Source organism: Chryseobacterium contaminans (genome assembly GCF_001684955.1).
Lineage (GTDB): Bacteria > Bacteroidota > Bacteroidia > Flavobacteriales > Weeksellaceae > Chryseobacterium > Chryseobacterium contaminans.
The window spans coordinates 1-57671 of sequence record NZ_MAYF01000112.1 but is presented as its reverse complement, the minus strand read 5'-3'; the positions used below and the strand labels follow the sequence as shown (position 1 = coordinate 57671).

Sequence of the window (57671 nt, the reverse complement as noted above, 5' to 3'; positions counted from 1 at the left end):
TATAAATTTTTTGAAGAGCCTACGTTACTCTCCTGCCTGAATGATTATTCCTTTATGAGATGTCTCTGTATTATTTTGTGTTGTAACTGCTAATTATTTTTTATCCCACCAAAGTTTGGTTCCTCCGGTATCAGGACCGCCTAATTGCTGAACCGCCTGTGCATAATTAAAAGTCGAATTTTTTGTATCATTTGTGAACGGAATTCTTCTGATCATCTGATCTGTACCAATTAGTCCCCCGCTATCATTTTTTCTGACTTTGAATAAAACCGGATATCCTGTTCTTCTTTGTTCCGCCCATGCTTCAGGACCATCTGGGTAAAGGGCCAGCCATTTTTGAGTGATGATTCTTTCAAGTTTCTTTTCGTTAGAATCACTGTTATTCCAAGCGATTGTAATCGTACTTAATTGAGGATCTCCAGCAAGTATATTATTCGCTGCATTTTTAGGATCAATATAAGGAGCCTCTGTGGAAACGTTATCCGCAAGATAAGCCGCTACATCAGAACTTTTCCCCCATTCTCCAAAAGATTGACTGATACCTGTTTGATAATTAGTTTGTACATCACCTGCTCCAGAATAACCTCTCAAAGCTGCTTCAGCTTTTAAAAACCAAGTTTCAGCTGCAGTAAATAATTTGAATTTCCCATCAGTACCGGAGAAATAATCTCCACCAGCAGCTCTTGCTGCTGGTTGGGAATAGCCTCCATAAGTTGATTTCCCATTGATTAAATCAATTCCTTGACGTATTCCTATATATTGTGGTTTACCACCTACAAAAGTTGCCGGATCTGTTGCCGGATTAGCGTACGCAGCAAGTCTGGGATCTTTAAAACCATTCATATAAGCTATTATTGGCGCACCTATATAACAGTCACCCCATGAATAGATAATAAAACTTAGTTCATGCTGCCCAACACTTATCAATGCGTTGTCTGAATTATCAGAGATTAATCCTGCGGAAGAAGCAAAGACTTCCTCAGCATATTTTTTTGATTTTGCCGGATCAGCATAGCTCATACGCAAAGCAAACCTTAGCTTAAGAGAGTTGGCTAATTTTGCCCATTTGGCGATGTCTCCACCATAGATTAAATCTGATCTTTTCACCACAGCTTTATCTTCTACATTCTGAGTTGCGGGAGTATTTTGTACTTTTTGCAAATCAGAAATAGCAGCAGTAAGATCATTAATAAAATTGTTGTAAGCATCCTGCTGAGAATCGAAATCTGTAACCCCATTCGCATTAGGAGTGTCATATTTACTGTACACTACAGGCCCATGGCGATCTGAAACTCTTGCCGCTGTAAGAATTTTCAATATTTTTTTTACTGCAAAAGTTGCGGTGAAATCTATTCCAGGATAATTGTTTTTTGCCACATCATCAATAACAATAGAATTATTAAAAATATCACGCTGTCTTGCAATGATTCTATTATTCCATCCATCCATCATTAAATAAGTAAGATTATTCGTCCCTCCATTAAACTGTGATGCTGTACTAAACATTCCACTAAACATATCTGCATTGAGATTAGTCGCTAACTGATAATCTGCCTGAAAACCTCTTTGCATGTCTTTCATAGGATCTACAATTGCCTTAAAGTCTGCATAAAAATTTTCCGGACCTCCAACTTTCTGCTGATTAAACTCTTCAAAGTCTCCAATACAACTGGAGGCAGAAAAAAGCACAGCTACTCCAAGTATATAAGTTTTAATATTAATTATTTTCATTTTAGTATTCAATATTTAGAAGTTAGCTTTTAATGATAATCCGATAGATCTGGTAATAGGTATACCAAAAGAATCTACTCCTACACCACCGGGTGTGTTCCCTGAAACCTGTTCAGGATCAAACGGTGCTTTTTTATAAAAGAAAAATAGATTTGTTCCCACGATACTTACTGTTGCATTCCTTAGGTAGCTAGATTTGATATCAAAAGTATATCCTATAGATGCCTGGCGCAGCCTTACAGTAGTCGCACTATAGATATAGGCCTCATCAATTCCTGCTCCTTCCTGGTTTGCTCCTATTGTTTTATAATAAGCTTTAGCATCCGTTAAACCAGTATAAGCAGCTCCTGCATTTGGTGTTCCTGGTGCATATACCGCGTTCGGGATCGCTACTCCCCCTGCATCTCTTGCAGAAGCACTGTTCTGGCTTACCCCAAGCAGATCATTTGCTTTTTCTGTAAGAGACAGAACCTGACCTCCGAATTTCCCATCAATAAGAAAAGAGATCCCCACTTTTCCAACATTAAAAGAGTTATTAAACCCTAACATAAATTTAGGGTTCGGATTACCCAAATAGCCAATTTGCTTATCTGCCATAGGTTTACCATCAGCATCCACTAAAATTCTCCCTTGGTCATCTCTCAGGAATTTTATCCCGTAGATATCTCCGAAAGATCCGCCTAATTTAAGTTTTGTATAAGCACCTCCACCAGTAAGTGCTAGGAGTTGACTTTCCGGAACATTTATTCTCGATGGAAATAATTCTACAATTTTATTTTTATTCATTGACCCATTTAAATTAGCGGTCCAACCGAATTTTTCTGAATCGAATATTTTATAGGATAGAGAGGCTTCAAAACCTGTATTTTGTATTTTTCCAGCGTTTACATAATAGGAACCGGATGGTAATCCTCCTAAGTTAGAAGAAATATCAAGTGTCAAAAGCTGATTGGAAGCATTTGAGTTGTAATAGGTGAAATCAAAACTTAAGCGGTTTTTAAATAATCTTAGTTCAGTACCCGCTTCAAAAGTTTTATTGAGTTCCGGCTTTGCAAATAATTCTTTGAAAGCAGGATCTGTTACAAGTGAGTATTTAGGCTTTACAATCTGACCTGCATCTACAATATATCCATAAACAGTAGTATAAGGATCTGTTGCAGTTGCTAAATTGGGAGGCAATCCTAATCCTACGGTAGCATAAGACCCTCTTATTTTCCAAAAATTAATGGTTTCAGGGAGTTTGAATATAGAGGATAATACAGCATTAGCACCCACAGATTCATAATCGTACCCATTAGTTCCTGTTAAAGCCAAAGTAGAATCCCAATCATTTCTAAAGGTCATATCTACATAAAACATATTCTTATACCCCAAAGATGCACTTGCAAAAACCGATTGTATTTGTTTTTTGGTACTGTAAGTTATATTGTGGAAACCATCTCCTACGCTCCTGTTTACATTCCATTGCAAATTACTGATGGTAAATAAATTCGGAATCGCCAAATATGCATTATCAATTTCAGTTACTCTATTTCTTGAGGTATTGATACTTCCACCCACTGTAAAATCTAATGAAATATCTTCATTTAATTTTGGATTCCCTACTAATAAAACGTCTCCGTAAGTAGATGTATTTTCGTATTTATTTTGAAGAAATCTTCCATTAGTTCCATTACTCGTAATAAGATTTGGATCTGAATATGCTGAAACTTCTCTTTGGCTATCTGTAATATTCCAGCTGTAGTTACCTCTTACTCTTGCCGATAACCACGGATTGATTTGATATGCTAATGATATAGCACTATATGTATTTTTATTGTTAACGGTAACTTTGTCTCTGTTTAATATCCAGTAAGGGTTTTGTGTTGCTGGGTTTCCATTGAACTTTCCGTCTGGGCCTATAGCCCACCAGTTTTGTCCAGGCAATAATCTCGTTTTATCTATATAAGAGTAGTTACTATTATTATATTGATCAAAGTCTACGCCTCTAGGCAACCAATACAAACTCACTAAAGGAGAGAAAGAAATACCAGGAGTCTGTCTATTGATACTGTTTTGTAAAGAGCCAATAAAGTTAGCATCTAAAGTTAATTTATCATTCAGATATTTACTGGAATTTCTAAAAGAGACATTGTACTGATCGAAATAAGAAGAAGGAACAATCCCTTTATTAGTAGTATTTCCTATGGAGAAATAATTCGTTGATTTTTCGGTTCCTGACTGGAAAGAAAGGCTATTAACCCATGTAGTACCAGTTTGTAGAAAATCTTTTAGATAATCCTTAGAAGCCCCTTTTGCTCCCCAGCTTTCATTGGAAATACCTGGAGCCTGGCCAGAAACTGCGGGATCATAAGAAAGATAACTATGCTGCAGCTTGGGAAGACTATATGCCTGATCTACTGTAAAACTTGTATTATAACTTATAGAACTTTTACCTACTTTTCCTTTTTTAGTGGTAATTAAGATCACTCCATTCCCCCCAATAGAGCCATAAAGAGCAGAGGCAGAGGCTCCTTTTAAGAAATTGATGCTTTCAATATCATCCGGATTAATCGAGCTTAAGACATCTCCTGCATCTGGCATTGAAGAATATTGGCTGGACTCAGGAGCCTTTCCAACACTGTTAATAATAGGAATACCATCTATTACATATAATGGCTGACTACTACTGGCTGATTTATTTCCCCTCATTAAAACCCTTACCGAGCTTCCTACACCGTTAGTTCTATTGATCTGTACATTGGAAACTTTTCCGCTGATTGAGTTTAAAAAATTGGGAGTCTTCACTTCTGTCAGCTCATCTCCGCCAATCTGCTGGCTAGAATAGGTAAGAGCACGAGCTTGCCTTTTAACCCCCAAAGAGGTGACCACGACCTCCTGAATATCGGTTGTCTTCGTAGTGTCGGCCGCTTTTTTTTCCTGTGCAGTGGCAGAAAGGGAAAAAACAAATAGAACCGGTATAACTGCTTTTCTCATAAGGTTTAGATTAGTTAGATTTAATTGAGAATCAATGACATTACTTTATATTTTAATACCCAAAAGTTTATTGTTTTTTTAGCAATATTTTGTGGTTTATGTATTAAATTATTTAAAGTTTGGTTAAGATTTAATTCACATTAACAAATCTAAATTTTGTAAACAGTCCGATATAATACTATTTTATCATAAAACGATATTATTTTTTCAGATCATTAATTAAAGCACACATAAAAACCTATATATCAACAAATTAAACCAAATCCAAAACAATCAAAAAAGAGGAATTATTTTACTTTTTTTAAACTGAATCAGAAAATACAATCTGGAATTTGCTGTATTTTGAAACAGAAAAACAAACTTAAAAACTTTTTTACATCATGATTTTCACTTCTGAACTATAATACGAGAAAACTTTAGCCTATGGTCAGGATGATAAAAAGGTTTATGAAGTCTAAGAAATTGTCAAACAGAAAAATATTATTCAATTTTTTTCACTCCCTTAAATTGTTCCTTAAACTCGGTTGGAGTGGTCTTTTTAATAGATTTAAAGACTTTATTAAAATTAGCGATATTATTAAATCCGGCTTCAAAAGCAATTTCAAAAACGGTAAGGTTTTTTTCCATCAGCCATCGGGCAGCATAACTTATCCGAATCTCATTAAGGTAATTGATAAATGTTTTTCCTGTTCTTTTTTTTATGAATCTATTGAAGGTTACGTTACTCATATTTACTAATGAAGCTACATTGTCCAGAGTAATTTTATTTTCAAAATTATTATGAACAAAATCATGGATTATCTTCATCTTGTCATTATCATCAAAAGTTTCAGAATCAATACTATAAGATGATAAAAGTATCTTATCTTCCGCAATAGCCAACTCGTTAAGAATCTTCATAATTTCTATGAAAGACTCAAAACTATTCATCTTGGAAAGATTGAGAAACGAGTCTTTTAGTTTTTCAGCAGTTTCTTTGGAAAATAAGATCCCTCTGATTGAGTCTTTAATAAGATTATTGATAGGTTTCAGGATATTTTTCTGCATCAATGTCTGGTTAAAAAAATCCTGATTAAACTGTATGGTAATTTCGTGAGTCTTTTTGTATTTACATCTATAATTTGCCCAGCAATGAGGTAAATTGGGACCTACCAACACTAGCTCTATATCTCCAATTTCACCTGTATGGTCCCCAATCATCCTGCGATATCCCTTTCCTTTGTACACAAAATTAATTTCAATCTCCGGATGGTAATGATAGGGAAAGTCAAATGACTCTTTAATCCTGTCAAATACCAGAAAACTATCTTCAGGAGATAGTGGAGTTATTTCTCTAAGAATATTTTCTAGTCCGTTCATGAAGGCATTATTGAAAAAGGGTTAAAATATCGTTCGCGGCACAAATCTTTGTAAATTTGATAAAATAATATCAATGTAAAAACTTATTGATTGTTTTTTTTACTTCATTTTGGTATGCATATCAGAACAAAAGCCGGCTTCTTTAATTTAATATGCTTTAAACAATGCTTTTTTGTATCTTTATACGAAACATTTTTCATCAATATCAATTAATATTAATCAAAACCCAACAGTATGAAACGTAATGCAACAGCCGTTTGGAACGGTAACATTAAAGAAGGAAAAGGACATATCACGACTCAAAGTACAACTTTAAACCAGACTCAATATTCTTTTAACAGCCGTTTTGCAGAGGGCGTGGGAACCAATCCAGAAGAATTACTGGCTGCTGCCCATGCCGGATGTTTTACGATGAAATTAAGTGCTGAGCTTTCTCAGGCAGGCTACACTCCTGAAGAACTAACTACCACTTCAGTTATCACTCTTGATCCAAGCATTGGAAAAATTACAAAGTCTGAATTAACCCTTACAGCCAAAGTTCCGGGAATTTCTGAAGAAGAGTTTCAAAAATATGCCAAGATCGCAGAAGAAGGATGTCCTGTAAGTGCAGCCTTCAATTTTGAAATTACACTCAATGCTACTTTAGCTTAAAAAGTCTTTTAAAATATTATAAGTCTGAGTTCTGATAAGTCCTCAGACTTAATTTTTAAATAAAATATACCATTTGGTATATTTTTGTATATTTGCATCATAATTAACTAATTAAAAATGTCAAAGGCAGAAAAGACAAAACAATTTATCATCGAGAAAACAGCTACTTTATTCAATACTAAAGGTTATAATGCTACATCCCTGTCAGACATAACCCAGGCAACCGGGCTTACGAAAGGAAGCATCTATGGAAATTTTGAGAATAAAGATCAGGTAGCAATTGAAGTGTATAAATACAATGCCGCACTACTGAGTAAAATAATGAGTCATTCTCTTGGAGATCAGTACCCGACTTCAACTGAAAAGCTTCATGCCTTTGTAGCATTTTACAGAAAAAACTGGCGTTCAGTATTTTCAAACGGTGGATGCCCATTGATGAATGCAGCTACAGAAGCTGATGATTCTTTTCCTGTACTTAAACAATATGTTCAGAAATCCTTTACACTATGGACGGAAAAAATAACTGCAGTAATTGTTCAGGGACAGAAAAATAATGAATTGAAAGGTTCTGCAAATGCTGATGAATATGCTGCACTTTTCATTATGCTTATTGAGGGTGGAATTCTGCTCTCAAAAACCATGGATAATGAAAAATTTCTGAACCAGGCTTTGGATAAGGTCAAAGACATGATCGATCATGAACTCACTCTTCTTCCATCATAAATGATATACTATGGAAACAAAAAAAGTGGCTATTGTAGGATACAACAGAATCCCATTTGCCAGAATGAATACCGCCTATTCCGAAAAAGGAAACCAGGATCTTTTACTGGCTTCCCTGAATGGATTGATAGACCGTTATCAATTAAAAGGTAAATTACTTGGAGAGGTTGCCGGCGGTGCCGTCATCAAACACATTTCCGAAAGTAACCTCATCAGAGAAACCGTAATGAATACTTCCCTTGATCCTGCAACTCCGGCCTGTGATCTTCAGCAGGCTTGTGATACCGGAATTGAAGCGGCTATTTATATTGGGAGCAAAATTGCTCTTGGGCAAATAGAAAGTGGTATAGCCTGTGGTGTAGAAGCCATGAGCAACATTCCTTTTGAGTCTTCTCCCCGATTGAGAAAAGCTCTTTTGAAAGCAAATAAAGAGAAATCTGTATTTGGAAAACTCAAGCAATTATTAAGTCCAAAACTCAAAGACTGGATGCCTATCCCTTACAAAGGGCAAGAGCCTAAAACAGGTTTGGTGATGGGAGAACATACCGAAATAACTGCAAAATATTATAAAATTTCAAGAGAAGATCAGGATGAACTGGCTTTTAGAAGTCATCAGAATATGGCCAAAGCCTATGATGAAGGATTTTTTGATGACATGATAACTCCGGCGTTTGGCCTCGAAAAAGACAATAATTTGCGTAGAGATACCAGCCTTGAAAAATTATCTCAATTAAAGCCGGCCTTTGATAAACAAAACGGAACTTTAACAGCAGGAAACTCCACTCCTTTTACAGATGGTGCCTCTGCTATTTTATTAGCCAGTGAAGAATGGGCAAAAGCCAATGATCTTCCTATTCTGGCTTATATTACATTCTCTGAAATTGCAGGAATAGAATATGTGGAAAACAGACAGAATCTGCTTTTAGCACCTGTATTTGCAGCAGACAGAATGCTGAGAAAAGCAGGAATGAATCTTGAGGACTTCGATTATTACGAAATACATGAAGCCTTTGCGGCTCAGGTACTGGCAACTCTCAAAATCTGGGAGAATGATGATCTGGCTAAACAGTTCGGATTGGAAAAAGCCCTTGGAAAAGTTGACAGAAATAAATTGAACGTAAAAGGAAGCAGCCTTGCAGCAGCCCATCCTTTTGCAGCTACAGGAGGAAGAATCATAGCTACATTAGCCAAACTTCTGAATGAAAAAGGTAGCGGAAAAGGTTTTATTTCCATTTGTGCAGCCCGTGGACAAGGAGTAACAATGATCTTAGAAAAGTAGCTATCAGCTATATTTTATATAAAAAATATTCATTATGCTATAAATAATATACCTGTTTATTCGTCTGCAGCGAAAGAAAAATGATAATATTGCAAACGGAAAACAGAATGATAAAGAAAAGCAGTAAAATGAAACATGGGTAAATACACTTTACCTCATGGAAATCTAATCAGTTTTAAATAATCAACTATATGAAAAGAGTTGTCATTACAGGATTGGGAGCAGTGACACCCTTGGGAAATAATGTCGAAGAATTTTGGCACAACAGCATTAACGGAGCTAGCGGAGCAGGGCTAATCACTCATTTCGATTCAGAAAAGTTTAAGGTACATTTTGCCTGTGAAGTGAAAGGCTTTGATCCAAAGCTACATCTTACCCACAACGAAATCAAAAGAAGTGATCTTTTTACGCAATATGCAATGTACGCTTCAGCAGAAGCCATACAGGATTCAGGATTAGATCTTGAAAATATGGATCCTTTCGATTCCGGAGTCATCTGGGGAACAGGACAAGGCGGAATGTGGACTTTTGAAAAGGAAGTAATGGATTTTGCTAATGGCGATGGTACACCACGTTTTAATCCCTTCTTTGTTCCTAAGTTTATTGCCAATATGGCTTCGGGAATGATCTCTATGAAATATGGACTTCAGGGAATTAATTATACAACAGTTTCTGCCTGTGCAACGGGAAATACAGCATTGATGGATGCTTTCAACTACATCCGTCTTGGAAAGGCAAAAGTAATCATCAGTGGTGGTTCTGAAGCGGCTATTACTCCGGCTTCAATAGGCGGATTTTCTATTATGAAAGCCATGTCTACCAGAAATGATGATTTTACAACAGCCAGCCGTCCTTATGATGCAGACAGAGATGGTTTTGTAATGGGAGAAGGAGCAGGAGCCTTGGTCCTTGAAGAATATGAGCATGCTGTAGCCAGAGGAGCAAAAATCTATGCTGAATTAGCTGGAGCTGCCATGACTGCGGATGCCTATCACATGACGGCGCCTCATCCGGAAGGTGTTGGGGCTATTAAAGCTATGCAGATCGCTGTAAAAGAAGCAGGTGCCAATATGGAAGATATAGATTATATTAACCCACACGCTACTTCTACTCCGCTAGGGGATTTAATTGAATTAAAAGCTATTAACAATGCTTTTAAAGGAAGCAAAAACCTTGATATCAGTGCCACAAAATCAATGACCGGGCATTTATTAGGAGCTGCAGGAGCCGTTGAAGCTATTCTATCTATTAAAGCTATTCAGAATGGTATTATTCCGCCAACCATCAATCTTCACAATATTGATGAGAGTATACCTAAAGATATTAATATTGTATTCGGGGAAGCTAAGGAAAAAGAAATCAATTTTGCTTTGAGTAATGCCTTTGGTTTTGGAGGGCATAATGCGACTCTGGTATTCAAAAAGTTCAGCTAGTTTCTGAAATAAAGATATTTTAATCCCTGTGCTTCTGCATAGGGATTTTTATTTTCTCTTGCTGATTGAACTGATCATACAGATTTTATACTTACTGGCACAATCTATTTGATAAGACACTTTTTTATTAACCACAGATTTCTTTAGATTTACAACAATTATAGAAAGTTTATTCATTATCAAACCAAATATCAGTGTTCTGAACAAAAAAAGCAGCCTGCTCGACTGCTTTTTCTTATGCTTTTAACCATTCCGAGGAGGAAAGATAATTCTGATCAGGGTAATAGATAAATAATAAATTTCTCCCTTTAATTGTATTAATCATAGCTTGCGAGAGCTCTCTGGGAACTGCCGGACATCCCCAGCTTCTTCCGATTCTTTTATGCACTGCTGCAAATGTTTCACTTACATAATCTGCTCCATGCATTACGATGGCTCTTCTATACGCTGCATCATTGAACCCTTTATCCATTCCCAATAATCTTAATGAATACCCATTGTCTCCCTGGTACGTTGCATCCGTGATATAAAATCCCATGCTGCTCTGTCGCGAACTTTCCGTGTTAGAAAAATTCGTGGCAAATTCTTCGCCTGTATTTTTACCGTGGGCTACCAGTGAGTTGAACAATACTTTTTTATCATTAAGATCAATCACCCAAAGTCTTTTGGTATTGGAAGACATAGAAAAATCGCAAACGGTTAATAAATGCGATTCATCAGTAAGCAATCCTGCTTTCTTTAGATTTTCGAATCCTGTTAATGCTTTAGAGAAGACTTCATAGTTCAGTTCATGTTCAGGATCAAATTCAATTGATTTGTATAGTGCTTCTGATGAAGATACTGCTGTAGTAGCATTCTTCTCAGATTTCGTGTCAGTTACTCTTTCCGTCTTTGTTATGCTGATGTTTTCATTCTTCACCACTGCTCTTGGAGAAATGTAGAATGAAGTCGTCACCATGTAAACAAGGCCTATTACGCCATAAAATCCTTTCATTCAATAATATATTAGTACCAAATTAGTGGGGCAAAATTATAAAAACATAGTTACCAGCCACTTATAAGTCTAAAAAGTTTAACTGAATTTAAGAAACTTTAACGTCCTGATTCTGTGAAATAAAGCTCATTATTTTTGAGAATCTCCAACAAATTCCAGGCTGATAGAATTCATGCAATACCTCAATCCTGTAGGTTTTGGACCATCATCAAACACATGTCCTAAATGAGAGTCACATCTTTTGCAAAGCACTTCTACTCTTTCCATTCCATAAGTAGTATCTCTTTTATAATATACGCCTTCTTTATCCGCCTCAAAAAAACTTGGCCAGCCACAGCTGCTTGCAAATTTGGAAGTGGAACGAAATAAGTGATTGCCACAAACGGCGCAATAATAATCTCCTAGCTCATCGAAATCGTTATATTTCCCGGTAAAAGCTCTTTCGGTAGCCGCTTCTCTTGAAATTGCATAAAGATCCGGAGCCAGAATTCTCTTCCATTCTTCATTAGAGATATTCAGTTTTGTAGTATCAGTTCTTGAGTAATATGGATTGTTTTTTGCTTCTGTATTTTCCATAGAAGTTATTTTAATAGGTTGCTGTTTCTGTGTACATCCTTGCAGAATAATTAATATAATGAGTGAAACTAAAAATCTCATCATAAATTTTAATATGTATTTCTTACTACAAGTGATGGTATATTTAAAAACACTTAAGTTTAAAAAGTACTTATGAGACATCATGTTGAACCTCCTTAACTACTCTAAAGTTCTTCAAATAAAACTCCTGTGCCTTTTGTGGTTCAAATATTGGATGATTTGATAACCAAATTTAGTAAATTTGAGAATATGAATGACGAAGCAAAAAGAAAACAGCTTAGAAAATATAAAGCATTTGCCACCGGACTCTTTGTTCTTATGGCTCTTATTTTCATTGTGACAACCATTATGCAAAAGTCTGATTCCTCTCATTGGATTGGCTATGTGCGTGCTTTTGCAGAAGCAGCCATGGTAGGTGCTTTGGCCGATTGGTTTGCGGTTACTGCCTTATTTCGTCATCCTCTCGGACTTCCCATTCCTCATACGAACCTTATTGAAAACAGTAAGCAAAAGCTCGGCGATAACCTGGGAAATTTTGTAGTGAGCAATTTTCTTTCGCCTCAAAATATACGGCCGTACATTCAAAAAATAAAGATTTCCGGTTTTGCAGGAGAATGGCTTGCCAAGGAAAAAAACCAGGATATTCTGATCCGAAATCTCTCGGATATTGTGCTTGATATTCTCAATAAACTTGATGATTCTACGGTAAGTCAGTTTATCAGTAAAAAAGTATCGGAAATGACTGATGACATCAAGCTGAACAAAGTGGTGGGCAACGGAATTAACTATATTCTGGAAAAAAATGATCATCAAAGGATTATTACCAACCTTTCAAAACAGATTAAAGAATACATTATTCAAAATGATGAGATGATTAAGGATAGGGTGAAAAAAGGAAGCTATTCTTTCATTCCATCCTTTGTTGACAATAAAATTGCAGATAAGATTGCGGATGGGCTATCTGATTTTTTTAAAGAAATAGAAGAAAATCCGGAACATGAGGTAAGGGCTTTAATCACTCAAAAAATTCATGAGTTTTCTGTTGATCTTAAGGAAGACCCTAAATGGGATGAGGAATTTAAAACCATTAAAAACGGGCTTCTTAAAAATGATAAGCTGGGTGAATATTCCAATGATATTTGGGTTTCTATCAAGAAAACACTGATGAAAGAACTTCAGGAAGACCATTCTGCATTAAAAAATTACCTTTCCAAAAACCTGAATGAGTTTTCACAAAATCTAAAAACAGATGAAAACCTTCAGAATAAAATTGATCATTGGGTTCGGGTAACGGCTTATAAATATATTCTGAAAAATACTCATCAATTCGGAAACCTCATCAGTACGACTGTAGGAAATTGGCAGGGTAAAGAACTGAGTGAAAAACTGGAACTGGAAGTAGGAAAAGATCTTCAGTTTATCCGTGTTAACGGAACTTTGGTTGGCGGACTGGTTGGATTAATGATCTATACCATTGCTCACTTTTTTATATAAAACAGCAATATCCAGCCATGAAAAAGATTTTCATACTATTGCTATCCTTCAGCCTGACCTTTTTCTTCTGCCAGAAAGTTGAATTAAAGCAAATTACGGATTCTTCCCAGATCTTTAAAGGAGAAATTGCAGGAGTTCCTGTTACCTTACAGCTTCATTATGATGGTATTCCGGACTGCAATTTATATCAGCATTTTGTAGAAGGCTGGTATTATTACGATAAATATCAGAAAAAAATTCCTCTAACCGGACTTTATGATTATGGAAAGCTGTCATTATATAATTTCGGATCTAAACATCAACAGATTTCTAAGCAATTTAAAGAAAGGATCAACTCTCCTCAGGATGTTGAAAAAGTAGCTGAAATTGTAAAAGCTCTTGTTCCAAAGGAAACTATCTTATTTGGACAGGATCAAACTGAGAAGAACCCTATTTCCGGAAGTTTTTATCTTAAGAATAAAGATAAAGCTCAGCCAGCAAAGTTATTTACTGGTAATGATATGATTTATCGCTATAATAATTACCTGGCTTTACCCAATAACAAAAGAATCAACACTTTTGATGTGATTAATCTCTATGGCGGAAATGAACTGGTCTCTTATATTTCCGGGGAAAAAGGAAACCGGGTTTTATTATACTTTGACCACTCTTCCAACCTTAATGCATGCGGAAGATGTGGAGCCAGCGAAGGTGAAAAAGGCTACAGGGTTCTGTATTTTACCAAAGACTGGAATTATAAGCGCTACGAGGAATTTCTTACTGAAAGCTGTATGGAAAATATATATGACACTACCCAGACAAAATCAAAGGATGGTAAAACGATACAGTATAAAATAAGAAAATCGGATTCTTCTCCGGCTTATACACTAACTGTTGATATCAAAAATGCATCTGCTACAAAGTCAAAATAAGCAGGTCCCTCGAAACCATCTTTTTATTGCCAGAATGTTTTAGCTGATAATTATGAGCCTACATAGAATGGCAGTCAGTAATGAAGCTTTTTTCTCTTCCATTATTCTATAAATAAAAATATTCGTGGATTCGTGTGACTAAAACAAAAAAGAGACCTCATGGTCTCTTTATATTTATCTTGGCAATCTGCTTGCTCTTTTTAAAATCTCTTTATTGATTTCGTTAATCAATTCCGGACCTTCATAAATAAATCCGGTATATAACTGAACCAGACTTGCTCCTGCATCTAATTTTTCAATAGCATCTTTTGCTGAATGGATTCCTCCTACTCCAATGATCGGGAATGCCCTGTTACTTTTATCAGAAAGGTATTTGATCATTTTTGTACTTCTCTCACGAATAGGTTTTCCGCTTAATCCTCCGTTTCCTATTTGCTCTAAAATTTCTGGAGGTGTTTTCAGTCCTTCTCTGTTTACAGAAGTATTGGAAACAATCACTCCATCTATTTTTGTTTCTGCAATCAGTTCTACAATTTCATCTAGCTGAGTATGATTAAGATCCGGAGCAATTTTAAGGAGTATCGGTTTCTGTACAGATTTCGACTGGTTTATTTTCTTTACTTCCGTAATCAGCTCACGAAGGTATTCTACATCTTCCAGTTTAGCATGGCTTCCTACATTCGGACAGCTTACATTCAGCACAAAATAATCTACATGGGGATGTAGCCCTTCAAAACAATCCAGATAATCCTGTGTATAGTTTTCAGGTTGGGTATCCGTATTTTTCCCGATGTTTCCACCAATGATAATTTTTCCTTTGTTGGATTTCAGTTTTTCAATAGCAGCCTGAAGACCATCATTATTGAACCCCATTCTGTTGATGATTCCACCATCTTCAATAAGACGGAATAGCCTTTTCTTAGGATTTCCTGCCTGAGCTCTTGGAGTCACCGTCCCGATTTCTACAAATCCGAACCCTAAATCTCCCAATTCGTTGAACAATACTGCATTTTTATCAAAACCAGCCGCCAGCCCTACAGGATTTTTAAATTTTAATCCGAAAACTTCTCTTTCCAGACGTTTGTCTTCAATAGGTTTTGGGGAAAATAATTTAGTAAGAAATCCAAAATTCTTTAACATCGAAAAAGTAAAATGATGCACTTCTTCGGGATCAAATTTGAAAAGAATTGGACGAATGAGCGATTTGTACATTGAAAAAAAGTTTTACAAAATTACTCATTTTAAAATTAATGGTAGATTAACCTATGATATTTTATAAAATTGTTTGATTTATAGCATCTATAAGGTAGAAAACATCTGATTATCAATTAAGAATACTGACTTAAATCAAATTTCAGAATATCTCCTACTCTTTTGAAATCTTCATCTATAGTGGCATTCACGGTAATTCTTTCATTAGAAATAGGATGATTGAAAATTAATTGATGGGCATGAAGCGTCATTTTGTTGATCCCAAATGTTTGAAGCCACAACTTATTCTGTTTATTACAACCATGTTTTCGGCAACCTAAAATCGGATGTAAAATATGTTTAAAGTGTTTTCTCAGCTGATGAAACCGACCTGTTTCAGGAATCGCTTCCACTAAACAGTATCTTGAAGTCTGATGTTTTAAAAAGGGTAAATCGATTTCGGATTTTTGCAATAGATGATAATAAGTAATGGCATTTTGCTTGACTTCATTTTCATTAACCAAGTCGTAATCGATGGTTTCTTCTTCTTTTGCCCAACCTCTCAGAATAGCAATATATTTTTTTTCAACTTCTCTGGTAGCAAAATACTCACTCATTATTCTAAGCGTATCTTTATCTAAGGTAAACAATAAAACCCCCGAAGTTTTACGGTCTAAACGATGCACAGGATACACTTTCTGCCCAATCTGTTTCCTCAGCTCCTGAATAGCATAAGTGTCGGCTTCTCCAGCATAAAAGGATTTATGAACCAATAATCCGCTGGGTTTGTTGATCGCAATAATATGCTCGTCACGATAAAGAATTTCTAACATGGTGCAAAAGTAGAGATTTTTCTACGGATTCTTATTTCGGATGGAAACCTTCAGAGTTTAATGGCTGAATGTTCTAAATCTAACGGGGTTTCAAAAATCCCTTAGATTTATTAGCCCTGATTGAGCGGCGTGTTTGAGCTCTTTTCTGAGTTTCGGCGGCGGCTTTGCCGTCGCCGAAACTCAGAAAAAGCGAGTAGCGAAAGCAGGTTTCCGGCTCCTAATAAATGAAAATGAAAGGATTTGAAGGATTATTAATAGCTTTTTTTGTTGAATTTCATGATTTTGGAATCCAAATTCATATTTTTGCACATCAGACGTAAAAAAATTATGGCAAAGCAAGAAGATGTTTTCAAGAAAGTAATTTCTCACGCTAAAGAATACGGATTTATTTTCCCTTCCAGTGAGATCTATGATGGTTTATCCGCTGTTTATGATTATGGACAGAACGGAGCTGAACTTAAAAATAATATCAAACAATACTGGTGGAAAGCTATGGTACAGCTTAACGAAAATATTGTGGGTATTGATTCGGCGATCCTTATGCACCCAACAACATGGAAGGCATCAGGCCACGTAGACGCTTTCAACGATCCATTGATTGATAATAAAGATTCTAAAAAACGTTTCAGAGCAGACGTTTTAATTGAAGACTACTGCGCTAAAATTGAAGATAAAGAGAATAAAGAAATCGAAAAAGCTGCGAAGAGATTCGGAGAGGCTTTCGATAAAGATCAGTTTGTTGCGACCAATCAAAAAATTATTGATTACAGAGCAAAAAGAGAGGCTATTCTTTCAAGGCTGGCAAAATCTTTAGAAAATGAAGACCTTGCTGATGTAAAAGCATTAATTGAAGAGCTTGAAATTGCTGATCCGGATACAGGTTCTAAAAACTGGACGGAAGTAAGACAGTTCAACTTGATGTTTGGAACTAAGCTTGGTGCTTCTGCAGACAGCGCTATGGACCTTTATCTTAGACCGGAAACAGCACAGGGTATTTTTGTTAACTTCCTAAACGTTCAAAAAACTTCACGTCATAAACTTCCTTTCGGTATTGCACAGATTGGTAAAGCATTCAGAAATGAGATTGTTGCAAGACAGTTTATCTTCAGAATGCGTGAATTTGAACAAATGGAAATGCAGTTCTTTGTAGCACCGGGTACTGAACTTGAATTCTATGAAAAATGGAAACAAACACGTCTCAACTGGCACCTTGCTCTTGGTTTGGGAGATGAAAACTACAGATTCCACGATCATGAAAAATTAGCTCACTATGCAAATGCTGCAGCTGATATTGAGTTCAACTTCCCATTTGGTTTCAAAGAATTGGAAGGTATCCACTCCAGAACAGATTTCGATCTTAAAGCTCATGAAGAGTTCTCCGGAAGAAAACTTCAGTTCTTCGATCCTGAAAGAAATGAAAACTATGTTCCTTACGTAGTGGAAACATCTGTAGGATTAGACAGATTATTCTTATCTATTTTCTCTCACTGTTTAAAAGACGAAGTATTGGAAGACGGTTCTGAAAGAACAGTTTTATCTTTACCTCCTGCTTTAGCACCTGTAAAAGCTGCTATTCTTCCATTAATGAAGAAAGACGGTTTAGGAGAATATGCTGAAAAAATCTTCAATGACCTGAAATATGATTTCAACTTAATCTACGAAGAAAAAGACAGTATCGGTAAACGTTACAGAAGACAGGATGCTATTGGTACTCCTTACTGTATTACAATTGATCACGATTCTCTTAATGACCATACGGTAACGCTTAGAGACAGGGATACCATGACTCAGGAAAGAGTTCCGGTTGCAGACCTGAGAAGAATCATTGATGAGAAGACCAACTTCAGAAATCTACTTTCTAAAATATAATCTAAAAGCCCTGATTTCTCAGGGCTTTTTCATTTTTCAAAAAAAAAGATGGCCATATTGTGAAAATGATTACTTTTGAGGCTATTAAAAAACTAATTATAAACTATGAAGAAATTAATCATTTCATCAATAGCTATGGCAGTAATTGCAAGCTGTAGCTCTTCAAATGATGACACTACAAATGACAGCAATAACACTCCTACACCCTATCTTCTAAAGAAATCAACTGAAATTACGCAGGATGGCCAAAGTTATACTATAGAATATAAGTATAATGGAACCAGAATTACAGAAGCATTTGATGTTGCTGATAATGAAAAAACGTTATACACTTATGATGGTGATAATATCGTAAAGACTGAAGTATTTACGAAGAGTGGCACATTAAAATTTATGAGAGAGTTCTCTTATTCCAACGGAAAACTGGTTTCTGAAAAAGTAACAGATAAACACCAACCAGGAACCTTGGTTTACACCGAAACATTTCAATACCTGAGTGACAACCACATAAAGCACAACGCTTTTCAATCGGTTACATATAATCCAACTACAGGAGTATATTCAGATATAAAATACCAAGATAAAGATATTTATCTTGATGCTAACGGAAACTTGCTTTCAATTACTTTCTCAAATAACGGAACAACATACAGTACTACATTTTCCTATGACGGCAATAACCATCCTATGAAAAACGTAAAAGGCTATATAAAAATGGATATGCTCTCTCTTGCAGATGGCGAAGTAGCCTACAGTAATCTGGTAAAAGCAGAGGGAAATTACGCAGGTTCTGTAAATGGAACAACCAAGACCAGCGCAGTTCACACGCTTAATTCAGCTAATTATCCTACCAAGTCAGTGATGACGTATACAAGCACTGCTTTTGGAACTAATAAGCATACTTACCTTTACGAATATAATAAGTAATTGTTGACTTTATTAAACTATCAGCCCTGAATTTTCAGGGCTTTTATCTTCATCAGTATTCCATAATTTACTATTTTAGTCCAAAATTCGACCATGAAAAAAATCACTTTATTAGTGTTTGGGCTTACCCAGGCATTTGCATTTTCCCAAACCCAGGATTTAACAACATTAGCAGCAGGAGACCATGTAGGAATGAACGCCCTGTTTGATGATAAAGATAATCTTTACGGCTATGTTTCCATTTATTCTTATGGAAAATCTGGCGATAAAACCAAGAAATTTGAATATGTTATACTGGATAAGAACCTCAACCCAGTTGCCAATAAGGAATTTGAAGGTGACATTACCGCAGCTTCATATAGAGGGTATGTAGATTTTAAGGGACAAATTATTCTAAAGCCTTCCATGATGGATTATTCCCTGATAAAAAGCAGAGAAGTCTTCACTCCGGTTTCCATGGTCATCAACCCAAAAACCAACACCATTACCCGAAAAGTGTATTATGACTATCTCGAAGACGGCAGCTTCAAAGAGATCAATGAACCTAAAAGCTGGAAAGAACAAAATAAAGAAAACCGCAGTGAGAAAAGAGAAAAAGGCTATAATTATGTTTCCGCAGTAGCAGAAACTAAGGAAGGAGGTTATTTTGCCGTAGAATACAAAGACTATGGAAAGTATGTTAACAGCAACAGCCTGATGAAGTTTGATGAAAATAAAAAGGAAGTATGGCGATATACATATAACACAGAAGGAACCAAGAAAGTTTTTTCTACTTTAACACCTTTGGAAAAAGATGAAAATTATCTCTATTCTATCCTGAAGAAAGTAGACAATGATAAAAAAATATTTACTCTTCTTGTGCTTGATATGAAAACAGGAAAGCAGATTTCCAATAACCCTATCACAGGAATGACAGATAAGACCATAGAAAATATTGACAGTTTTATTTCCAATTACAGCCCTCTTGACAATGATAAAACTTTTGATGACAAAATTGTACTAACCGGAAGAAACTATGCTTCCAACAATTATGACATAGGATTTTCCAGATTAATGATTAATAAGTCTGATTTTAGTATTGATACAAAAAACCTTAGCTATAAGCCGGATTTCATACCCTATTTGCCTAAAATTGATGAAAATGGCTATGTAGAAAGTGGATATTACCTGCTTACTAAAGATTTATATTTCATGAGTGACGGGAGTGTAGGAATCCTTTCTGAGAAATATAAACCCGCCGGCCAATATAATGCCCCAAAAACAACAGATCTTGTCTACCTCTACACAGACAAGGATTTCAAGATCAAAGATCTTAAGGTACTGGAGAAAGAAAAAACTAAATGGGCAGTAAACAGTGACTATCTGTTCTCACAATACCTCAACAACGGAAAAGACGTGGTTTTCTTCTATCGTGATTATCAAAAAGATGAAGTCACCAAACAGAAAAAGTGGAACCTGTTTATCAATACGGTGATTGATGGGAAGTTCAAGCAGGAAATTATTCCTATTTCCGAAAAGGACAACTATGAAGTAACCCCTTATGTTGCCAAAGAAGGGTATATTCTTCTCCGTGAATACAACAAGAAAGATAAATACAATAAAATCCGTTTAGAAAAACTGAACTATTAATAAAATAGAATTCCTCTACGAAAAGATTGATCTTAAAACTAAAAACCTATCTCAAAAACGAGATAGGTTTTTAATTTTTCTTGGTTTTACCATATCTGCTAAATCAGAAATGAAAATTCCAAAATTATTTTAATGTTGCAACTGTTTCATTAGCCTGATAATAATCTGCAATATTTTTAATTTCATCCAGGCTTAGGTTCCACATAAAATTCAGAAACTGCTGATAACTTTCACTTTGGTTTTTAGGTTCTACCCTATCCAGATAGCGGTTCAGATTATAATTCTTCCTGGCTTCATAAATTTTTGAAAAACATTTTCCCAGCCATCCTTTGTAATATTTTTCCTCTTCCCCATCCTGTAAAAACTGCATAGCGACATAAATACCCAATCCATAGTCCTCTGAGTGGAAATAGTTGGGTAGAATCTCCATTCTTGCTGTTTTTTTGAGTGCAAGATAGGCCTCTGAAGGTTTTTCCGGTTCTACGGAAGTATTCAGCTCAGGAAAAGTCTTTTTAAGCATCTCTATTCTTTTAGCCATTTCAGGATGGGATGCTAAAGAGTCTTTATTCAGCTTTTCTTTATAAAAATTATAATTGTAGAGTGAAAAGTCTTCTTTCTTCATCCATTTCTCCTTGAAAGCCTGTTTTGGGAGATCAAACAACTTTTTATAAGTCTCAGTTTTAAGCTCTCTTGGAGAAATTGTGTCAAATGTCTGAAGCTTTTGTAATCCGTTGATAAATTCACTTTTCTTAAAATCACTGTTTTTAAAAATAACATATCCCAGATAATCTGCCTGCATTTCAAGTTTCCTCTTCTCCACTCCTTTTTTATAAATTCTGTTTCTAAAAACATCAAATGCCTTTGCATTGCGTCCCAAACTACGTTGATCTGTTGTTTCCTTAATATTTTGTACTGTAGATTTATCTAATTCATTCTGTTCTACAGTATTCAGAACAGATTTCAGCGTATGATCCTCTATTTTATGCCCTAATTCATGGGAAATTACACCAGCTACCTGAGCTTCATTATCCATCCAGTTATACAGCCCCATATTGATGACAAAAGTTCCATCAGCAAGGCAGTAAGCGTTAGGAGTATTATCTCTTGCAATCAGTATTTTAAGGTCCTGAGGAACTTTTGGATTATTTTTTCTGAGACGCTCTACCAAAGACTTGATGACTGCATCAAAATCAGATTTGAAAACAAAATCCTTATTCTTCACCTGATTTTCAAAATCAGTTCCAAATTCTTTATAAATTTTAGACATTTCAGAACCCGTTCTTCCCGAATACTGCAACTTTAGCCCTTTGATTAGACTTTCATTATGAGCCGTAAAATTTTTTAAAAATTCTTTCCGCTGAAGATAATCTGCGGTATCTATCGCTTTATAAGCCTGAGAAATTCCTGCCACTGAAAGCAGGAAGCACATCAATACAATAAGTTTTCTGGTCATGTTTTTCATCAATTAAACAAAAATAATGTATTTGATGATTCATTTTTATTTTTTCATCCAAATTATTTTAAATTTGTTAAAGACCGATTGACAAAAAATGAGAATACTAAAATACATGATAGGTGGAGCTTTAGCCGGAGCTGCTACAGCTTACTTTTTCGGATATGATTATTTATTCAGTGGTATTTCCAAAACTTATCTTAAAGGAAGATCAAGTGCCCATATTGACGATGGAAATTTGTTTCCCAGTAATCCTATTGCTGCAGGAGCCCCCAAACGATGGGAAGAACATTCTGAATATAATAAAAAACAATTACCTAAAGTTTTAGTTGACGACTTAAAACAGTCTAAAACAGCATCTTTTGTAGTGATAAAGAATGATAAAATCATTCATGAGCAATATTGGGACGGCTATAATCAGCTTTCACAGACCAATTCTTTTTCTATGGCAAAAGCTGTTACGGTGATGCTTTTGGGAAAAGTGCTGGAGGAAGGCATTATCAACAATATTGATGAAAAGCTTTCCAGTTTCTATCCTGAGTTTAAAGAGAAAACCTTCGGAGATGAAGTGACTCTTAAAAATCTGGCCCAGATGGAATCCGGTCTTGATTGGGATGAAAATTATAATAATCCGTTTCTCCCCAATGCCAAAGCCTATTATGGAAAGAATCTTGTAAAGGCTGTATTTTCAAGGAGGTTTAAAGAAAAGCCGGGAACAAAATTTGAATATCAAAGCGGTACTACACAACTTCTTGGTTTCGCGTTAAAAAAAGCATTGAAAAAATCCCTGGCAAGCTATCTTTCCGAAAAAATCTGGACACCTTTAGGAATGGAGCAAAATGCGAAATGGAGTACAGATGATTATGGAATGGAAAAAACATATTGTTGCATCCATTCCAACACCAGAGATTTTGCCAAACTGGGGCTTTTATTCCTGAATGATGGTAAATTTGGAGATCAACAGATCCTTAATAGAGATTTTATTGAACAGATGAGAACTCCGACAGAAAAGTCTGAAAACATTTACGGAATGGGCCTTTGGATTAATCATGACAACCCGATCAAACATTACTATTTTCTGGGACTTCAGGGACAATATATCATCATGATTCCGGAGCACAAAATGATAATCGTAAAAACCGGAAGCTACTCTAACAATCCTAAAAATGACAGAGGAAGACCGGATCAGGTGAAGTTCCTTGTTAATGAAGTCGTAAAGTTATTCCAATAAAAAGCTATGGAGAAATACAATATAAAAGTTGATGAATACATAGAGAAATCTCCGGATTTTGCCCAGCCCATTTTAATGTATCTTCGGGAAGTTATTCACGAAACATGTACTGATGCGGAAGAAGCCATTAAATGGAAGTTCCCTACTTTTATGTATAAAGGGAAGATTCTCTGTTCCATTACCTCTTTCAAATATTATTGCAGCCTTGGGTTTTGGCTGCATCAGGAGATGAAAACGTTAAAGGAAATAGAAACTACAGCCGGAAAAAGTTCAATGTTCAGTTTGGGTAAGATTACAAAAATGGAAGATCTTCCCTCAAAAAGCCAGTTGAAAAAAGCCATCAAAGAAGCCATGGAGCTTACAGATATGGGCGTTACCATGAAAAAAGCAGCTCCTTCAAAAACAGAAGTGGAAATTCCTGATTATTTTTTATCCGCATTACAGGAACAGCAAAAAGCATTAGAAGTTTTTGAAAAAGCATCCCCATCGTTTAGAAAGGAATACATCACATGGATTGCCGAAGCCAAAACCGAAGTTACCAGAAATAAAAGAATGGAACAGGCTCTAGAATGGATTGCAGAAGGTAAAGGAAGGAACTGGAAGTATGAGAGAAAGTAAAAAGGTACACTAATGAAACCTGAAATTAGCTTCAGGCAGCGTATTTTTTTTCAGAAAAGCTTCATATTCCGGAGATAATTGGGCACGGCCGAAAGTATTTTCACCGCTCATGCTTCCCAAACGCACTTTATCTTTCCCGAATTTCCTGTTCATGGCATCCATAGCCTTCATCACAGGAAGATGCTGGTTTTGTATATCTTCTTCAAAAAGGCTGATCTGTCTCTGATCTTCCGGAACAAAGTCATTCACCATTACTCCTGCTCTTTTATAATAAAATCCTTCCCTGTATACGGCTTCAAAAAGCTCATTCACCACTCTTCCTATCAATATGGATGAATTCGTGGGATTGGGAAGAATTTGAGTCATCGCATTCCTATATTCAGGCAGGTCTTTTCGGAAACGGTTAGTCTGTACAAATACAGTTATCATTTTACAACAGGTATTCTGCCGCCGTAACCTTTCCGAGCAGTACATCCCAAAGGTTTCTACCCTTTCCCGAACAGCTTCTTTATCAGTAAGCATCTCCATAAAACTTCGGGTAACTGCAATTGATTTTTTCGGAGATGGAGCATCCAGCTCAAGCTGGCGGATTCCTTTTAATTCATTAATCATCCTCACCCCATGAATTCCCATTATTTTTCGAACCCACATTTCAGGCTTCTGAAGAAGGTCCCAGGCCTTATAAACACCATTGTCGTTCATTTTGGCTGCCAGTTTTCTTCCTATTCCCCAAACATCACCTATATTTAGCCATTTCAGTGCTTTTTCTATCTTTTCAGGACTATCCATAATATAAACCCCATTAAATTTCTCCGGAAAATCCTTTACAATCCTATTCGCTACTTTACATAAGGTCTTGCTGGGAGCAATACCTATACTTACGGGAATATTTTCCCTCTCCCAGATTTCTGTTTTGATTTTAGAGCAATATTCATGGATGTCAATATATTTAAACCCTGTTAGATCAAGAAAAAGCTCATCAATGCTATAAATTTCATAATCCACAACATAAGAGCGGGCAATATTAATGACCTGTTGGCTTTTATAGTTATAGAGCTCAAATTTTGCAGAAAAGCTTTTTACATCATGTTCTTTGAAAAGGTCTCTGTATTTAAATGCAGGAGCCGCCATTGGAATCCCCAGGTCTTTTGCTTCCTTGCTTCGGGATACAACACATCCATCGTTGTTGGAAAGTACCACAACGGGTTTGCCTTCAAGCTCAGGGTCCAGCGTCCTTTCACAGGAAACAAAAAAGTTATTGCAATCTACCAGCGCATACATGATGATCGTGAATTATGTATACAAAATTATTATTTTTCAGAAATAAAATCACTTTTTAATCCAGAATTAACATCACATTTAACACATTGAAAGACAAACAAATATTATTTTTAAATACGACATGTTTTGTCGCATTAGGAGTATAGCTTTGTTTTCAAAAACAATTTTCAAATCAGTCTTCAGTCATGATGGTTTTTAATTAAAATACGTCAAGTTTTGTCGCTTCCTGCTTCTACTTTTGTTTCAAACAATAAAGATTATGGATAAAGTAACATTGGAACGAATTAACAGCCTTCACCCATCGGTAAGAGATGAAATGAAACAAATTATTAAGGAATGTGACGAAGCACTCACCGGTAGAGCCAAGGTAAGGATCACTCAGGGCTTAAGGTCTTTTGAAGAGCAGGAAAGACTTTACGCAATTGGAAGAATTACATCAGGTAAAAAAGTAACCAATGCCAAAGCGGGACAAAGTATTCATAATTATGGCTTCGCTGTGGATATCTGCCTGATAACTGATGGAAAAACAGCCAGCTGGGACACTGTAAAAGACTGGGATAACGACAAGGTAGCAGATTGGTATGAATGTGTGAAAATCTTCGCAAAACATGGCTGGGACTGGGGCGGAAATTGGAAAACTTTTAAAGATCTTCCTCACTTTGAAAAAAAGACAATTCCGTTAAAGAAAAAGACCGTTAAAACCCATTGGAGAACGCTTTTGAAGATGCAGAGAGATCAACAGAATTATGTTGTTTTTTAATCCTTTTTATGTAAAATTAAATAAAATACGTCAAGTTCTGTCGCTTCTCCGTCCTACCTTTGTTTTACAAGAAAGCCACCAAAAGTAATAAGATCTGAACATGGATTCAAACATTTTTCCTTATCCCAAATCATTGATTTCATAAGATCTCATTTCAATGTATTCTTAAAAAACAATTAACAAAACAACATGAAAAAGACAACCATTCTTTCTTTGGACGGAGGCGGAATAAGGGGAATTATCACCTGTATTATTCTGCGTTACATAGAAGAACAGCTCCAGTATTATGATAAACCGAGTGCCAAGCTCGGAGATTATTTTGATCTGGTGGCAGGCAGCAGCACAGGAGGACTGATTGCGTCTATTATTCTATGTCCCGATGAAGTCCGTAAAGCAAAATATTCTATCCAGAAAGGGTTGGAATTATATGCTGAAAAGGGCGGCGACATCTTCCAGGTTTCCTTTTGGGAAAAACTGGTTAATCCATTTGGATTATTGAATGAAAGAATTTCTCAGGAAGCCCTTGAGAAAAACCTGAATGACTTTTTTGGAAATTTAGAATTAAAGGAATTAATAAAACCTTGTTTAATAACAAGTTATGATATAGAAAACAGAAGAGCTAAGCTTTTCAATTCAGCAGAAGCTCATCTCAGCACGGATAATTTCTATGTAAAAGATGTTTGCAGGGCAACATCCGCAGCGCCTACCTATTTCAGCCCGGTACAGATCAAATCAATGTATGGGCAAATCTTCAGCCTGATTGACGGCGGTATGTTTGCGAATAATCCCGCCCTTTGTGCCTATGCAGAAGCCAGAAAGATTCCTTTTGCAGAAGTTTTAAAAAACCACCAGAAAGCCAATCATCCCGGAGTAAATGATATGATTATTATATCCATCGGAACCGGCATTGAGGCGAGACCTTATTCTTTTAGAAAACTGGAAAAAGCCGGAAAAATAGGCTGGGTAAACCCAATTATTGATATATTGATGTCTGCCAATGCAGAAACTGTAGATTATCAGCTTTCCCAAATGTTCCAGACACTGGGACTGAGAAACCAGAAAAACTATTACCGTCTGAATCCTTCATTGAAAAACGCTTCTCCCGCAATGGATAATGTAAGACGGTCTAATATTGAAAATTTGATCCAGGCCGGATTAAGCTATATTGATGACAACAGAGAAATCCTGAATCAGATCGTCCAGAAACTCATCAAAAATAAAATATAAGCTTTTTACCTTATAATGCTTCAATATAAGCTCTGGAAATTATATTTTAGAAAGATTAGAAATTATTTTAAATACGTCAAGTTTTGTCGCATTACCCCACTATATTTGGAGTATCACAATAACACAAAACAACTATCAATAAAAATTTAAAAACGCCTTTGAATTCATCATTCACCTATGCTGAACAGCCACAAGTATGTTCAAAATATAACCAACACCAAATCACAATACAAAACATGGAAACATCCAATCACAACACAGATATACTCTTCGATGAAGACCTCTACACCGTGGAATGGAGTGACATCGAAAATGCTGAGATGGATTATGAAAACTATCTCAACGACATTGAAAATTTCTTCAGACAGGATTTTGAAGAAGACATTCTTGAAGAAGATATCTTTTAAATAATTATAAAAAATACGACAAGTTCTGATGCTGTCTGCCATTATCTTTAAAGTCTCTAAATACACACAACAGTCTCATTACATCAACACCTTTGAATCGCCATTCACAAAATGTTGGACAGCCAGAACTCTGTCTGAAAAATATAACCCAGAAGTGGAAATTCGGTCTGCGACCACTAAAAACAAGGCCAAAGATTCTGAAGCAATCTCACAAAGCTTCGCATATAACCAAATCACAATCTATTTTTGAAAGAATAGATGAGAATTATTCTCAGAGTATTTTGACCAATAATTCAATAAGCCACAGTATTTCTGTGGCTTATCTTTTTCTCGATCTCCCCACAAAAAATTAAAATACGACACGTTTTGTCGCATTAAGCCCATATATTTGTGGTACAAAATTTTACCATGAAGAAAGATTTTTATCTCACAAGATATGCCTTAATTATTAAAAGATTAGAAAGTTCTCCGGCTACCTATTCCCAGCTGGAAGATTATCTTTTAAATTCTTTTGAATTCCAGGATGCCGGGATCAAAAGTTATTCTATCCGTACCTTGCAGAGAGATATCCGTGAGATTTCAGACCTTTTCAACCTTTCCATTCATAACAAGAAAAAAGGTGATAACCGATACTATATCGAAAGTCGCCCCATCATGGAAGTGGATGAATACAACCAAAAACTTCTGGAATCTTTCCAGGTAAGCAATGCCCTGAATCTTCATCCGGATTTTTCAGACTTTATTTTCTTTGAAAGCCGTAAACCAACCGGTATAGAACATTTTTATGATCTCTTTTTTGCCATCCGTAACAAAAGAGTGGTAACCTTTGAACATTACAATTACAAAAACAAACTGATGACTTCCAGAAAGGTTCATCCCTTAGCCTTAAAAGAATCAAAAGACAGATGGTACCTCATCGCCATTGATACCAAGGATAAGGTTTTAAAATCATTTGGATTAGACAGGATCAATTATCTGGATGTAGCTAAAAACCAGTTCAGAGAAAAGTATAAATATAATTTCAGAGAGCATTTTAAAAATGCTTTTGGAGTAATGAATCTGGCAGAACAGAAACCGCAGAATATTGTATTAAAATGCAGCCGTCATCAGGGAGAATACATCAGAAGTTTTCCGCTTCATCAATCTCAGAAAGAAACAAAAGAAACTCCGGAAGAAATCTATTTTGAATTTTTCCTTCATCCTACTTATGACTTTATGCAGGAGATTTTATCTTATGGAAAAGAGGTAACCGTATTAGAACCGAAATGTTTAGTTGATGACATCCGTAATCATCTCCAGGAATCTCTGAACCGCTATCTTGAAAGTTAAATAATCGTGAATCATTCTCATATTTTTTAGTTATATTTACATAAATATACCCTATTGAGAACTTTATTCACTTGTATCTTTTGTATTGTTTCTTCATTTTGCTTATCTCAGCAGAAAGAGGAATTCAGGTTGGTGAAAAACTATTACAACCAGCACAGGGGCATGCTGAATAATGAATTCAAGAAAAAATTTGATGCGGAATCCAATGCCCTTAAAAAGGATGCCATAAAAGGAGATTTCTTCTTTTTCATGAAAAAAATGGATAGTATTGAGAACACCGCCTTAATTGGAGCCTTATTGAGAGTAAGGAATATTGAAGATCTTCAGACTTTAAAAGCAGCGGCAGGAACCGTTCAGGATTTCAGTGATAAATCTGTGGATGTGGAAAAGATTGCAGACTATCCCGGAGGTATTAACACCCTGCGGCAAGAGGTTGCAGACCTTTTGTATGTAGACGGTGTTAATTCCGATACCAAAACGGTAAAAACAGATGTTGTTTTTATTGTGGAAAAAGATGGAAGCATCAGCAATGTTCATGCTCAGGGAGATAATTTCACCTTCAACAGACAGGCAGAAATTGCACTCTACTCTATTTCTGAAAAGTTTTCTCCAGCAATGGTAAAGGGTGATCCCACAAGATTCCGTTTCAGGATTCCTTTAACGTTAACGATGGTTGATTAAATTAGATGTTTACTGACGAATATTATATGAAAATGGCTCTGCAGGAAGCAGAAGCCGCTCTGGAACAGGATGAAGTACCTATTGGATGTGTGGTAGTCTCTAACAACCGTGTTATTGCAAGGGCACATAACCTCACTGAAACCTTAAATGATGTTACTGCCCACGCAGAAATGCAGGCTATAACCGCTGCTGCCAATTTTTTAGGGGGTAAATATTTAAAAGACTGTACACTATATGTTACTATGGAACCCTGTGTTATGTGTTCAGGGGCCCTTTCATGGTCACAGATTTCCAGAGTAGTGATTGGTGCCCGCGACGAACAGAGAGGCTTCATTAACAAACACCTTTCATTACACCCTAAAACAGAGGTGATTACCGGTATTATGGAAAATGAATGTTCCACTATTGTTAAAGATTTTTTCAAAAATAAAAGATAATTTTATTTTATCCACACATATTGAATAAAAAAGATACAAGCAGTTTAATAATTATCTATATTTGATACACATTTAAACTAAAACCATATGAAAAAGTTAACAAGAAAAGAAACTGCGAAAATTAATGGTGGTATTGCACCGGGACAATGTTTTTACACTGATCCTAACACAGGCAAGAGAAAACTTGGATGCCAGGTAGGCCCCGTTCCGGATTGTTGCGGCGGATGGATTTATCCACTTCCAGGACATGAATGCCAATCATGCACAGGAGATCTTTAAAATAAATAAAAACCATTAAACTAATTCCATTAACAACCAAATTAAAACAAGTATGAAAAAGTTAACGAGAAAAGAAACGGCTAAAATTAACGGCGGAATCCGCCCTGATCAATGTTTTTATATTGACAGCAACGGAGTAAGAAAAATCGGATGCAGAAATATGCCATTTCAGCAGGAAGATGGTACATGGATTTACCCGTTGATCGAATGTGATGCGTGCGGTGGAGGTCTTTAAGAAACCTATTTAACAGTAATAACAAAATCAGGGAACATAATGTTCTCTGATTTTGTTTTTATAAGATTGTATTCCCATTAATCTTTAAAGATAGAATACATCGCAAGGTCAAAATATTCGCCGTCTTTTTTTGTATGCTGTTTCAAAAGTGCCTCCTGCTCCATTCCTATCTTTTGCATGATCTTCCCTGAAGCAGGATTGTGAAGAAAATGAGTTGCATAAATCTTGTTGAGATCCAATTCTTTAAATCCAAAATCAACAATAGCTTTAGCTGCTTCAGTAACGTATCCTTTGTTCCAGTATGGAATTCCTATCCAATATCCCAGTTCTGCCTTATCATCATCCCTGTCATGAAGACCAATGGCTCCAATAATCTCTTCTTCTTTATTTCTGATTCCAAAGGTAAAACCTGTGTTACCATCAAAAGCTTGTTTAGACATTTTCACCCAAAGTTTAGCATCATTTTCTGTGTAAGGATAAGGAATATTAGACGTAAGGTCTGAATAAATTCTATGCTTAAGAAACTCCACAATTGAAGGAGTATCCTTTTCTTCCAGCTGGGAGAGAATCAGTCTTTCTGTTTCTATTCTTGGAAATTCTTTTAATTCCTTCATTTTGTTCAAGGTTATATTAAAAACTGAAATAAAGGTTCAGTTATAGATTTAAGAATATTTTACAAATCTTTTCCCAGGAAATAAAGTCCTTTCAAAGTATGCAGCCTATCCATTACATGAATTTTCTCTGTTAAAGGCTTATAGACATGAGAAACACCTCCTGTGGCTACAACAAAACAATCATCATTTACCTCATCATTAATCCTGTCAATGAACCCCTCTACCATTCCAAGGAAGCCATATACCATTCCGCTTTGCATACAGGTTACCGTATCTAACCCCAGTACTGATTTTGGTCTTTTCAGTTCAATTTCAGGAAGCTGGGCTGTCTGGCTGATTAAAGAGTTTAAAGAAGTAACAATCCCCGGAGCAATAATTACGCCTAAAGTTTCACCCGTTTCAGCTACACAGCTCGCTGTAAGGGCCGTACCAAAATCAATAACAATCTTTTTTTTGTTTGGATAAAGGTTATGGGCAGCAACAAGGTTGGCATAAATATCCGTTCCCATCTGCTTTGATTTCGCCTGTACTCCTGAAGGCGTTGTACGGTCAACAATAACCGGAGTAATCCCATGGATTTTTTTGATTCCAGAGCTCATTACCTTGGTAAGCTGAGGCACTACAGAGCCAATAATTACTTTCTGTATTTCTTTGGGCTCTACTTTATAGGTCTGGTAAAGCATCAGCATTTGCACATAAAGCTCGTCTGCCGTTCTGTAAGGCTTTGTATTGATTACCCATGAAATATCACAATTATCCCCATTAAAAAGGCCGAATCTGATATTGCTGTTCCCTATGTTAATTACAATTGAATTCATTTATATTTAAACAGGCTATGATTTGAAAAAATTTGAGCTCCAAATTTATAAAAAAATAAAAGGAGTACTTATAAATACTCCTTTTATCTCTATGTTGATCTTTTTATTTTACTTCTACAATATTATCCGCCATATTTACATCTGCAAGTCTCTGGCTGAAATCTATTCCCAATACAGACAATTGAGATTTTGTATAAGGAATGGTGATGGTGTACTCTTTCTGAGTCCAAGGCCAGTAAGGCATTGTTTTAAACTCACCGTAAGCATCTTTTTCCTTCCATGTGTGCGTCATATTCATTGGAATCTGATAAGTTACAATCTTTTTATCAGTAGTCATTATACTGAAATCAATCGGCATAGGAACCTGACCATTATTGACAAGGGTAACTGTTGTAGATTTCGCATCATACTTTACATCCTTAACCCCATAATCGATTGTTTTGGTAGTATTGATCCAGTAATTGTGAAACCATTTTAAATCCATTCCTGAAACCTTTTGGGCAATATGAAGGAAATCCCTGTCTGATGGGTGCTTCATACTCCACTGGTCATAATACTGCTTTAAAGTTTCTGCCAGGTTTTGCTCTCCCATGATATAACCTAACTGCACCAGGTACAATTCTCCTTTTACATAAGATGCATAAGTATAGGATGTTCCGTTATCGTGGTGATCTCCCAGCCAAACAGCAGGTTCTTCAATTCCCTTTTTAACAAAGTTTCTGTACGCATTTAAAGTATTGGCAAACGGATTCGGAAGTTCTTCCGGGAATAACTGATACATAGTATATCCTTCCGCATAACTTGTAAAACCTTCATCCATCCATGGACGTACGGATTCGTTGGTAGCCAGCATCTGCTGATACCATGAGTGAGCACCTTCATGAGCCATTAATCCCATTAAACCTTTGATATCTTTAGCTTCACCAAGAATCATGGTACACATTCCGTACTCCATTCCTCCATCACCTCCCTGAATAAAGGCATACGTTGGATACACATATTTCCCGAAATGAGAATTCATAATCTGGAAATACTTGGTAATATAAGGCTGTGCCTCACCCCACACTTTAGTTTTATCATTCTTCTGATATACTAAATATACTTTTGGCCCTTCCGGAACATTAAAGCTTTCTACAGAATAATCCCTGTCTGCACTCCATGCAAAATCAAGGATATTCTTAGCAGTCCATTTCCAGGTTGCTTTTTTATCTTTTTCTGCCTTGATCTTAGCTGCTGCATCATATCCTTTTACTTCTGTAGGATTTTCCAGGATTCCTCCTGCTCCCACTACATAATCTTTATTAATCTTAATGGTAACATCAAAATCTGAAAACGGTGCATGGAACTCTCTTCCTAAATAATCAAAAGTGGCCCAGCCATCATAATCATACTCAGCAATTTTAGGATACCATTGTGTCATGGTCATATCCACTCCTTCTCTGTTGTTTCTTCCACTTCTTCTGATCTGCTGAGGAATCACAGCATCCCAATCCATTGTAAAAGTTGTAGTAGAATTGGGTTTGATAGGTTCTGCCAGATATACTTTCATAATGGTTTCCTGAACTTCAAATTTCAGGTCTTTCCCATTTTGCTTAATCCAGTGAATATTCTGTGCTCCTTCCTGATCTTTCGGAATAGTAGACAGTGTTGAGATCCCGTTTTTCTGCAACCTTCCGTCACCATTTTTCCCTTGGGAAGACACTCTCTGATCCATCATGGAATTAGGCTTAAAAGCGTTCCAATACAAGTGAAAGTACACCACATTAAGCTCATCCGGTGAGTTATTTGTGTATTCTAAGGTCTGTTTTCCCTGATAGGTAAATTTTTCAGCATTTACATCGATATCCATCTTGTACTTCGCAGCCTGCTGATAATAAGCTCCTTGCTGAGCCTGGAATTGTGAAATGATAAACGCAAAAATGATTGCAGCCGATTTTCTCATTTAAAATTTTATTTTTTCTAAAGGTAGGTAATTTAAACAAAACCCTCAAATGTGGAGTTATTACACGGTTTTGTTCGGTTTTTATATGGTTTTAGATGAATCTTATTCTCAATTGTTAAAGAAGCTCTAAAAATATTTTTTTGTCCACAGATTCCATGAGGCTTCAATTATTATTGAACATTATTGATTTTGCAGTAATTTCTCAATCAATGTAATCTGCCCAAATGGTAATAGGCATGTTCATCATCTAAAAAAACCTCAGCTGTTTTTACAGCTGAGGTTTATATTATTGTAGGAAATTAAAATTATTTCTTAGCAGAAACTTCTTTCTTTCCGCTTCTTAAGATCTTTTCAAGGATTCTTAAAGTAATAAGGTATGTTGGTTTTACTCCTGTAAGACCTAAACCTCCTGAAGATAATGTACTTCCTGTTTCCAATGGATTATCCGAAGCATAATATGCATAGCAAACGAACAGATCCGGTGAAATATGGTGTCTGATCTTGGATGCTACCTGAATTGCTTTTTGATAGTGAGCTCCTTCCATTTCAAGACCAATCGCTTTCCATGAAGTATTCATAAAGTAGGAAAGAATGTCTTTATTCTGAAGGGAAGTTCCTAAAACTGTAATCATCGGACCCTCAAAAGCTTTCAACTCATCATCTTTAAAATCATCAAGCTTCAATGCATTTTCAAAAGGATAGTTATCTGCAGTTCCTTCAAAGATATGAGAAGTTGGGATCATGATATCTCCTTTTTCTCCGGTAAGAATACCTGCTTTTCCCATAATGGAAACAGATTTTACATGCATCATGTATACTTCTCCTTTATGTTCGTAAGGTTTAAGTAGCTCATCCATTACCTCAAAGGCCTGTTCTCCGAAAGCATAGTCAAATACCATTACTACATCATCTCCTGAAAACTTAGCATCAGCAAATGGAGTATTCTTCAGATTGGTTTTGCTAAGATCGATGATCTGCACATCAATATTACTTCCGCTTTTATCAGCAATATGGATCATGCCTTCATCCAGGGCAAATTTTAACACTTTGTCACGAAGATCTTTTTTATTTGAAATCTCTTCATACAGTTTATAATCTACCTCATTGTTGTGCTTCTTTTTAAGAGCATCATTGGCATACAGCATATTCTTCACAGAATGCATATTGGCTGAAATGATATGCAGCGGACGGGTATGAAGATTATTTTCAAATAAAACATCCTTCACTTTATTAGCCCATTTCTCACCAAAATAATGATGTCCTACTCTTTCTTTTAAGATAGCACTGAAATGAATTTCTCTTTCTCTTGATCCTTTTGCATCCTCAAGACTTACTTTTCCTAAGTTATAGATGATTTTAAATAAACGATCAGGGTTATCATCATCCCCGAAAGTATTATAAGCTCTTAATGTTTCGTCAAAAGACCTTCCTATTAAAGAAGAAAGGTGGATTAATGCCACTTCTTTTTCTTTTCTGCTGAACTTCTTCTCTCCTTTCACCACTTCTTCAATAATTTTGAAGGCGCGCGTAGGCTTCCAGTTTTCATCCTGGATGAATGCCAGGTTACGGATTTTATCAGCTTCTATAAATAGGAATGTAAGGTGGGTAAGAATGTCATAAATTTCGGAACGGCCCAAAAGAACCTCAATATTCATCTGGTGTTCGTCTATTCTATAACAGTTTCTTCTTCTTTTCTTTGGAACAATAGGTTCGAAACTTCCTTTATCAAACCCTTCATCAGATGTAAGATGAATAAAAGCGCACTCCTCAATCCCTTCCGGAAGTCTGTCTAAAACATACATCAACCCGTCCAATTCCACTTTACTTGGAATATTCATGGTTCCGTAAATTTCCGGATTGATGGTTTTCAACAAACTTCTGATACTTTCTCCTGAAACACCTCCCGGCTTGAAAAACCCTCTATAAAATAAATGCCTCATAGAGATATATAACCTTTCAATTGCCTCTGTTGTTTCTCTTGCTCTAGAATTTGTCATAAAATAAATTTCACACAAATATACAAAATCTTTGTCCATTTTATTTTAACTATCTTTTAATAAGTAGCTTAAATTCGCATAGGATTGCAGGATGTGTCATGTAAAATGTATTTACGCTCAACTCCCCCTTAAAAAATGTCCTTAAATATTATATTTTATCACTTTCAATCAACAACACCCCTACCCAAAACACACCAAACAACCGTTTAATTTATATGAATTTTCAAACCACCCCTAAAATTTTTAGGGTTAAATCATTTTCAATTCATTTTTTTTGTAAATTTGCCCCATCAAAATTCACCCAAATATGTCAACCTTAAGATTCAAAGCATTAGAAACCCTTCCATTTAAGGATTTCAGAAAAGATAACTCTGTTGAAATCCCAGCGAAATTATCGGAATTATTCTGTAAAAATGTTTTCTCAGAAGAAACAATGAGAGAATATTTAACCAAAGAAGCATTCAGCTCTATTATGGATGCTATTAAAAAAGGAACAAAAATCCAGAGACATATCGCAGATCAGGTAGCGGTAGCAATGAAGGATTGGGCAATGAGCAAAGGAGTAACACACTATACGCACTGGTTTCAGCCTTTGACAGGTACTACTGCTGAAAAGCATGATTCATTCTTTACTCCTATCGAAGGAGGTAGAGCAATCGAAAGATTCAGCGGAAATATGCTGATCCAACAGGAACCGGATGCATCATCTTTCCCGAACGGAGGAATCAGAAATACTTTTGAAGCAAGAGGATATACCGCTTGGGATCCTACATCTCCTGCATTTATCATGGGAACTACACTATGTATTCCATCTATCTTCATTTCTTATACCGGAGAAACGTTGGATTACAAGGCGCCTTTATTAAGAGCTTTGAATGCTGTAGATGAAGCTGCAACAAACGTAATGCAGTATTTTGATAAAAATGTAACTAAGGTAACTCCTACATTAGGTTGGGAACAAGAATATTTCCTTGTTGATTCAGCGTTATACCAATCACGTCCGGATCTTGTATTAACAGGAAAAACATTATTGGGACACTCTCCTGCAAAAGGACAACAGTTAGATGACCATTACTTCGGTTCCATCCCTACAAGGGTAATGAACTTTATGAAAGAATTGGAAATCGAGTGTATGAAGCTGGGAATTCCTGCAACTACAAGACATAACGAGGTAGCTCCAAACCAATTCGAGCTTGCTCCAATGTTTGAAGAAGTAAATGTTGCCGTAGACCACAACTCTTTATTGATGGACATCATGGCAAGAGTAGCTCATAAGCACCACTTCCATATCTTATTCCATGAAAAGCCATTCGCAGGAGTAAACGGAAGCGGAAAGCATAACAACTGGTCTTTAGCAACTGACACTGGAGAAAACCTTTTAAGCCCAGGAAAAAACCCTAAGAAAAACCTTCAGTTCTTAACATTCTTCGTGAATACGATTAAGGCTGTTCATGAATATGCTGACCTTTTAAGAGCAAGTATCGCCTCTGCAAGTAACGACCACAGATTAGGTGCCAACGAAGCCCCACCGGCAATTATCTCCGTATTCATCGGAAGCCAGTTGTTCAGCGTTTTGGAAGAACTTGAAAAAGTAACGAACGGAAAGCTATCTCCGGAAGAAAAAACAGAATTAAAGTTAAATGTGGTTGGAAAAATTCCTGAAATCCTATTGGATAACACCGATAGAAACAGAACTTCTCCATTTGCATTTACAGGAAATAAATTTGAGATCAGAGCGGTAGGATCATCTGCAAACTGCGCAGAATCTATGACGGTAATGAATACAATTGCTGCAAAACAGCTGAATGATTTCAAGAAGGAAGTTGATGCTTTAATTGAAACAGGTCTTAAGAAAGACGAAGCTATCTTTAATGTATTGAGAGAATACATCAAACAGTGTAAAAACATTATGTTTGAAGGAGATGGATACTCTGATGACTGGGCAAAAGAAGCTAAGAAAAGAGGATTAAATAACCTTAAAACAACCCCTGAAGCTTTAAAACAGGAAATGGATAAGAAATTCCTTGATCTTTATGAAGAAATGGGAATCTTTAACCACAGAGAAGTTGAAGCCAGAAACGAAATTAAATTAGAAAAATACTCTACTGTTATTGATATTGAAGCAAGAGTGTTAAGTGATATCGCAAGAAACCACATCATTCCTTCCGCTTTAAATTATCAGAACAGATTAATTGAAAACGTAAAAGGTCTTAAAGAAATCTTTGGTGACAAAGAATTCAAATCTTTGGCAAAAGAACAAATGAGTTTAATCACAAGCATTTCTGAAAATGTTTCTATCATTAAACTTGGTGTTGAAGATCTTCTTAAAGCCAGAGAGGCCGCAAAAAGCATATCAGACAGCCAAAAGCAGGCAGAAGCATACTGCAACAAAGTAAAACCTTTATTTGACGGAATCAGAAATGCTTCTGACAACCTTGAAATGATGGTAGACGATGAGCTTTGGCCGATGACAAAATACAGAGAGATGTTGTTTACAAAATAACTCTGTAAAGTTCCATATTAGTTTAAATTCCTCAGTTTTTCTGAGGAATTTTTTATTGCCTTTACCACTCCACTTTGTTAAGATTTAGAAACTTCTTAAACAAAATATTTATTCAACTCTGATTTTAGATCAAAAAGTGACATAAGGTTTAAAGCCAAAAGCAAAGCACCCTTAAAACCCTTATCAATAAAGGGTTTTAGTAAAGTTTATTTTGTTTTTTTAACAGCCCTGAAAATTAGAGTTTTAAATTACAAAACGTGATTTATAGAAGAAAATCGATAGATTTTGTTAAAGAATCTTAATAAAAAAAACCGCAGGCTTGCCAAAAATAGGCAGTTGCGGTTTATTTTTCTTTAACATATGTAAATAATATGTTAAATAGTGTTAAAATGAGATCCTGACAATTATCATATCAGGGGTCTTTTGCTTGGAATCTCTACTTTTGTAATGCTTTTGAAAATAAATATTCCATTTTAACACGGTTAATCAAATATATATGAAGAAAAGAGTTTTGTTTTATTTAGTTGCTTTAGTTACTACAGTATCAATGCAATCGTGTGCTACTAATTATGTGGTTTCAAAACCAGCAACTTACAGTAAAGAATACAAAACAGATGCCAAACTAGCTTCTATTGACAACAAAAAAATGGAGCAAGATAAGCAGAAATTAATTGACTCTTTCCTTGCTGAAAAAGCGGCATCTATCGCAAATGCTAAAAAAGCTGTTAAGAATTCTGAGATTGCAAAAGCAATCAAATATAATAAAACCATCGACGGTATCCTTGAAGAAGCTGAAACATACCTTGGAACTCCTTACAGATACGGAGGAACTACAAGAAGAGGTATTGATTGTTCAGCTTTCGTTCTTTCTGTATTCGGGGCTGCAGCAGGTCTTACTTTACCAAGAGTAGCGGCTTCTCAGGCTCAGGAAGGGGAAAGAGTTGAAAAAGGGGAATTACAGAAAGGAGACCTAATCTTCTTTTCTCATGGAAGAAGAATCTCTCACGTAGGTATTGTAGAAAGTGTTACTGAGGAAGGTGAGATCAAATTTATCCACGCAGCAACATCTAAAGGAGTAATGATTTCTTCACTGAATGATTCTTATTGGGGACCTAAGTTCAGATTCGCAAAAAGAGTAATCAATGCAGAAGGGGAAGCTTATAATAATCTGGCTTCTACTACTCAAGCTACCCCAGCAAATTTTTAATTTTATAAATAATTGATTTAAATAATGAAGCCATCAGAATTCCTGATGGCTTTTTTATGCATTATACTTTTTATTAAGCTTGGGCTAAACCCGCTTCTATTGAATTTAATTAACGTTTAATATATCTTCTGCCTAAAAGGGCTTTTCAGAAATACCCGCATTCAGCATCTAGCTTCATAAGCTAGCTATTCTTGTCTATTTTAATATCCAGCTTATACAACAGTCCATGAACTTCCGAAAGTGAGAATTTGGCCTTTTTAAGCCTATTTAAAACAGGATCTATGGAATAGTTAACAGAAGTTCTCAAATCTGCCTTTTCAAGATTAGTATTATCGAAAACAGCTCCTGACAGATCACAGTTATTTAAGACAGCATTTGATAAATCACATTCTGTAAAATCTGCTTCAATCAGCTTTGAATTTTTAAAAACAGTTTTCTTTATAGAGGTCTGGTAAAAAACAGAATTGTTGAGCACACAGCCATCAAACTTAAAAGACAGACCAAAAACGTTACAATCATTAAACTGTAAACCCAGCATTTTACATTCTATAAAAAGAACATTACGAAAGGCTGTTGAGCCAATCTTTGTCATGCTGAGGTTGCAACCTGTAAATTCACAGTCTGTAAAACTAAAACCGGACAAATTTCCATATTCAAAACTGCAATTCTTAAAAGTACAGTTTTCATACTCTCCTTTTTCAAGTGGAAACTGCACAAAATCTGTATTTTCAAAATGTTGATCTAAAATATAAGCATCTTTCATAAAAATATAGTGATTTATAGGTATCAGAATAGCATCCACACATTCTGCAGATCTAAAAATAAGTCAAATCGTTTGGGAAATAGCTCTATACTAAGCTGTTCTTATCCGAATAATTAAGTTTAAAGAAAATAAAAGTCATCATAGAGAAGGCCAGCAAAGAACTTCCTCCATAACTGAAATAAGGAAGCGGAATCCCTACCGTTGGAAAAAGCCCCATAACCATCCCTAAATTGATGGAAAAGTGCATCAGAAGGATAGATGCAAAACAATACCCAAATACACGATTAAAAGTGGATTTCTGTTGTTCAGCAAGATAATAGATCCGTCCAATATAGACCATGTAACATAAGATCAGGATAGCACTTCCCACAAACCCCCATTCTTCCCCTACGGTACAGAAAATATAATCGGTCTCTTGCTCAGGAACGAATTTCCCCTGGGTAACCGACCCTTCACGGTATCCTTTTCCTAAAAGACCTCCCGATCCGATTGCAGTTTTGGAATATAATAAGTTGTATCCCGAAGTATCTCTAAATGCTTTTTCACCTTTATAAAGAACTTCAATTCTTTCTCTCTGGTGCTTAGGCAATTTTTCTAAAATATAAGGTGAACCGAATGCAAGCCCGCATAATAAAAGAATAGATCCTGCGATCCCCGAAATAGAAATCACGTCCCAGGACATTCTATGGTAGTTCATCGCGATCAGAACACCGGCGATAATTAAAATAGCTGCTGCTACATACACTGGCGGTATTGCTAAGGCTATTAAGAATACAGCCGCAAAAATAAAACCTATCCCAAACAGCAAACCACTTAGCCCCTCTCTGTACAAAGCAATAAAGAAGGCAATGAATACGAGCATAGATCCCACATCCGGAATAGCCAGTACTACTGCCGCCGGTATACCGATAATCCCTAAAGCCGTAAATAAAGATTTTCTATTTTTAAGATTAAAATCAGGTCCGGAAACATAATTTGCAAGCATCAAAGCAGTACCAATTTTAGCAAATTCAACAGGCTGCATGGTAAAGCTTCCGAACTTATACCAGTTCTTTTGTCCTAAAATTTCCTTTCCAAAAGGGAAAAGTCCTATCAGCAAGAGTACCCCGCCTATATAAATAATACCTGCCATATTTTCAAAGAACTTACTTCTTCCTACAAATATGATAAGTCCTACAAATACAGAGATACAGAAAAACATCAACTGTTTTTCTCCAAGTTTCTGGTCAACACTGTAAATATTCGCAATAGCAAAGATGCAAAGCAGGAAATACAGCCCAAGGCCAAGTTTATCTATTCCTTCTGTCCATTTCATTGCTTAACAGTTTTTTTAGCAGTGTTATTATTTTTGGCCTTCTCTTCTTCTAATTTCTTTTGAAGTTTGGCTTTCTGTTGTTTAATAAGATCCAGGCTATCTTTTATTCTTTTTTGTTTAATTGAATCAGGCTTAGGATCTTTATAAAGCCCTTTACGTTTCAAATCTGCAATCCATTGCCTTTTGTATTCCGGCATGAAACTAGAGGTTATCATTTTTTTATACAGATGTTCTCTTTTCAGATCTCCGGTAATATATTTCTCAGCAATCACCGTACAAGCAGGCCCTGCCCATGTAGCCCCAAATCCTGCATGTTCCATTACGGCAACCACAACAATTTTTGGCTTCTCAGCAGGAGCAATCAATACAAAGATAGAGTTATCCTTTCCTTGTGGAACCTGTGCTGTACCTGTTTTCGCCAGCTGTGTAAAATCATTGGACTTCAATCCTCTTGCTGTTCCTCTTAAAACTACAGCTTCCATCCCTTTTAAAACAGGTTCAAAGTGTTTTGGATCTACCAGAGTTTTATGCTTAACCTTAAATCTTGGATCTGGATTAGGCTTCCCATCAATGGCCTTCACAATATGGGGCGTATAATACCATCCTCTGTTGGCAATAGCAGCCACATAATTAGCCAGCTGAATAGGAGTTACCAGAACATCTCCCTGCCCCATTCCATTATAAATGGCACCTGTTGACATTTCATCCCAGTTTTTAAAGTCTGTTCTCTGAGATCCGCTGGCTTTCATAATAGCTTTAAACCTTCTCTCATAAAAGTCTCCAGAAGGAATTCTTCCTTTTGCACCCACCGCAAAGTCATTATTTAAAAACTCTCCAACTCCAAAGCTGCTCATAATCTTTTTCCATTCATCAACGCCTTTTGAAGGATTTCCTGGATATTTTTTGATAATGGCAATAAATGCATACGTAAAGAAACAGTTACTGGAAACCTGAATAGAAGGGATAAGCGGATCAGCTCCACCGTGGCCTTTAATTCTTTTTCCTTTATAGAAGAAACCTCCTCCACAAGGAAAAATAGTCTTTTCATCCATCACTCCCATTTGCATTGCAGCCAAAGCCGTTAGCAGTTTAAAAGTGGACCCCGGAGGATATCCCGCCTGTAAAGAACGGTCAAAAGTAGGTTTATTTTCATAAAGCGTATCTTTTGACAGGGCATATAAGTTTTTAGATTTATTAGGTCCGGTGAAAAGGTTGGGATCAATATCCGGTCCGGTTGCCGCAACCAGCACTTCACCATTATTAGGATCTATAGCTACCACTGCTCCGTGCTTGTTGACAAGCATTTCTTCTGCGGTTCTCTGAAGATCATAGTCAATAGTAAGAGTGATATCTTTACCGGTAACTACATCCTTATCTAAAGCTCCGTTTTTATAGGACCCTATATTTCTAAGTCTGATATCTTTTTGGATATACTTCATCCCTTTTATCCCACGAAGTTCCTTCTCATAAGACTTCTCCACCCCTGTTTTTCCGATAAAATCTCCAGGTAAGTAATAGAGAGAGTCCTTTTTAATCTCTCTTTCATTTACTTCACTGGTATATCCTAAAAGGTTTCCGGAGGTAGAAACTTCATATTGACGCTGAGGTCTCTGTACAATATTAAAGGCAGGATATTTAAAAATAATCTCCTGAACCCTTGCAATATCTTCTCTGCTGAGATCCTTTAAAAAGGTCATAGGAGTCAGTTTAGAATAGTATTTTTCCTTTTTTATGACATTGATCTTGTTGATGAAATCTGCTTTAGAAATCTTCATCAGACTGCAAAAGCCTAATGTATCAAAATCAGGTTTCATTAAAGCCTGAGTAAAGGAAATTTCATATGCAGGCTGGTTCCCTACCATGATTTTTCCGTTTCGGTCAAAGATAACTCCGCGCTGAGGAATTACATATTCTATTTTAATGGAAGTATTGGCAGCATTCAGCGCATAACGGTCTGTAAACAACTGTAAATACGCAAGTCTCGCCACAAAAATAAGGGCGATAACAACTAGAATGGAAAAAATTTTTAAATAACGTGTGTTCAAACTTTTTGTTTGATTTTAAATATTAATGCGTAGATAACGATAAATATAAATGAAATTACACTAGTCACCAAAACATTAAACAAAATTTCAAAAAACCTGCTGAACTTAAAGAACTCAATATATTGCACTAAAAGCTGATGCAGGAAAATACTTGAAAATAAAAACAGCAAAAACTGCGCCCATTGCAGGGACTGAAAAGAGAAAAAGTCTGTGGATGTATCCGTAGACGTTCTGAATATCAACGTTCTGAAATAAGCTATCAGCGTTGTTGCAAAGGCATTAATTCCCCACGAATAGAGGAAACCATCAATAGATAATCCTATTAAAAAGCTTAATGCCAGAAATTGAAATTTATTTCTGAAAAAAGGATAGAACATGACAAATACAGGATATAATACCGGAGTATATTTCCCGAAAATAGTAATCCTGTTCAATACAAAAATCTGTAATGCAACAAGAAAGATCATGATTAATATATCGGTAAATAAAGTCCTGCTAATCATTTTCCTTTTTTATTACAGCCTGCATCGTGTCCTGAATTTTCTGCACTTCAGCTTTTTTCAGGTTTTTAACGACATACACTTTACTCAATGCACCCATTTTTTCACTCAGTTCCACAGAAATATCCCAGAAACCGGTTTTATTATCTACTGAATATCCGGCAATGGTTCCAATCATTACCCCTTTCGGGAAGATGGCAGATTTTCCGTCTGTTACAACAGTGTCTCCCACTTTTAAAGCAACATATTTCGGAATATCTGCAAGGTGCATTACCCTGGAATTATCTCCGTTCCATGTTAAGGTTCCAAAATATCCGGAATTTTTCAGTGATGCATTAATTCTGATCTTATTGACACTCAATACAGATTGAACCAGTGCATAACTGTCTGTAGAATTGATAACAATCCCAGCAATACCTCTAGGCGCCATTACCCCCATTTGAGGGAAGACTCCGTCTCTGCGGCCACGGTTGATTGTAAAGTAATTATTTCTTCTGTTGATACTGTTAAAAACAATTTCTCCATCAACAAAAGTATAGATTTGACCGCCTCCAATGGTATCATGTACTCTTTTGAAAACAGGGTTTTTCGTCCCGTCTTTTCCATAAAGTTCTGCCATAAGAGCTTTATTCTGAACTACCAGATCTTCATTGATCTGTTTTAGCTTCAGATAAGAAACCCCTTCATCAATATACCCGGAAATCCATGAATTCAATGCAGCTGTTTGGCCCGCAATCCAGGATCTCTGCATGGCATTTCTAGAGAATATCAGAACCAGAGCAATAATTTGCAGGAATATAAAGAAGACAAAAAGTGTGTTCTTCGAAAATAATCTCAGCAAAAATCCCATTCAGATATACAGTCGTAAAAAGTTAAAATTATTTAATTAAGAAATTGAATTTATCCATATTCTTAAGGGCAATACCAGTTCCACGAACTACAGCTCTCAACGGATCTTCTGCTACAAAAACAGGAAGACCTGTCTTTTTGTGGATTCTGTCCGCAAGACCTCTTAACAATGCACCTCCTCCGGCAAGATAAATACCTGTCTTATAAATATCAGCAGCCAATTCCGGTGGAGTAAGGGAAAGAGTTTCCATTACAGCATCTTCAATTCTGATGATAGATTTGTCTAATGCACGGGCAATTTCTTTATACCCTACCATAATTTCTTTAGGCTTACCTGTGATAAGGTCTCTACCCTGTACCGGGATATCCTCGATGTCTACATCAAGATCTTCTACAGCAGAACCTACTTCAATTTTAATTCTTTCAGCCGTTCTTTCCCCGATATAAAGGTTATGGTGAGTTCTTAAGTAATAAGCAATATCATTGGTGAATACGTCTCCTGCAATTTTTACAGATTTGTCACATACAATACCTCCTAAAGCTACAACAGCAATTTCAGTGGTACCTCCACCTATATCGATGATCATATTTCCTTCAGGCTTCTGTACATCAATCCCAACTCCTATAGCAGCTGCCATTGGTTCATAGATTAATCTTACTTCTTTTGCGTTTACTTTCTGAGCAGAGTCTCTTACCGCTCTTTTTTCAACTTCAGTAATACCAGAAGGAATACAGATTACAATTCTTAATGCAGGCTGTATGAATTTACCTTTAATTCCGGGAATTTTCTTGATAAATTCCTTAATCATATGTTCAGAAGCGTGGAAATCTGCAATAACCCCATCTTTCAATGGGCGGATGGTCTTAATATCTTCGTGAGTTTTCCCTTGCATATGCTTAGCCTGTTCACCTACAGCAATAGGCTTACCCGTAGAGCGTTCAATTGCAACAATTGACGGTTGATCTATAACAATTTTATTATTATGGATAATAAGGGTATTGGCTGTTCCCAGGTCTATCGCAATTTCTTGCGTAAACATATCAAATAAACTCATATTTTTCTTCTGATTTTAAGTTTACAAAGATATAAATTTAACACTACGAAAGAAATTTCAACACAACTTAATTTGGTTAAAATTTTATTAAAATTTATAATTCTTTATTAACTTTCTGTTTAGATAATTACAGAGTTTGATTTCAACTAAAATTAATGGGAGAATCTGAACTCTAAAAACACCTATAAAAGTAAATCAATAAGCGTATTTATAAAATTAGCTTTAACAATCCGGAGTTTGAACTTTTACCTTCTTCATTTAATAGAGTTTGTAATCATAGTTTTTTACGATAATTATCATATATACTATCAGAGGATCATTAATTAAAAAAAACGTAAATTTGCCACTGCTTATGTTACAGTATTCCAACATCCATCAAACATCGAATTTTGCCGTGCTTTCCATAAGCTACGAAAAGGCCGATGTAGAAACGAGAGGAAAGTTTGCATTCTTTGATGAAAACATCAAAAACTTTGTTTCCCGCGTCCATCAGGAAGACCTTGGGGATGCATTTGTGGTTTCCACATGTAACAGGACTGAGATCTATACTACCTCTTCCAATTATCTTTTAGTAGCAGAAGAATATTGCAAAACCATTGGAGTAAATCTTACGGATTTTCTTCAGTTTGCCAATATCTTAACCAAAGAAGAGGCTTTAATACATCTTTTCAGAGTAGCCGCTGGTCTTGAGAGCCAGATTATTGGAGATTTTGAAATTATTGGCCAGATCAAAAAAGCATACGCCCGTTTTAAAAAGGAAAGACAAAATTCTAATCCATATCTGGAAAGAGCCATCAATGCTGCTATTCAGATTTCCAAAAGGATCAAGAATGAAACCGGAATTTCCAATGGTGCAGCTTCTGTTTCTTATGCAGCCGTTCATTATATCCTAAATAATCAGAAGAGAATTACCGAAAAGAATATTCTTCTTCTTGGTGTGGGTGAGATTGGACAGAATACGGTGGAAAATCTGGTAAAACATGTTTATCAGCCTAAAATTAAAATTGCGAACAGAACCCAGGAAAAAGCTGAAAAAATTTCCCAAAAATATAATATTCCTCATGTTGATTATGCTGATGTTGATAAGGAATTAAAAGACACGGATATTCTTATCGTGGCTACCGGGGCAAAGCACCCCATCATTAATCAATCGCATTTCCCGAACGGAAAAGAAACATTGGTGATTGACCTTTCTATTCCTCACAACGTTGAAAAGAATGTTACAGAAAATAAAAATGTAACCTTAATAGATGTTGATGAGCTTTCAAAACAGATCCAGGAAACAATCCAGCAAAGGGAAAAAGAAATTCCTAAAGCAGAGAAGATCATCAAGGAACTGATGAAAGATTTTATTGAATGGGAGAAAAAAAGAAAGCTGGCACCAAACATTCATCATTTCAAAGCGGTGTTAAAGAACATGGAACGCAATGAAATGCATAACTTTTACAAGAAAAATAAATATATAGACATCACGGATATGGAACTTTCTGATAAAATGATCCAGAAGATCACCAACCGTTTTGCAAAATATATCATCGATAACCCTTTAAAAGCCGAAGAAATTAGTAAATTAATGCACGAAATATTAGTTGAACAACCAAACAACGAATTCAATGAAAAGCATTAGAATCGGAACAAGAAATTCCGCACTTGCACTTTGGCAGGCTAGAGAGGTTGCGAGGCACCTTCAGAACAACAATTATTTAACGGAAATTGTTCCTATCGTTTCTTCTGGCGATAAGAACCTGAACCAACCTTTATATTCATTAGGAATCACAGGGGTTTTCACAAGAGACCTTGATGTAGCCTTATTGAATGATGAAATTGATATTGCTGTTCACTCTTTAAAGGATGTCCCTACCCTGTTACCTCAGAATATTGAGATGGTAGCCTATCTGGAAAGAGATTATCCCCAAGACATTCTGATCAGAAAAGAATCTGCAAAGAACAAAGAACTTCACGAACTGAAGCTTGCCACAAGCAGCTTAAGAAGAAGAGCTTTCTGGTTAAGACATTTCCCGAACACTGAGTTTTCAGACATCCGTGGAAATATCCAGACCCGTCTTCAAAAACTTGAAGATGGAGATTTTGATGCCACTATCTTATCTTTAGCCGGGATCAAAAGAATGAAAATGGAAATTGATTATGAAATGCTTCCGGTAATGATTTCGGCCCCATCTCAGGGCGTTATTGCGGTTGCAGGACATTCCGATAAACCGGAGATCAATGAAATACTGAAACAGATCAATCATCAGCCAACCCAGATCTGTGTAGAAATTGAAAGAAATTTTCTAAGCACTTTAGAAGGAGGATGTACCGCACCTATCGGAGCTTTTGCTGAAATTATCGAGAATCAGATCCGCTTTACAGCAGCGCTTTGCTCTCTGGATGGTAAAAACTGCATTGCTCTTGATGAGAACTTTATATACAACTCTACAGAAAATTTTGGAGAAAAATTTGCAAAAGTAGTGCTGGAAAATGGCGGAAAAGAATTAATGGCAGAAATCAAAAGCCAGATCTAAGATCATTTAGATTTTAATTTCTTCTTTAATACCTTTTCATCTTCTAATCCTATAGACATGAAAATCTTATTTACCAAAAATATAGACCAGGCAACACTATCCAAAGAATTAGGAGAGGATATTTCGGTTGACTGTGTTGAGGTAATTAAGACCAAGCCCATTCTGATCACCCCATTTGATCTGAAAAATTACTCACTGATTTTTACCAGCGTAAATGGCGTAGCTGCTTTTTTCAAAAACAGATTTAAACCTAATGAAAATTTTACGGCTAAAAACTACAACAAGATCTACTGTGTGGGAGAAAAGACCAAGAAGGCATTAAGAAAACATGGCTTTGGAACATTTAAAGTATTGAAGAATGCAGATACTCTTTCCAAATTCATTATCGGAAATTGCCAGCATGAACAGTTTCTTCACTTCTGTGGTAACCTTGCCATCAACGTCCTTGATAAGGAGCTTCCTCTTCAAAATATTAAGTACAAAAAGGTTACAATCTACAATACCGAGGAAACCAATCCATTAATTCCTGAAAAATATCATGCTGCAGTATTTTTTAGTCCAAGCGGAGTTCGTAGTTTTGCAAAGCAAAATTCCCTGAAAGACATGAAGCTGTTTTCGATTGGAGAAACTACCTCCGGGGAATTAAGAAATTATACTCACGAGAATATTTTCACGTCTGATGAAAATACGCTGAGCTCTGTTTTTGAGCTGATAAGACGAGAAATTGTGAGCAAACTTTAGAATAGTTACCGGATTTAGACGGTGATATTAGTTTAAATAGATTATGATAAAAAACGACCTATATTTAAAAGCACTTCGCGGAGAAACCGTTGAAAGACCTCCTGTCTGGATGATGAGGCAGGCTGGAAGATATCTGCCGGAATTCATTGCTTTAAGAGACCAATATGATTTCTTTACAAGATGTCAGACACCTGAACTTGCTGCTGAGATTACATTACAGCCTATCCGCAGATTTCCTTTAGACGCTGCGATCCTGTTTTCTGATATTTTGGTAGTTCCACAGGCAATGGGAATCGATTTCAAAATGAAAGAATCTGTTGGGCCTTGGTTGGATACTCCGATCAGAACCATGGAACAGGTTCAGAATATTGAAACTCCGGATGTGAACGATACTTTAGGATACGTTTTTGATGCTATTGAATTAACGCTTCAGAAATTAGACAATGAGATTCCATTGATCGGTTTTGCCGGTTCTCCATGGACAATCCTTTGCTATTGTGTAGAAGGAAAAGGAAGTAAAGCTTTTGATATTGCGAAATCTTTCTGTTTCCAACAGCCTGAAGCTGCTCATTTATTACTTCAAAAGATCACTGATACTACGATTGCTTACCTTAAGAGAAAAGTAGAAAAAGGCGTTTCTGCTGTACAGGTTTTTGATTCCTGGGGTGGAATGCTATCCCCAACGGATTATCAGGAATTTTCCTGGCAGTACATCAACCAGATTGTTGAAGCACTAAGCCCGCTTACCCATGTAGTTGTATTTGGAAAAGGATGCTGGTTTGCATTAGAAGATATGACCATGTCTAAAGCTTCTGCCCTTGGTGTTGACTGGACGATTAAGCCGGAATTCGCAAGAACTCTGACCAACCACACCATGACATTGCAAGGAAACTTTGACCCTGCAAGACTGCACTCAACTCCTGAAACCATCAAGAAAATGGTGAATGAAATGATTAACCGTTTCGGAAAAGACAGATATATTGCCAATCTTGGACACGGTATCCTTCCTAATGTTCCGGTTGAAAATGCTGAAGCATTCATCAGAGCAGTTGTTGACTGGAAACCGACTCTTTAAAATAAAAATTAACTTTCACTCTGAAAGTTCAGATCATAAAAAAGCCCTGCCATTACACCGACAGGGCTTTTTTATATGTTTTTGTATTCTTAGCTCAGCATTCTTTGCGCTTTTTTAACACCTTCTACTAAAAGATCAATTTCTTCAAAGGTATTATAGACAGCAAAACTGGCTCTTACAGTTCCTGCAATATTAAAAAATTCCATAATAGGCTGCGTACAGTGGTGTCCTGTTCTTACAGCAATACCCATTTTATCCAGGATCATTCCCACATCTGAAGAAATCCCTATTCCTTCCAGATTGAAGGAAACAACTCCTGTTCTATGTGCTTTCTCACCATATACTTTCAGGCCTTCAATTTCCAAAAGATGTCTTTGAGCATATTCCAACAAGGCATTTTCATGCTTCTGAATATTTTCATGTCCTACTCTGTTCATAAAATCAACGGCTGCTCCCAGCGCAATATTTCCACCTACATTTGGTGTTCCTGCTTCATATTTAAATGGAAGCCCTGCATACGTTGTTCCATCAAAAGAACATGTTGCAATCATTTCTCCACCTCCATGAAATGGTGGTAAAGCTTCTAATATTTCACGCTTTCCATATAAAATCCCAGTTCCCATCGGAGCATACATTTTATGTCCTGAGAATACAAAGAAATCACAATCCATCTTCTGAACATCAATATTGAAGTGAGGTGCAGATTGTGCCCCGTCAATAACAACATAGGCATCCGTATTTTTTCTTGTCCTAGCAATGATTTCCTCGATAGGATTTACAATTCCCAATGCATTAGAAACCTGGTTTACAGAAACGACTTTTGTTTTTTCACTTAAAAATTTATCAAAATAATCCAGCTGAAGAATGCCGTTTTCGTCAATAGGGATCACACGAAGTTTTGCTCCTGTTCTTTCACAAAGCAATTGCCAGGGAACAATATTAGAATGATGCTCCAGATAGGAAATAATAATTTCATCATCTTTTTGTAATTTTTGGGTTAAAATATAAGAGATGAGGTTCAATCCTTCCGTTGTTCCTTTTGTAAAAATAACTTCGAAGTCATGCTCTGCATTAATGAACTTCTGGATCTTTCTTCTTGAAAGTTCCATTTCTTCTGTTGCGAGTTGGCTTAATGTATGGATTCCCCTGTGAACATTAGCATTAAGCTCTGTATAATATGCGTGACAGACGTCCAAAACCGAATTTGGCTTTTGAGATGTAGCTGCATTATCCAGATAAACCAACGGTTTACCATTCACTTCTCTGTCCAATATAGAAAACTGGCTTCTTATTTCCTGAATGTCAAACATTTATTTATTTTTTAAATTAAAACGTTCTTATTTAGAACTCTTCAAATTTACGGCTTTTTTTCCGAAAGGAAGCATCCGGTGACGGCCTGATACTTGTCAGTTAATAGAAATATTCAATAACATCAAGTGAGTAAAACCGATAACCAGTAAAAAGTATAAAAAAAGACCTGTCAATTTTTTGACAGGTCTTATATCATTAAATAAGCAATACTTATTCTGCAGATTTTTCTTCTGTTGTTGGAACATCAGGAGACTGAGTAGCAACTTCTGCTGCTTCTTCTTCATCTTCATCATCCATTGCAGCTGCACCTCCTTTCATTGCATTTCTAGACATCTTAACAGCAACTACTACTGCATTGTCTGGGTGCATGAAAGAATATCCTTCAGTTTTGATACCACCGATGTAAAGTTTGTTACCAATTCTTAATGGAGTAACATCTACAACGATCTCGTCAGGTAGATTAGCAGGGATCGCTTTTACTTTTAGCTTTCTGAAAGACTGACGTAAAACACCACCAGCAACAACACCTTTAGAACGTCCTGTAATTCTTACTGGAACTTCCATGATAACTGGCTTATCGTCAGATAATTGATAGAAGTCAATGTGAAGAATTTTGTCAGTAATTGGGTGGAACTGAATATCCTGAAGAACAGCTGGAATTGTTTGTCCGTCAACTTCAATAGATACCGTGTGTGCTTCAGGAGTGTATACTAACCCTTTGAAAGCTTTCTCTTCAGCAGAGAAGTTTAAAGGTGTCTCACCTCCATAAACAACACAAGGAACTAATTCAGCATCACGTAAAGCTTTTGTAGACTTTTTGCCCACGCTTTCTCTTTTTGTACCTTGAATTGTAATAGATTTCATTTATAAAAAATTTAAAAATTTGTTCTTATTTTAATTTGCAAGCCATTTAAAATCAATTAAATAACAAACTTGCTACTGATTGACTTGTGCTCATGAACCATTGTCATAACGTCCGCAAATAATGGGGCGCAAGATAGCACTTTTATTTTAGATGACAAATTATTTTTAACAGGAATTGAGTCAGTTACAATAACTTCCAATATTTTTGAGTTCTCAATATTCTCGTAAGCCTTTCCTGAAAGCACTCCGTGAGTAGCCATAGCTCTTACTGTTTTTGCTCCTTTCTCAATTAGAATATCAGCTGCTTTGCAAAGTGTTCCTGCAGTATCAATCATGTCATCAATAAGAATTACATTCTTACCTGTCACATCACCAATAAGGAACATCTCTTCTACAACATTTGCTTTCTTTCTTTCCTTATAAGCAATTACTACTTCTGCACCTAAGTGGCCGGCATAGTTTTTTGCTCTTTTCGCGCCTCCCATATCCGGAGAAGCAATCGTAAGGTTGTCAAGGTTTAAAGACTTAATGTAATCTACAAAGATAGTAGAAGCATACAGATGGTCTACCGGGATTTCAAAGAACCCTTGGATCTGATCTGCGTGAAGATCCATTGTCATTATTCTTGTTGCTCCTGCTGCTGTAAGAAGATTAGCAACTAACTTAGCACCGATCGGCGCTCTTGGTTTGTCTTTTCTGTCCTGTCTGGCAAGTCCGAAGTAAGGAATTACAACGGTAATGCTCTTTGCAGAAGCTCTTTTCGCTGCATCAATCATTAGAAGAAGCTCTAAAAGATTGTCTGCAGGTGGGAATGTAGATCCGATTAGGAAAACCCTTCCACCTCTTACAGATTCATCCAAAACAGGCTCAAATTCCCCGTCGCTGAACTCCTGAAAGTTGATTTTTCCTAATTCTTTCCCATAACTCTGGGCAATTTTCTCTGCCAAGTCCCTGCTGGTTCTTGTACAAAATAGATAACTTAACTGATCGGCCATTTTTACTTTTTAAAAGATTTTGCAAATTTAAAAAAAAACCACAAGATTTACTCCTGTGGTTTTTAAGTTTTTATTTAATCAATAATTATGGTAGTGTAACTCCTGAGTATTTATTAGGGTCTACAAGAGGTAATGACGAATTATAAGTCGCATTAATTGCAGTAATAAATTCGTTGGCAATTACACCATATCCTCTTCCTGTTAAATGTACTCCATCCAGTGAGAATGCTCCTCCGGATACAAATTTAGCAGTATACCTTACACCATCCCATGAAATACCTGAATTTCCAGCTAGCTGCTTAAGTTTAGCGTTTGCATCTACAAAAGCATATCCTTTTGCTGTTGCAGCGGCTTTTATGGTCACATTATAAGCATCAATAGCATCATTGATTTCTTTAATTTCAGTAGGAATCAGAACATATTTATCTGCAAATGGATAAGCTACCCCTCTAGCTCCAAGAGATGCGGGAATACCTGGAGGAAGAGTCTCAAGTGTACCAATGGCTGCTTTTGTTGTCAACGGAATAAGATCTCCGGACTTCGCCTGTCTTGCCTGCCCATAAGTAGCACCAAGATAAGCAGAAAGCATCACTAAAGTTGGATTTCCGGAACCTGCTGCTGCTGCAGTGATTTGTGCTCCTAAATTTGGAATACTTTCATCTTTGATCAACAGTGGATTAGCTTCTGTTTTAGAAAGAGGCTTAATTCTGTCTCCTGCACCCAATGCTGTTAAGATCTGACTTAATGGTCCATATACATTCTTATTTAAATCATCAATTGTTGCTTCTCCTGCAGCAACATTTCCTTTTCCTAAAACAGCAGAAGTTAAAGGATTTGTTGGAATTGTTGTTAAAGAAGGAACAGAAGTAACACTTGGAATATTAGCAATAACCCCTTTAGCTTTTGTTGCTTCAATTTTAGAGATCAACAAATCATAATAGGTTTTAAACTGAGCGGGAGGTGTTAATGTTTCAATAGAACTGTCTGCACCTGCTAAAGCATATAATAAAGCATCATTATTTCCAATCCACAATGAGAAGAATGTAGGATTTTGACTAACAAAATCATCAATTACAGATGCATTAGGTGAAGAAGCAAATCTTACAAAATAAGGGTTCGCCGTTTTTGTTGCGATTCCCGCAACATCACCATATTTCGGTGCTAATAAATGAGCGACCTTTGCTCCCGGAACTCCCATATTATTGAAGGGTCCTTTCACAAAATTGGTTACTAAATTAGCGGCCTTATTATCATTAACCGGACCAATATCAGGAGCTCCATCAACAAAACTTTTTATATAAAGCTTTGTATCCTGAATCTGAAGAGTAGCACTTCCCCCTAGAGGAAGAAGCAATCCTCCATTATTATCACCCATTAAAGGCTGCTTAAACTCTCCGCCGCCTACAAGTTTCATTTGCTGAGCAATCATAGATGGATAAGATTCATTCTGTCCGTCTATATAAAGAGCTCCATCTCTATATCCCGAAGTTAGTGAATTCCCTAAAGCAACATATTTTGAGAAATCAGCACTTCCCTTTGACACCTGTATATCTTTTACATCCGTATCAAAATCAGTTTTACAGCTTGTTACGGTAAAAAGAAGTGCAGAAACTGCTATTGTCGATATTATAATTTTTTTCATAGTCTTTTAAATTAAAAAGGATTATAAGATAAACCTAGACCAAAATAGAACGCTCTTGCTTTCGCTTGTCCGTAGAATCCAAGATTAGCATTATTTACATTTCTGTATTGAGGCATTGCATATCCACCTGCAATGTCAACTCCAAACTGCTTTAGTTTAAATCCTACCCCACCTGTAATCACATAGGTATCGAAAGAAGGAGTTTCCGGAATAAAGTTTTCGTTGGTATAAGGAGACTCATCATAATAGGCTCCTAAACGTCCATAAATTACATTAGTGAAGGCATATTGAGTACCCAATCTGAATGTCTTAGAGTTTCTAAAGTTCTTAGGGTTAACAAGAACTGTTGGATCTGCCTGATTTCCAATAGGAGCATTGTCAAAATCAAGGGTAAGTTTACTGTATCTTTCCCATCCATGATAATTAAAGTCTGCAGAAACCTGCCATTTTGGTGTCACTTTATAAGTTAAACCAATTGTATATTCTTCAACCAATGGAAGTGTTGCTGAGAATCCATCCTGACCTGCAGCATTTAATTTTAATAATGAATAAGGCGTCTGAGTAGGGAACTTAAATGTAGCGGTTCCATTTTTAGCCTTCATATCAATGGCTGAACGGTAAGCAATACTCACATCCAATTTAGGATCAGGTCTGAAATAGAAACCGAATCCATATCCGTGTCCGCTTGCTTTTTCATCGTTGATATTTACCTGTCCGTTAAATTGTGTTACTGCTTTATCCCAATCCACTTTTCCTCTTGCGTAGATATAACTTGCACCAAAAGCTAACCAAGGTGCTAGTTTTACAGAAACCATCGGTTGGAAATAATAACTTTTCAGCTCCATTTTCTGTACCATTTCCTTACCTTCCCAGTTATCCGGCCATTTAACCGTACTTCCGAAAGGTGTAGAGAAACTGAAACCAACAGATAGGTTTTCTATTGGTTTATAAGTAATCGCTGCATAAACCGGAGTCCCAAGCGGATTATCCGTTTCTGTACTCTGCAAAGTATTTAAGTTTTGAAACGTAACTTTATTACTTGCACCAAATCCTCCTGCTACTACACTCAGCTTGGAAGGAATAAATGACATACCTGCCGGGTTGAAGAATGCCACACTTGCATCTTCGGCATGAGCACTAGTATGCGCCATGGCCAATTGTTTTACCCCCTGCAGAGAAACCCTGAAGCCTCCAGCGTAAGATAAAACGCCCGCCAATAAAGCAGTTGATACTAATATTTTTTTCATAGACTATTATTATATAACCCAAATATAAAATTATTTTGAATACGCCTGTTAATATTTCCTAACATTTTAAACAATATACAAAAAGAAAACTATGTTTAAAATAACATTCTAAACATAATAACACACAAAACAATAATTAACAAAGGTTTATAAAAAGATAAAACAAACCACACTCTCATTGTTTAATATTAAACAAATGTTTAACACAAGTAAATTATCCTTCTCCAAAAGAATGAGATCAGGTCAAATCTGAAAAAATGTTAAAATTATCCGCAAACCGTTTTTCAGAAAATCCGATATTTTAAAATTACAAAAAAAGAGTTCTTTAAACCTGCTGAACACCACTCCTTCACAACTTTCCAATCTAATCATTCTCAAAATATCGAAATGTTTTATCCGGAATTCAGGTTATTTGAGTATTTTAGAATGGCATAAAGATAAAAATACATAAATTTGCAAGATTATAAATAATAGTAATATGAGTTGTGGATGTAAAACATCCGGCGATTCTGCACATTCTTGTGGTCCTAAAAAAACCGCAAATGGCTGTGAAAATGTAAATACCTGCGGGAATAGTTATAAATTAAGTGTTTTTGACTGGCTTTCTAACATCAACAATCCGGCACCAAACAGGTGTGATTTTGTAGAAGTTAGATTTAAAAATGACAGAAAATCGTTTTATAAGAATGTAAATAATATTCCTTTACATATAGGTAGCGTAATTACAGTAGAATCTAGTCCGGGACACGATGTAGGCGTAGTAAGCCTTACGGGAGAGTTAGTAAAGATTCAGATGAAAAAGAAAAAGTTTTCTGAAGAATCAGCACTTAAAATATACAGACAGGCCAACCAAAAGGATCTTGAGGTATGGCAGGAAGCAAGGAAAAAAGAAGACGCTGTAAAGCTTGAGGCAAGAAAAATTGCCCAGAGATTAGGTCTTGAAATGAAGGTAACTGATGTTGAATATCAGGGAGATTCTTCAAAAATCACATTTTATTATACTGCTGACAACCGTGTAGATTTCAGGCAGTTGATTAAAGATTACGCCGGGGCCTTCAGAACCAAGATCGATATGAAACAAATCGGGTTCAGACAGGAAGCTGCCAAGGTAGGCGGAATCGGATCTTGCGG

50 protein-coding genes are annotated in these 57671 nt (G+C 36.2%); 26 read left to right on the top strand and 24 right to left on the bottom strand.

All coding sequences use genetic code 11. The annotated features are described in order from the left end of the window. Positions 1-93: 93 nt before the first annotated feature. The 3 genes from BBH99_RS08135 to BBH99_RS08125 form a co-directional block, all read right to left on the bottom strand. Positions 94-1731: a SusD/RagB family nutrient-binding outer membrane lipoprotein gene (locus BBH99_RS08135; RefSeq protein WP_066694408.1), complete on the bottom strand. Its 1638-nt coding sequence runs from the start codon at positions 1729-1731 to the stop codon at positions 94-96. A 15-nt stretch (positions 1732-1746) separates the two neighbouring features. Next, complete coding sequence (locus BBH99_RS08130) at positions 1747-4707, bottom strand: SusC/RagA family TonB-linked outer membrane protein (RefSeq protein ID WP_083188780.1); 2961 nt, start codon at positions 4705-4707, stop codon at positions 1747-1749. Between the two features lie 480 nt (positions 4708-5187). Beyond that, the gene (locus BBH99_RS08125; protein ID WP_066694406.1) at positions 5188-6066 is read right to left on the bottom strand and encodes an AraC family transcriptional regulator; all 879 of its coding nucleotides are present in this window, start codon (positions 6064-6066) and stop codon (positions 5188-5190) included. A 234-nt stretch (positions 6067-6300) separates the two neighbouring features. On the opposite strand from BBH99_RS08125, the gene BBH99_RS08120 reads away from it, so the two are divergent. From BBH99_RS08120 to fabF, 4 genes are all read left to right on the top strand, one after another. Beyond that, positions 6301-6717 carry an OsmC family protein gene (locus BBH99_RS08120; protein ID WP_066694404.1) on the top strand — a complete coding sequence of 139 codons (417 nt, stop codon included), beginning with the start codon at positions 6301-6303 and terminating at the stop codon, positions 6715-6717. A gap of 117 nt (positions 6718-6834) precedes the next feature. Continuing rightward, complete coding sequence (locus BBH99_RS08115) at positions 6835-7440, top strand: TetR/AcrR family transcriptional regulator (protein WP_066694400.1); 606 nt, start codon at positions 6835-6837, stop codon at positions 7438-7440. 10 nt (positions 7441-7450) lie between these two features. Continuing rightward, on the top strand, positions 7451-8719 hold the full coding sequence (locus tag BBH99_RS08110) for an acetyl-CoA C-acetyltransferase (RefSeq protein ID WP_066694396.1): 1269 nt from the start codon (positions 7451-7453) through the stop codon (positions 8717-8719). Positions 8720-8910: 191 nt separating this feature from the next. Next, on the top strand, positions 8911-10152 hold the full coding sequence (fabF, locus tag BBH99_RS08105) for a beta-ketoacyl-ACP synthase II (protein WP_066694393.1): 1242 nt from the start codon (positions 8911-8913) through the stop codon (positions 10150-10152). A gap of 235 nt (positions 10153-10387) precedes the next feature. Here the strand turns inward: fabF and BBH99_RS08100 are convergent, their stop codons facing one another. Further along, entirely contained in the window at positions 10388-11146 is a 759-nt protein-coding gene (locus BBH99_RS08100; protein ID WP_066694388.1) for a murein L,D-transpeptidase catalytic domain family protein, read from the bottom strand. Positions 11147-11275: 129 nt separating this feature from the next. Further along, positions 11276-11722, bottom strand: a complete 447-nt coding sequence (msrB, locus tag BBH99_RS08095) for a peptide-methionine (R)-S-oxide reductase MsrB (protein ID WP_394333768.1) — start codon at positions 11720-11722, stop codon at positions 11276-11278. Between the two features lie 270 nt (positions 11723-11992). Here msrB and BBH99_RS08090 point away from each other — a divergent pair, with 270 nt between their 5' ends. Then, positions 11993-13237 carry a DUF445 domain-containing protein gene (locus tag BBH99_RS08090; protein WP_066694382.1) on the top strand — a complete coding sequence of 415 codons (1245 nt, stop codon included), beginning with the start codon at positions 11993-11995 and terminating at the stop codon, positions 13235-13237. Positions 13238-13254: 17 nt separating this feature from the next. Next, positions 13255-14148 (top strand): hypothetical protein, encoded by an 894-nt coding sequence (locus tag BBH99_RS08085; RefSeq protein ID WP_066694377.1) that lies wholly within the window; start codon positions 13255-13257, stop codon positions 14146-14148. Positions 14149-14322: 174 nt separating this feature from the next. Here the strand turns inward: BBH99_RS08085 and BBH99_RS08080 are convergent, their stop codons facing one another. Together BBH99_RS08080 and BBH99_RS08075 are read right to left on the bottom strand one after the other, a co-directional pair. After that, complete coding sequence (locus tag BBH99_RS08080) at positions 14323-15360, bottom strand: quinone-dependent dihydroorotate dehydrogenase (protein WP_066694373.1); 1038 nt, start codon at positions 15358-15360, stop codon at positions 14323-14325. A gap of 116 nt (positions 15361-15476) precedes the next feature. Continuing rightward, complete coding sequence (locus BBH99_RS08075; RefSeq protein ID WP_066694371.1) at positions 15477-16172, bottom strand: pseudouridine synthase; 696 nt, start codon at positions 16170-16172, stop codon at positions 15477-15479. A 327-nt stretch (positions 16173-16499) separates the two neighbouring features. On the opposite strand from BBH99_RS08075, the gene BBH99_RS08070 reads away from it, so the two are divergent. From BBH99_RS08070 to BBH99_RS08060, 3 genes are all read left to right on the top strand, one after another. Further along, entirely contained in the window at positions 16500-18041 is a 1542-nt protein-coding gene (locus tag BBH99_RS08070; RefSeq protein ID WP_066694549.1) for a glycine--tRNA ligase, read from the top strand. A 105-nt stretch (positions 18042-18146) separates the two neighbouring features. After that, complete coding sequence (locus BBH99_RS08065) at positions 18147-18968, top strand: hypothetical protein (RefSeq protein WP_066694369.1); 822 nt, start codon at positions 18147-18149, stop codon at positions 18966-18968. A gap of 93 nt (positions 18969-19061) precedes the next feature. Next, entirely contained in the window at positions 19062-20597 is a 1536-nt protein-coding gene (locus tag BBH99_RS08060; protein WP_066694360.1) for a hypothetical protein, read from the top strand. Between the two features lie 124 nt (positions 20598-20721). Here the strand turns inward: BBH99_RS08060 and BBH99_RS08055 are convergent, their stop codons facing one another. Beyond that, positions 20722-22050 (bottom strand): M48 family metalloprotease, encoded by a 1329-nt coding sequence (locus BBH99_RS08055; RefSeq protein ID WP_228390771.1) that lies wholly within the window; start codon positions 22048-22050, stop codon positions 20722-20724. Between the two features lie 97 nt (positions 22051-22147). On the opposite strand from BBH99_RS08055, the gene BBH99_RS08050 reads away from it, so the two are divergent. Both BBH99_RS08050 and BBH99_RS08045 read left to right on the top strand, forming a co-directional pair. Then, entirely contained in the window at positions 22148-23281 is a 1134-nt protein-coding gene (locus BBH99_RS08050) for a serine hydrolase domain-containing protein (RefSeq protein ID WP_083188779.1), read from the top strand. Positions 23282-23287: 6 nt separating this feature from the next. Further along, on the top strand, positions 23288-23899 hold the full coding sequence (locus BBH99_RS08045) for a YdeI/OmpD-associated family protein (protein WP_066694344.1): 612 nt from the start codon (positions 23288-23290) through the stop codon (positions 23897-23899). A 9-nt stretch (positions 23900-23908) separates the two neighbouring features. Here the strand turns inward: BBH99_RS08045 and BBH99_RS08040 are convergent, their stop codons facing one another. Further along, a complete protein-coding gene (locus BBH99_RS08040; protein ID WP_066694343.1) occupies positions 23909-25180 on the bottom strand; it encodes a Y-family DNA polymerase in 1272 nt (423 codons plus the stop codon). 259 nt (positions 25181-25439) lie between these two features. Between BBH99_RS08040 and BBH99_RS08035 the strand changes: the two genes are divergently transcribed. From BBH99_RS08035 to BBH99_RS08005, 8 genes are all read left to right on the top strand, one after another. Beyond that, positions 25440-25940, top strand: coding sequence for a M15 family metallopeptidase (locus BBH99_RS08035; RefSeq protein WP_066694342.1), 501 nt, complete (start codon positions 25440-25442; stop codon positions 25938-25940). 189 nt (positions 25941-26129) lie between these two features. Next, on the top strand, positions 26130-27167 hold the full coding sequence (locus tag BBH99_RS08030) for a patatin-like phospholipase family protein (RefSeq protein ID WP_066694340.1): 1038 nt from the start codon (positions 26130-26132) through the stop codon (positions 27165-27167). A 236-nt stretch (positions 27168-27403) separates the two neighbouring features. Continuing rightward, positions 27404-27574, top strand: a complete 171-nt coding sequence (locus BBH99_RS22360) for a hypothetical protein (RefSeq protein ID WP_165601902.1) — start codon at positions 27404-27406, stop codon at positions 27572-27574. Between the two features lie 408 nt (positions 27575-27982). After that, positions 27983-28903, top strand: coding sequence for a helix-turn-helix transcriptional regulator (locus BBH99_RS08025; RefSeq protein WP_066694338.1), 921 nt, complete (start codon positions 27983-27985; stop codon positions 28901-28903). 54 nt (positions 28904-28957) lie between these two features. Beyond that, positions 28958-29584 (top strand): energy transducer TonB, encoded by a 627-nt coding sequence (locus BBH99_RS08020; protein ID WP_228390770.1) that lies wholly within the window; start codon positions 28958-28960, stop codon positions 29582-29584. A gap of 5 nt (positions 29585-29589) precedes the next feature. Then, positions 29590-30021, top strand: a complete 432-nt coding sequence (locus BBH99_RS08015; protein ID WP_066694336.1) for a nucleoside deaminase — start codon at positions 29590-29592, stop codon at positions 30019-30021. 87 nt (positions 30022-30108) lie between these two features. Beyond that, on the top strand, positions 30109-30300 hold the full coding sequence (locus BBH99_RS08010) for a hypothetical protein (RefSeq protein WP_066694333.1): 192 nt from the start codon (positions 30109-30111) through the stop codon (positions 30298-30300). A 52-nt stretch (positions 30301-30352) separates the two neighbouring features. Beyond that, positions 30353-30535, top strand: a complete 183-nt coding sequence (locus tag BBH99_RS08005) for a hypothetical protein (protein WP_066694325.1) — start codon at positions 30353-30355, stop codon at positions 30533-30535. 77 nt (positions 30536-30612) lie between these two features. Here BBH99_RS08005 and BBH99_RS08000 read toward each other — a convergent pair whose 3' ends face one another. From BBH99_RS08000 to BBH99_RS07985, 4 genes are all read right to left on the bottom strand, one after another. Next, complete coding sequence (locus BBH99_RS08000; protein WP_066694323.1) at positions 30613-31149, bottom strand: GNAT family N-acetyltransferase; 537 nt, start codon at positions 31147-31149, stop codon at positions 30613-30615. A gap of 59 nt (positions 31150-31208) precedes the next feature. Then, the gene (locus BBH99_RS07995; RefSeq protein WP_066694321.1) at positions 31209-31967 is read right to left on the bottom strand and encodes a type III pantothenate kinase; all 759 of its coding nucleotides are present in this window, start codon (positions 31965-31967) and stop codon (positions 31209-31211) included. Positions 31968-32070: 103 nt separating this feature from the next. Further along, positions 32071-33909 (bottom strand): M1 family metallopeptidase, encoded by a 1839-nt coding sequence (locus tag BBH99_RS07990; protein WP_066694319.1) that lies wholly within the window; start codon positions 33907-33909, stop codon positions 32071-32073. 305 nt (positions 33910-34214) lie between these two features. Next, positions 34215-35906 carry a DUF6909 family protein gene (locus tag BBH99_RS07985; protein ID WP_066694316.1) on the bottom strand — a complete coding sequence of 564 codons (1692 nt, stop codon included), beginning with the start codon at positions 35904-35906 and terminating at the stop codon, positions 34215-34217. A gap of 307 nt (positions 35907-36213) precedes the next feature. Between BBH99_RS07985 and BBH99_RS07980 the strand changes: the two genes are divergently transcribed. Both BBH99_RS07980 and BBH99_RS07975 read left to right on the top strand, forming a co-directional pair. After that, the gene (locus BBH99_RS07980) at positions 36214-38409 is read left to right on the top strand and encodes a glutamine synthetase III family protein (RefSeq protein ID WP_066694313.1); all 2196 of its coding nucleotides are present in this window, start codon (positions 36214-36216) and stop codon (positions 38407-38409) included. A gap of 496 nt (positions 38410-38905) precedes the next feature. After that, positions 38906-39616: a C40 family peptidase gene (locus BBH99_RS07975; protein WP_066694310.1), complete on the top strand. Its 711-nt coding sequence runs from the start codon at positions 38906-38908 to the stop codon at positions 39614-39616. Between the two features lie 181 nt (positions 39617-39797). Here the strand turns inward: BBH99_RS07975 and BBH99_RS07970 are convergent, their stop codons facing one another. The 6 genes from BBH99_RS07970 to BBH99_RS07945 form a co-directional block, all read right to left on the bottom strand. Further along, positions 39798-40379: a pentapeptide repeat-containing protein gene (locus tag BBH99_RS07970; protein WP_066694545.1), complete on the bottom strand. Its 582-nt coding sequence runs from the start codon at positions 40377-40379 to the stop codon at positions 39798-39800. 85 nt (positions 40380-40464) lie between these two features. After that, positions 40465-41694 carry a rod shape-determining protein RodA gene (rodA, locus tag BBH99_RS07965; protein WP_066694308.1) on the bottom strand — a complete coding sequence of 410 codons (1230 nt, stop codon included), beginning with the start codon at positions 41692-41694 and terminating at the stop codon, positions 40465-40467. Beyond that, positions 41691-43739 (bottom strand): peptidoglycan D,D-transpeptidase FtsI family protein, encoded by a 2049-nt coding sequence (locus tag BBH99_RS07960; protein ID WP_066694306.1) that lies wholly within the window; start codon positions 43737-43739, stop codon positions 41691-41693. Before BBH99_RS07960 ends, rodA begins: the two co-directional genes overlap by 4 nt. Then, on the bottom strand, positions 43736-44242 hold the full coding sequence (locus tag BBH99_RS07955) for a rod shape-determining protein MreD (RefSeq protein ID WP_066694303.1): 507 nt from the start codon (positions 44240-44242) through the stop codon (positions 43736-43738). The genes BBH99_RS07960 and BBH99_RS07955 overlap by 4 nt, the downstream gene beginning before the upstream one ends. Continuing rightward, the gene (mreC, locus tag BBH99_RS07950) at positions 44235-45089 is read right to left on the bottom strand and encodes a rod shape-determining protein MreC (RefSeq protein WP_066694300.1); all 855 of its coding nucleotides are present in this window, start codon (positions 45087-45089) and stop codon (positions 44235-44237) included. The genes BBH99_RS07955 and mreC overlap by 8 nt, the downstream gene beginning before the upstream one ends. A 28-nt stretch (positions 45090-45117) precedes the next feature. Continuing rightward, a complete protein-coding gene (locus tag BBH99_RS07945) occupies positions 45118-46143 on the bottom strand; it encodes a rod shape-determining protein (protein ID WP_045491741.1) in 1026 nt (341 codons plus the stop codon). Between the two features lie 352 nt (positions 46144-46495). Between BBH99_RS07945 and hemA the strand changes: the two genes are divergently transcribed. The 4 genes from hemA to hemE are packed head-to-tail and all read left to right on the top strand — an operon-like array spanning position 46496 to position 50481. After that, complete coding sequence (gene hemA, locus BBH99_RS07940) at positions 46496-47770, top strand: glutamyl-tRNA reductase (RefSeq protein WP_066694297.1); 1275 nt, start codon at positions 46496-46498, stop codon at positions 47768-47770. Further along, positions 47757-48665, top strand: coding sequence for a hydroxymethylbilane synthase (gene hemC, locus BBH99_RS07935; RefSeq protein ID WP_066694295.1), 909 nt, complete (start codon positions 47757-47759; stop codon positions 48663-48665). Before hemA ends, hemC begins: the two co-directional genes overlap by 14 nt. 57 nt (positions 48666-48722) lie before the next feature. Further along, positions 48723-49406, top strand: coding sequence for a uroporphyrinogen-III synthase (locus tag BBH99_RS07930; protein WP_066694293.1), 684 nt, complete (start codon positions 48723-48725; stop codon positions 49404-49406). 43 nt (positions 49407-49449) lie between these two features. Further along, a complete protein-coding gene (gene hemE / locus BBH99_RS07925; protein WP_066694291.1) occupies positions 49450-50481 on the top strand; it encodes a uroporphyrinogen decarboxylase in 1032 nt (343 codons plus the stop codon). Between the two features lie 89 nt (positions 50482-50570). On the opposite strand, the gene BBH99_RS07920 is transcribed toward hemE, so the two are convergent. From BBH99_RS07920 to BBH99_RS07900, 5 genes are all read right to left on the bottom strand, one after another. Next, the gene (locus tag BBH99_RS07920) at positions 50571-51791 is read right to left on the bottom strand and encodes an aminotransferase class V-fold PLP-dependent enzyme (RefSeq protein ID WP_066694288.1); all 1221 of its coding nucleotides are present in this window, start codon (positions 51789-51791) and stop codon (positions 50571-50573) included. A gap of 211 nt (positions 51792-52002) precedes the next feature. Continuing rightward, the gene (locus BBH99_RS07915) at positions 52003-52656 is read right to left on the bottom strand and encodes a 50S ribosomal protein L25/general stress protein Ctc (RefSeq protein WP_066694285.1); all 654 of its coding nucleotides are present in this window, start codon (positions 52654-52656) and stop codon (positions 52003-52005) included. A gap of 56 nt (positions 52657-52712) precedes the next feature. Further along, the gene (locus tag BBH99_RS07910; RefSeq protein WP_066694282.1) at positions 52713-53651 is read right to left on the bottom strand and encodes a ribose-phosphate pyrophosphokinase; all 939 of its coding nucleotides are present in this window, start codon (positions 53649-53651) and stop codon (positions 52713-52715) included. A gap of 85 nt (positions 53652-53736) precedes the next feature. Beyond that, positions 53737-55293 carry an SGNH/GDSL hydrolase family protein gene (locus BBH99_RS07905; RefSeq protein WP_066694279.1) on the bottom strand — a complete coding sequence of 519 codons (1557 nt, stop codon included), beginning with the start codon at positions 55291-55293 and terminating at the stop codon, positions 53737-53739. 11 nt (positions 55294-55304) lie between these two features. Beyond that, positions 55305-56540 carry an OmpP1/FadL family transporter gene (locus BBH99_RS07900; RefSeq protein WP_066694276.1) on the bottom strand — a complete coding sequence of 412 codons (1236 nt, stop codon included), beginning with the start codon at positions 56538-56540 and terminating at the stop codon, positions 55305-55307. A 478-nt stretch (positions 56541-57018) separates the two neighbouring features. On the opposite strand from BBH99_RS07900, the gene BBH99_RS07895 reads away from it, so the two are divergent. Beyond that, positions 57019-57671 (top strand): PSP1 domain-containing protein (locus BBH99_RS07895; RefSeq protein ID WP_228390769.1); only part of this gene is annotated, 653 nt, incomplete at its 3' end.

Bases quoted from the DNA above. Each gene is read 5' to 3' on its own strand.
- BBH99_RS08135 (WP_066694408.1), bottom strand. From the start codon at position 1,731: ATGAAAATAATTAATATTAAAACTTATATACTTGGAGTAGCTGTGCTT.
- BBH99_RS08130 (WP_083188780.1), bottom strand. From the start codon at position 4,707: ATGAGAAAAGCAGTTATACCGGTTCTATTTGTTTTTTCCCTTTCTGCC.
- BBH99_RS08125 (WP_066694406.1), bottom strand. From the start codon at position 6,066: ATGAACGGACTAGAAAATATTCTTAGAGAAATAACTCCACTATCTCCT.
- BBH99_RS08120 (WP_066694404.1), top strand. From the start codon at position 6,301: ATGAAACGTAATGCAACAGCCGTTTGGAACGGTAACATTAAAGAAGGA.
- BBH99_RS08115 (WP_066694400.1), top strand. From the start codon at position 6,835: ATGTCAAAGGCAGAAAAGACAAAACAATTTATCATCGAGAAAACAGCT.
- BBH99_RS08110 (WP_066694396.1), top strand. From the start codon at position 7,451: ATGGAAACAAAAAAAGTGGCTATTGTAGGATACAACAGAATCCCATTT.
- fabF (WP_066694393.1), top strand. From the start codon at position 8,911: ATGAAAAGAGTTGTCATTACAGGATTGGGAGCAGTGACACCCTTGGGA.
- BBH99_RS08100 (WP_066694388.1), bottom strand. From the start codon at position 11,146: ATGAAAGGATTTTATGGCGTAATAGGCCTTGTTTACATGGTGACGACT.
- msrB (WP_394333768.1), bottom strand. From the start codon at position 11,722: ATGGAAAATACAGAAGCAAAAAACAATCCATATTACTCAAGAACTGAT.
- BBH99_RS08090 (WP_066694382.1), top strand. From the start codon at position 11,993: ATGAATGACGAAGCAAAAAGAAAACAGCTTAGAAAATATAAAGCATTT.
- BBH99_RS08085 (WP_066694377.1), top strand. From the start codon at position 13,255: ATGAAAAAGATTTTCATACTATTGCTATCCTTCAGCCTGACCTTTTTC.
- BBH99_RS08080 (WP_066694373.1), bottom strand. From the start codon at position 15,360: ATGTACAAATCGCTCATTCGTCCAATTCTTTTCAAATTTGATCCCGAA.
- BBH99_RS08075 (WP_066694371.1), bottom strand. From the start codon at position 16,172: ATGTTAGAAATTCTTTATCGTGACGAGCATATTATTGCGATCAACAAA.
- BBH99_RS08070 (WP_066694549.1), top strand. From the start codon at position 16,500: ATGGCAAAGCAAGAAGATGTTTTCAAGAAAGTAATTTCTCACGCTAAA.
- BBH99_RS08065 (WP_066694369.1), top strand. From the start codon at position 18,147: ATGAAGAAATTAATCATTTCATCAATAGCTATGGCAGTAATTGCAAGC.
- BBH99_RS08060 (WP_066694360.1), top strand. From the start codon at position 19,062: ATGAAAAAAATCACTTTATTAGTGTTTGGGCTTACCCAGGCATTTGCA.
- BBH99_RS08055 (WP_228390771.1), bottom strand. From the start codon at position 22,050: ATGACCAGAAAACTTATTGTATTGATGTGCTTCCTGCTTTCAGTGGCA.
- BBH99_RS08050 (WP_083188779.1), top strand. From the start codon at position 22,148: ATGAGAATACTAAAATACATGATAGGTGGAGCTTTAGCCGGAGCTGCT.
- BBH99_RS08045 (WP_066694344.1), top strand. From the start codon at position 23,288: ATGGAGAAATACAATATAAAAGTTGATGAATACATAGAGAAATCTCCG.
- BBH99_RS08040 (WP_066694343.1), bottom strand. From the start codon at position 25,180: ATGTATGCGCTGGTAGATTGCAATAACTTTTTTGTTTCCTGTGAAAGG.
- BBH99_RS08035 (WP_066694342.1), top strand. From the start codon at position 25,440: ATGGATAAAGTAACATTGGAACGAATTAACAGCCTTCACCCATCGGTA.
- BBH99_RS08030 (WP_066694340.1), top strand. From the start codon at position 26,130: ATGAAAAAGACAACCATTCTTTCTTTGGACGGAGGCGGAATAAGGGGA.
- BBH99_RS22360 (WP_165601902.1), top strand. From the start codon at position 27,404: ATGGAAACATCCAATCACAACACAGATATACTCTTCGATGAAGACCTC.
- BBH99_RS08025 (WP_066694338.1), top strand. From the start codon at position 27,983: ATGAAGAAAGATTTTTATCTCACAAGATATGCCTTAATTATTAAAAGA.
- BBH99_RS08015 (WP_066694336.1), top strand. From the start codon at position 29,590: ATGTTTACTGACGAATATTATATGAAAATGGCTCTGCAGGAAGCAGAA.
- BBH99_RS08010 (WP_066694333.1), top strand. From the start codon at position 30,109: ATGAAAAAGTTAACAAGAAAAGAAACTGCGAAAATTAATGGTGGTATT.
- BBH99_RS08005 (WP_066694325.1), top strand. From the start codon at position 30,353: ATGAAAAAGTTAACGAGAAAAGAAACGGCTAAAATTAACGGCGGAATC.
- BBH99_RS08000 (WP_066694323.1), bottom strand. From the start codon at position 31,149: ATGAAGGAATTAAAAGAATTTCCAAGAATAGAAACAGAAAGACTGATT.
- BBH99_RS07995 (WP_066694321.1), bottom strand. From the start codon at position 31,967: ATGAATTCAATTGTAATTAACATAGGGAACAGCAATATCAGATTCGGC.
- BBH99_RS07990 (WP_066694319.1), bottom strand. From the start codon at position 33,909: ATGAGAAAATCGGCTGCAATCATTTTTGCGTTTATCATTTCACAATTC.
- BBH99_RS07985 (WP_066694316.1), bottom strand. From the start codon at position 35,906: ATGACAAATTCTAGAGCAAGAGAAACAACAGAGGCAATTGAAAGGTTA.
- BBH99_RS07980 (WP_066694313.1), top strand. From the start codon at position 36,214: ATGTCAACCTTAAGATTCAAAGCATTAGAAACCCTTCCATTTAAGGAT.
- BBH99_RS07975 (WP_066694310.1), top strand. From the start codon at position 38,906: ATGAAGAAAAGAGTTTTGTTTTATTTAGTTGCTTTAGTTACTACAGTA.
- BBH99_RS07970 (WP_066694545.1), bottom strand. From the start codon at position 40,379: ATGAAAGATGCTTATATTTTAGATCAACATTTTGAAAATACAGATTTT.
- rodA (WP_066694308.1), bottom strand. From the start codon at position 41,694: ATGAAATGGACAGAAGGAATAGATAAACTTGGCCTTGGGCTGTATTTC.
- BBH99_RS07955 (WP_066694303.1), bottom strand. From the start codon at position 44,242: ATGATTAGCAGGACTTTATTTACCGATATATTAATCATGATCTTTCTT.
- mreC (WP_066694300.1), bottom strand. From the start codon at position 45,089: ATGGGATTTTTGCTGAGATTATTTTCGAAGAACACACTTTTTGTCTTC.
- BBH99_RS07945 (WP_045491741.1), bottom strand. From the start codon at position 46,143: ATGAGTTTATTTGATATGTTTACGCAAGAAATTGCGATAGACCTGGGA.
- hemA (WP_066694297.1), top strand. From the start codon at position 46,496: ATGTTACAGTATTCCAACATCCATCAAACATCGAATTTTGCCGTGCTT.
- hemC (WP_066694295.1), top strand. From the start codon at position 47,757: ATGAAAAGCATTAGAATCGGAACAAGAAATTCCGCACTTGCACTTTGG.
- BBH99_RS07930 (WP_066694293.1), top strand. From the start codon at position 48,723: ATGAAAATCTTATTTACCAAAAATATAGACCAGGCAACACTATCCAAA.
- hemE (WP_066694291.1), top strand. From the start codon at position 49,450: ATGATAAAAAACGACCTATATTTAAAAGCACTTCGCGGAGAAACCGTT.
- BBH99_RS07920 (WP_066694288.1), bottom strand. From the start codon at position 51,791: ATGTTTGACATTCAGGAAATAAGAAGCCAGTTTTCTATATTGGACAGA.
- BBH99_RS07915 (WP_066694285.1), bottom strand. From the start codon at position 52,656: ATGAAATCTATTACAATTCAAGGTACAAAAAGAGAAAGCGTGGGCAAA.
- BBH99_RS07910 (WP_066694282.1), bottom strand. From the start codon at position 53,651: ATGGCCGATCAGTTAAGTTATCTATTTTGTACAAGAACCAGCAGGGAC.
- BBH99_RS07905 (WP_066694279.1), bottom strand. From the start codon at position 55,293: ATGAAAAAAATTATAATATCGACAATAGCAGTTTCTGCACTTCTTTTT.
- BBH99_RS07900 (WP_066694276.1), bottom strand. From the start codon at position 56,540: ATGAAAAAAATATTAGTATCAACTGCTTTATTGGCGGGCGTTTTATCT.